Annotated in this window: 54 protein-coding genes (2 of these 54 cut by a window edge); 20 read left to right on the top strand and 34 right to left on the bottom strand. The window is 70.2% G+C overall.

The features are described from left to right. Positions 1-221, top strand: partial view of an MFS transporter gene (locus tag PH203_RS32580; RefSeq protein WP_289924684.1) — the end only. Its footprint begins 1,003 nt before the window's first position; 221 of the gene's 1,224 nt are visible here — the last part of the coding sequence; its start codon lies beyond the left edge, outside the window; the stop codon is at positions 219-221. Positions 222-262: 41 nt separating this feature from the next. On the opposite strand, the gene PH203_RS32575 is transcribed toward PH203_RS32580, so the two are convergent. Next, entirely contained in the window at positions 263-859 is a 597-nt protein-coding gene (locus tag PH203_RS32575; RefSeq protein ID WP_289924682.1) for a suppressor of fused domain protein, read from the bottom strand. A 522-nt stretch (positions 860-1,381) separates the two neighbouring features. Here PH203_RS32575 and PH203_RS32570 point away from each other — a divergent pair. After that, a complete protein-coding gene (locus PH203_RS32570) occupies positions 1,382-2,500 on the top strand; it encodes a magnesium and cobalt transport protein CorA (protein WP_289924681.1) in 1,119 nt (372 codons plus the stop codon). Positions 2,501-2,537: 37 nt separating this feature from the next. Then, positions 2,538-3,050: a hypothetical protein gene (locus PH203_RS32565; RefSeq protein ID WP_289924679.1), complete on the top strand. Its 513-nt coding sequence runs from the start codon at positions 2,538-2,540 to the stop codon at positions 3,048-3,050. Here PH203_RS32565 and PH203_RS32560 read toward each other — a convergent pair whose 3' ends face one another. Continuing rightward, the gene (locus tag PH203_RS32560) at positions 3,051-3,809 is read right to left on the bottom strand and encodes a hypothetical protein (protein WP_289924677.1); all 759 of its coding nucleotides are present in this window, start codon (positions 3,807-3,809) and stop codon (positions 3,051-3,053) included. 205 nt (positions 3,810-4,014) lie between these two features. Here PH203_RS32560 and PH203_RS32555 point away from each other — a divergent pair, with 205 nt between their 5' ends. From PH203_RS32555 to PH203_RS32545, 3 genes are read left to right on the top strand one after another with little or no spacing between them, the layout of a single operon-like run. Then, the gene (locus tag PH203_RS32555; RefSeq protein ID WP_289924675.1) at positions 4,015-5,301 is read left to right on the top strand and encodes a CBS domain-containing protein; all 1,287 of its coding nucleotides are present in this window, start codon (positions 4,015-4,017) and stop codon (positions 5,299-5,301) included. After that, a complete protein-coding gene (locus tag PH203_RS32550) occupies positions 5,291-5,911 on the top strand; it encodes a DUF1003 domain-containing protein (protein ID WP_289924674.1) in 621 nt (206 codons plus the stop codon). The genes PH203_RS32555 and PH203_RS32550 overlap by 11 nt, the downstream gene beginning before the upstream one ends. A gap of 43 nt (positions 5,912-5,954) precedes the next feature. Then, positions 5,955-7,088 carry an Mrp/NBP35 family ATP-binding protein gene (locus PH203_RS32545; protein ID WP_289924673.1) on the top strand — a complete coding sequence of 378 codons (1,134 nt, stop codon included), beginning with the start codon at positions 5,955-5,957 and terminating at the stop codon, positions 7,086-7,088. A gap of 79 nt (positions 7,089-7,167) precedes the next feature. On the opposite strand, the gene PH203_RS32540 is transcribed toward PH203_RS32545, so the two are convergent. From PH203_RS32540 to sigE, 5 genes are all read right to left on the bottom strand, one after another. Then, positions 7,168-7,824 carry a hypothetical protein gene (locus PH203_RS32540; RefSeq protein ID WP_289924672.1) on the bottom strand — a complete coding sequence of 219 codons (657 nt, stop codon included), beginning with the start codon at positions 7,822-7,824 and terminating at the stop codon, positions 7,168-7,170. A 202-nt stretch (positions 7,825-8,026) separates the two neighbouring features. After that, positions 8,027-8,464, bottom strand: a complete 438-nt coding sequence (locus PH203_RS32535) for a sec-independent translocase (protein WP_289924671.1) — start codon at positions 8,462-8,464, stop codon at positions 8,027-8,029. 204 nt (positions 8,465-8,668) lie between these two features. Beyond that, the gene (locus PH203_RS32530) at positions 8,669-10,708 is read right to left on the bottom strand and encodes a trypsin-like peptidase domain-containing protein (protein WP_289924670.1); all 2,040 of its coding nucleotides are present in this window, start codon (positions 10,706-10,708) and stop codon (positions 8,669-8,671) included. Positions 10,709-10,864: 156 nt separating this feature from the next. Then, positions 10,865-11,803 (bottom strand): zf-HC2 domain-containing protein, encoded by a 939-nt coding sequence (locus PH203_RS32525; protein ID WP_289924669.1) that lies wholly within the window; start codon positions 11,801-11,803, stop codon positions 10,865-10,867. After that, positions 11,800-12,498, bottom strand: coding sequence for an RNA polymerase sigma factor SigE (gene sigE, locus PH203_RS32520; protein ID WP_289924942.1), 699 nt, complete (start codon positions 12,496-12,498; stop codon positions 11,800-11,802). The genes PH203_RS32525 and sigE overlap by 4 nt, the downstream gene beginning before the upstream one ends. A gap of 277 nt (positions 12,499-12,775) precedes the next feature. Here sigE and PH203_RS32515 point away from each other — a divergent pair, with 277 nt between their 5' ends. Continuing rightward, positions 12,776-13,408 carry an O-methyltransferase gene (locus PH203_RS32515; protein ID WP_289924940.1) on the top strand — a complete coding sequence of 211 codons (633 nt, stop codon included), beginning with the start codon at positions 12,776-12,778 and terminating at the stop codon, positions 13,406-13,408. Positions 13,409-13,489: 81 nt separating this feature from the next. On the opposite strand, the gene PH203_RS32510 is transcribed toward PH203_RS32515, so the two are convergent. Further along, positions 13,490-13,657 (bottom strand): DUF3117 domain-containing protein, encoded by a 168-nt coding sequence (locus tag PH203_RS32510; RefSeq protein WP_003966491.1) that lies wholly within the window; start codon positions 13,655-13,657, stop codon positions 13,490-13,492. 362 nt (positions 13,658-14,019) lie between these two features. Between PH203_RS32510 and PH203_RS32505 the strand changes: the two genes are divergently transcribed. Then, positions 14,020-14,823 carry an enoyl-CoA hydratase-related protein gene (locus PH203_RS32505; RefSeq protein ID WP_289924527.1) on the top strand — a complete coding sequence of 268 codons (804 nt, stop codon included), beginning with the start codon at positions 14,020-14,022 and terminating at the stop codon, positions 14,821-14,823. A 3-nt stretch (positions 14,824-14,826) separates the two neighbouring features. On the opposite strand, the gene PH203_RS32500 is transcribed toward PH203_RS32505, so the two are convergent. Then, a complete protein-coding gene (locus PH203_RS32500; RefSeq protein ID WP_289924526.1) occupies positions 14,827-15,408 on the bottom strand; it encodes a DNA-3-methyladenine glycosylase I in 582 nt (193 codons plus the stop codon). Beyond that, complete coding sequence (locus tag PH203_RS32495) at positions 15,405-15,764, bottom strand: DivIVA domain-containing protein (protein ID WP_289924939.1); 360 nt, start codon at positions 15,762-15,764, stop codon at positions 15,405-15,407. Before PH203_RS32495 ends, PH203_RS32500 begins: the two co-directional genes overlap by 4 nt. Positions 15,765-15,938: 174 nt before the next feature. On the opposite strand from PH203_RS32495, the gene folP reads away from it, so the two are divergent. After that, positions 15,939-16,799 carry a dihydropteroate synthase gene (gene folP / locus PH203_RS32490; protein ID WP_289924525.1) on the top strand — a complete coding sequence of 287 codons (861 nt, stop codon included), beginning with the start codon at positions 15,939-15,941 and terminating at the stop codon, positions 16,797-16,799. A 165-nt stretch (positions 16,800-16,964) separates the two neighbouring features. Here the strand turns inward: folP and PH203_RS32485 are convergent, their stop codons facing one another. Both PH203_RS32485 and dapE read right to left on the bottom strand, forming a co-directional pair. Continuing rightward, positions 16,965-17,723, bottom strand: a complete 759-nt coding sequence (locus PH203_RS32485) for a TIGR00730 family Rossman fold protein (protein WP_289924524.1) — start codon at positions 17,721-17,723, stop codon at positions 16,965-16,967. Positions 17,724-17,821: 98 nt separating this feature from the next. Then, complete coding sequence (dapE, locus tag PH203_RS32480) at positions 17,822-18,901, bottom strand: succinyl-diaminopimelate desuccinylase (protein ID WP_289924523.1); 1,080 nt, start codon at positions 18,899-18,901, stop codon at positions 17,822-17,824. Positions 18,902-18,997: 96 nt separating this feature from the next. On the opposite strand from dapE, the gene PH203_RS32475 reads away from it, so the two are divergent. Further along, positions 18,998-19,975 carry a heavy metal transporter gene (locus PH203_RS32475; RefSeq protein WP_289924521.1) on the top strand — a complete coding sequence of 326 codons (978 nt, stop codon included), beginning with the start codon at positions 18,998-19,000 and terminating at the stop codon, positions 19,973-19,975. Between the two features lie 309 nt (positions 19,976-20,284). Further along, on the top strand, positions 20,285-20,731 hold the full coding sequence (locus PH203_RS32470) for an ATP-binding protein (RefSeq protein ID WP_289924520.1): 447 nt from the start codon (positions 20,285-20,287) through the stop codon (positions 20,729-20,731). A gap of 108 nt (positions 20,732-20,839) precedes the next feature. Here the strand turns inward: PH203_RS32470 and PH203_RS32465 are convergent, their stop codons facing one another. Further along, complete coding sequence (locus PH203_RS32465; RefSeq protein ID WP_289924519.1) at positions 20,840-21,934, bottom strand: bifunctional succinyldiaminopimelate transaminase/glutamate-prephenate aminotransferase; 1,095 nt, start codon at positions 21,932-21,934, stop codon at positions 20,840-20,842. A gap of 138 nt (positions 21,935-22,072) precedes the next feature. Then, positions 22,073-22,393, bottom strand: a complete 321-nt coding sequence (fdxA, locus tag PH203_RS32460) for a ferredoxin (protein ID WP_019058397.1) — start codon at positions 22,391-22,393, stop codon at positions 22,073-22,075. Between the two features lie 140 nt (positions 22,394-22,533). Here fdxA and PH203_RS32455 point away from each other — a divergent pair, with 140 nt between their 5' ends. Then, positions 22,534-23,571 carry a GNAT family N-acetyltransferase gene (locus PH203_RS32455; protein WP_289924517.1) on the top strand — a complete coding sequence of 346 codons (1,038 nt, stop codon included), beginning with the start codon at positions 22,534-22,536 and terminating at the stop codon, positions 23,569-23,571. A 17-nt stretch (positions 23,572-23,588) separates the two neighbouring features. Next, complete coding sequence (locus PH203_RS32450; protein WP_289924516.1) at positions 23,589-24,440, top strand: transglutaminase-like domain-containing protein; 852 nt, start codon at positions 23,589-23,591, stop codon at positions 24,438-24,440. 17 nt (positions 24,441-24,457) lie between these two features. On the opposite strand, the gene PH203_RS32445 is transcribed toward PH203_RS32450, so the two are convergent. From PH203_RS32445 to PH203_RS32410, 8 genes are all read right to left on the bottom strand, one after another. Beyond that, the gene (locus PH203_RS32445) at positions 24,458-25,072 is read right to left on the bottom strand and encodes a response regulator transcription factor (RefSeq protein WP_289924515.1); all 615 of its coding nucleotides are present in this window, start codon (positions 25,070-25,072) and stop codon (positions 24,458-24,460) included. After that, on the bottom strand, positions 25,069-26,259 hold the full coding sequence (locus PH203_RS32440; RefSeq protein ID WP_289924938.1) for a histidine kinase: 1,191 nt from the start codon (positions 26,257-26,259) through the stop codon (positions 25,069-25,071). The genes PH203_RS32445 and PH203_RS32440 overlap by 4 nt, the downstream gene beginning before the upstream one ends. A gap of 5 nt (positions 26,260-26,264) precedes the next feature. Continuing rightward, complete coding sequence (locus tag PH203_RS32435) at positions 26,265-27,005, bottom strand: ABC transporter permease (protein WP_289924514.1); 741 nt, start codon at positions 27,003-27,005, stop codon at positions 26,265-26,267. Continuing rightward, positions 27,002-27,907 carry an ABC transporter ATP-binding protein gene (locus PH203_RS32430; protein WP_289924513.1) on the bottom strand — a complete coding sequence of 302 codons (906 nt, stop codon included), beginning with the start codon at positions 27,905-27,907 and terminating at the stop codon, positions 27,002-27,004. Before PH203_RS32430 ends, PH203_RS32435 begins: the two co-directional genes overlap by 4 nt. A 128-nt stretch (positions 27,908-28,035) precedes the next feature. Beyond that, positions 28,036-30,558, bottom strand: a complete 2,523-nt coding sequence (locus PH203_RS32425) for a hypothetical protein (RefSeq protein WP_289924512.1) — start codon at positions 30,556-30,558, stop codon at positions 28,036-28,038. Positions 30,559-30,808: 250 nt separating this feature from the next. After that, positions 30,809-31,219: a DUF6113 family protein gene (locus tag PH203_RS32420; RefSeq protein WP_289924511.1), complete on the bottom strand. Its 411-nt coding sequence runs from the start codon at positions 31,217-31,219 to the stop codon at positions 30,809-30,811. Further along, complete coding sequence (mshB, locus tag PH203_RS32415) at positions 31,216-32,091, bottom strand: N-acetyl-1-D-myo-inositol-2-amino-2-deoxy-alpha-D-glucopyranoside deacetylase (RefSeq protein ID WP_289924509.1); 876 nt, start codon at positions 32,089-32,091, stop codon at positions 31,216-31,218. The genes PH203_RS32420 and mshB overlap by 4 nt, the downstream gene beginning before the upstream one ends. 18 nt (positions 32,092-32,109) lie before the next feature. Next, a complete protein-coding gene (locus PH203_RS32410) occupies positions 32,110-32,304 on the bottom strand; it encodes a hypothetical protein (protein WP_030038342.1) in 195 nt (64 codons plus the stop codon). Between the two features lie 177 nt (positions 32,305-32,481). Here PH203_RS32410 and PH203_RS32405 point away from each other — a divergent pair, with 177 nt between their 5' ends. Continuing rightward, on the top strand, positions 32,482-34,599 hold the full coding sequence (locus PH203_RS32405; protein ID WP_289924507.1) for a prolyl oligopeptidase family serine peptidase: 2,118 nt from the start codon (positions 32,482-32,484) through the stop codon (positions 34,597-34,599). A 215-nt stretch (positions 34,600-34,814) separates the two neighbouring features. Here the strand turns inward: PH203_RS32405 and PH203_RS32400 are convergent, their stop codons facing one another. The 5 genes from PH203_RS32400 to PH203_RS32380 all read right to left on the bottom strand — a co-directional run bounded on the left by PH203_RS32400 (position 34,815) and on the right by PH203_RS32380 (position 40,603). Further along, the gene (locus PH203_RS32400; protein ID WP_289924506.1) at positions 34,815-35,867 is read right to left on the bottom strand and encodes a dipeptide ABC transporter ATP-binding protein; all 1,053 of its coding nucleotides are present in this window, start codon (positions 35,865-35,867) and stop codon (positions 34,815-34,817) included. Then, positions 35,860-36,834: an ABC transporter ATP-binding protein gene (locus PH203_RS32395; RefSeq protein WP_289924505.1), complete on the bottom strand. Its 975-nt coding sequence runs from the start codon at positions 36,832-36,834 to the stop codon at positions 35,860-35,862. Before PH203_RS32395 ends, PH203_RS32400 begins: the two co-directional genes overlap by 8 nt. A 224-nt stretch (positions 36,835-37,058) precedes the next feature. Next, on the bottom strand, positions 37,059-38,039 hold the full coding sequence (locus PH203_RS32390) for an ABC transporter permease (protein ID WP_289924503.1): 981 nt from the start codon (positions 38,037-38,039) through the stop codon (positions 37,059-37,061). Continuing rightward, on the bottom strand, positions 38,032-38,955 hold the full coding sequence (locus tag PH203_RS32385) for an ABC transporter permease (RefSeq protein WP_289924501.1): 924 nt from the start codon (positions 38,953-38,955) through the stop codon (positions 38,032-38,034). The genes PH203_RS32390 and PH203_RS32385 overlap by 8 nt, the downstream gene beginning before the upstream one ends. Positions 38,956-38,962: 7 nt before the next feature. After that, positions 38,963-40,603 (bottom strand): ABC transporter substrate-binding protein, encoded by a 1,641-nt coding sequence (locus tag PH203_RS32380; protein ID WP_289924499.1) that lies wholly within the window; start codon positions 40,601-40,603, stop codon positions 38,963-38,965. A 355-nt stretch (positions 40,604-40,958) separates the two neighbouring features. Here PH203_RS32380 and PH203_RS32375 point away from each other — a divergent pair, with 355 nt between their 5' ends. The 6 genes from PH203_RS32375 to PH203_RS32350 are packed head-to-tail and all read left to right on the top strand — an operon-like array spanning position 40,959 to position 47,386. Continuing rightward, positions 40,959-42,824 (top strand): ABC transporter substrate-binding protein, encoded by a 1,866-nt coding sequence (locus PH203_RS32375; protein WP_289924498.1) that lies wholly within the window; start codon positions 40,959-40,961, stop codon positions 42,822-42,824. 21 nt (positions 42,825-42,845) lie between these two features. Then, positions 42,846-43,880: an ABC transporter permease gene (locus PH203_RS32370; RefSeq protein WP_289924497.1), complete on the top strand. Its 1,035-nt coding sequence runs from the start codon at positions 42,846-42,848 to the stop codon at positions 43,878-43,880. Beyond that, the gene (locus PH203_RS32365; protein ID WP_289924495.1) at positions 43,877-44,809 is read left to right on the top strand and encodes an ABC transporter permease; all 933 of its coding nucleotides are present in this window, start codon (positions 43,877-43,879) and stop codon (positions 44,807-44,809) included. Before PH203_RS32370 ends, PH203_RS32365 begins: the two co-directional genes overlap by 4 nt. 26 nt (positions 44,810-44,835) lie before the next feature. Further along, on the top strand, positions 44,836-45,210 hold the full coding sequence (locus PH203_RS32360; protein ID WP_289924494.1) for a hypothetical protein: 375 nt from the start codon (positions 44,836-44,838) through the stop codon (positions 45,208-45,210). Then, positions 45,207-46,229 (top strand): ABC transporter ATP-binding protein, encoded by a 1,023-nt coding sequence (locus PH203_RS32355; RefSeq protein ID WP_289924493.1) that lies wholly within the window; start codon positions 45,207-45,209, stop codon positions 46,227-46,229. The genes PH203_RS32360 and PH203_RS32355 overlap by 4 nt, the downstream gene beginning before the upstream one ends. Further along, entirely contained in the window at positions 46,226-47,386 is a 1,161-nt protein-coding gene (locus tag PH203_RS32350) for an ABC transporter ATP-binding protein (RefSeq protein WP_289924492.1), read from the top strand. The genes PH203_RS32355 and PH203_RS32350 overlap by 4 nt, the downstream gene beginning before the upstream one ends. Before the next feature lie 117 nt (positions 47,387-47,503). Here PH203_RS32350 and PH203_RS32345 read toward each other — a convergent pair whose 3' ends face one another. From PH203_RS32345 to typA, 7 genes are all read right to left on the bottom strand, one after another. Continuing rightward, positions 47,504-47,887: a VOC family protein gene (locus PH203_RS32345; RefSeq protein WP_289924491.1), complete on the bottom strand. Its 384-nt coding sequence runs from the start codon at positions 47,885-47,887 to the stop codon at positions 47,504-47,506. Between the two features lie 103 nt (positions 47,888-47,990). Next, positions 47,991-49,139 (bottom strand): dipeptide ABC transporter ATP-binding protein, encoded by a 1,149-nt coding sequence (locus tag PH203_RS32340; protein WP_289924490.1) that lies wholly within the window; start codon positions 49,137-49,139, stop codon positions 47,991-47,993. Continuing rightward, the gene (locus tag PH203_RS32335; RefSeq protein ID WP_289924489.1) at positions 49,132-50,187 is read right to left on the bottom strand and encodes an ABC transporter ATP-binding protein; all 1,056 of its coding nucleotides are present in this window, start codon (positions 50,185-50,187) and stop codon (positions 49,132-49,134) included. Before PH203_RS32335 ends, PH203_RS32340 begins: the two co-directional genes overlap by 8 nt. Before the next feature lie 11 nt (positions 50,188-50,198). After that, positions 50,199-51,149, bottom strand: coding sequence for an ABC transporter permease (locus PH203_RS32330; protein WP_289924487.1), 951 nt, complete (start codon positions 51,147-51,149; stop codon positions 50,199-50,201). Next, positions 51,142-52,074: an ABC transporter permease gene (locus tag PH203_RS32325; protein ID WP_289924485.1), complete on the bottom strand. Its 933-nt coding sequence runs from the start codon at positions 52,072-52,074 to the stop codon at positions 51,142-51,144. The genes PH203_RS32330 and PH203_RS32325 overlap by 8 nt, the downstream gene beginning before the upstream one ends. Positions 52,075-52,228: 154 nt before the next feature. Beyond that, a complete protein-coding gene (locus tag PH203_RS32320; protein ID WP_289924483.1) occupies positions 52,229-53,857 on the bottom strand; it encodes an ABC transporter substrate-binding protein in 1,629 nt (542 codons plus the stop codon). A gap of 580 nt (positions 53,858-54,437) precedes the next feature. Next, a protein-coding gene (typA, locus tag PH203_RS32315; RefSeq protein WP_289924480.1) for a translational GTPase TypA crosses the window boundary here: on the bottom strand, positions 54,438-56,156 show its 3' portion. The gene runs 189 nt beyond the window's last position; only the last 1,719 of its 1,908 coding nucleotides appear in the window; its start codon lies off the right edge, out of view — the gene reads right to left on this strand; its stop codon occupies positions 54,438-54,440.

Below are 56,156 nucleotides of genomic sequence, written 5' to 3'. Positions count from 1 at the left end.
GCTACAACTTCGTGCGCTGGTTCGCGGCCGCCGCCGCGCCCTGGTTCGCGCCGAAGATCGAGGAGTGGACCGACATCCACATCCCGTTCGTCGTCGCGGCGGCGACCGCCGTCATCGGCGCGGCCGTGGTCGTCGTACGGCGGAACGCGCTCACTCAGGAAGCGGAACAGCTCGAGTCGAAGCACGCCACAGAGGACGGGGTGGCCGTCTTCGCCAACTGATGCTTTTCCGCCACCGGTTGGTGAGATCGGTCACCTCGGTCTCAGTCCAGCGGGACGGATCTCCGGGACGGATCCCTGAGGTCCGTCCCGTTCGCGAGCCAGCGTTCCTGGAGGGCCTGGGCGCCGTGGACGCGCTTCCAGGCGGCCTCGTTCGGGGTCATGGGGAGCAGGGGCAGGAAGTGGACGGGATCCATGGGCTCGTCCAGCTCCAGGTCCTCGATCAGGCCACCGGGTTCGGCGACCAGGACGGAGGTGAACGGGGCGCCGGGCCACAGGGGCTCACCCACGTCGAGGGAGGCGCCGGGGGCCACGATCACGCCCTCGACCTGCGGGGACGCGGCGAGCACGGCGAGCGGGCGGAGCACCTTGTCGGTGTCGGCGAGACCGGCGCGGACCGAGAGGACCAGCTCGGCGCGGGGGCCCTTGACCGGGTCGGCGAGCATCGCGGTGGGGTCGCCCATGGGCTGTGCGGACATGCCGAGCGTGGCATAGCGGGCGATGGCGCCTTCCCCCGACTTCTCCTGGAAGCGCAGCACCTCGATGCGGTCCGTGCCGAGGAAGGTGACGGCGGCGCGCGCGTCCGGTTCGCCCAGTGCGTTGCGCAACCGGGCCTCGACCAGAGGAAGAACATCAGCCATGCCGCGAGCATAGAACTCGTCAGTACCGGGCAAAGCAGCGCCTTGACACTTCAGTCGGCTGATACTCTTGGCCGGTCGTCGGGGCAGCACGCAGAAGCGTCGCGATCGAGTCCCGACGCCAGTGAGACTCCCTTGCGGGAATGGATCGTCCCTTACGAGGGACCGGCCGGAGGAGGTGGGGCTGTCATGGATCGAAGTCACCCGTGCAGTACCACTCGCTCTTCCGCCCACTGATGTAGCTGATCCACTGATGTAGCTGATCTGCCTTCGGCTGATCGCCGCCTCTCACGCTCGCGTCTTCATCATCGGAAGAGCACTTCGTCTCGTTTTGCCTGATCTGTTTGATCTGTATCAGCAGCGAAACCCGCCACCGCAATGGTGCGGTGCTCCCCGCTTTGTGGACGTGCCAAACATCCTTCCCCTGCCTTGAGGGCGGGAGATACCCCTTGTCAGGACGTCCCCATTCCGGGCAGTTCCACCCGTTGAAGCGGCTTTTCGTTGCCTGTCGCGAAGGAGCCTGCCATGTCGATGATCCGCGACCTGCGTGCCGTGGTCCGTCCCTCCCGCGTCTCGCTGCGCAAGAGCAGCAGCACCGACTACGACACCACCCGCGCCCCCGGGACGCCCTCGGCGGTCGTCGACTGCGCCATCTACCGCGACGGCGCCCGACTCCAGACCGCGCAGCCGCTGACTCCGCACGAGGCGATGCGCCAGGTGCGCCGCGACGGGGGCTTCGTGTGGATCGGGCTGCACGAGCCGACCGAGGCCGAATTCTCCGGTATCGCAAGCGAGTTCGGGCTGCACCCGCTGGCCGTCGAGGACGCGGTGCAGGCACACCAGCGGCCCAAGCTGGAGCGGTACGACGACTCCCTGTTCACCGTCTTCAAGACCATCCACTACGTCGAGCACGACGAACTCACCGCCAACAGCGAGATCGTCGAGACCGGCGAGGTCATGTGCTTCACCGGACGGGACTTCTTCATCACCGTCCGGCACGGCGGCCAGGGCTCGCTCAGGGCGCTGCGGCACCGGCTCCAGGACGACCCGGAGCTGCTCGCCAAGGGCCCCTCCGCCGTGCTGCACGCGATCGCCGACCACGTCGTCGACGGATACATCGCGGTCGCCGACGCGGTGCAGGACGACATCGACGAGGTCGAGACCGAGGTGTTCTCGCCGGGCCGCAAGGGCACCCCGCGCGGCACCGACGCCGGCCGGATCTACCAACTCAAGCGTGAGGTCCTGGAGTTCAAGCGCGCCGTCTCGCCGCTCCTGCGGCCCATGCAGCTGCTGAGCGAGCGCCCCATGCGGCTCATCGACCCGGACATCCAGAAGTACTTCCGGGACGTCGCCGACCACCTCGCGCGCGTCCAGGAGCAGGTCATCGGCTTCGACGAGCTCCTCAACTCGATCCTCCAGGCCAACCTCGCGCAGGCGTCCGTCGCACAGAACGAGGACATGCGGAAGATCACCTCGTGGGCGGCCATCATCGCCGTACCGACGATGGTCTGTGGTGTGTACGGCATGAACTTCGAGTACATGCCCGAGCTGCACTGGCGGTACGGCTACCCCGTGATCATGATGATCACGGGTGTCATCTGCCTCGGTATCCACCGGACGTTGAAGCGCAACGGCTGGCTGTGACCCGATCCCGGTGAGGACGCCTCGCTAGGCTGGGCGCATGACAAGCGAGCTGCTCGACCAGGCCCTCGTCGAGGAGGCCACCAAGAAGTCCGGCCTGATCTGGGTCAAGGGTTCCGAGGGTCCCGCCCGGGCGCTGTGGCACGTGTGGCACGAGGGTGCCGCGTGTCTGGTCGGCGACGGGCCGGGCGAGCAGCCGTTGCCGGGGCTGGCCGACGGGGGCGGTGCCGAGATCACCGTCCGCAGCAAGGACAAGGGCGGGCGGCTGGTGGCCTGGACGGCGAAGGTCGTCGAGCTGACGCCCGCGTCGGAGGCGTGGGACGCGGCCGTCGCCGAGCTCAAGGGCAAGCGGCTCAACGCGCCCGACGGAGAGGCGATGACGGAGCGTTGGGCGCGGGAGTGCCGGGTGGTGCGCCTCGAGCCCACGGGGTCGACGCTGCCGCTGCCCGACGGCTCACTTGCGCAGGCCCCCGTGCCGACGGCGGCCACGACCCGCCGGCCGATCCCGGCGGCTCTTCCCAAGCTGCTGCTGAGGCGGCGCGGGCGGAAGTAGTCAGGACGTCGGCAGCTGCTTGCCGTAGTCCACGGTCTCGTCCTTGCCGGGCTTCTCCAGCGTGAAGGACGCGTCCCAGCCCGAGAAGGTCAGCGTGCCCGCGCCGCCCGCGCGTTCCAGGCGCAGCGGATACGCCACGCCCTCCAGGGAGACGTCCAGCTTGCCGCCGGAGCCCTCGTCGCCGGTGATGCGGATGGTGCGGGTGCCGGACTGCTCGTGGTAGCCGTCGGTGGACAGTTCGCCGTGGAGGGTCAGCAGGCCGGACAGCAGGACGTCCTTGTCGGTGAAGCCGCTGAACTTCTTGTACGAGGGGTCGCCCTGCGGCACCTTCACGTACTTGCCGTCGAGCTTGTCGGCGGCGGCCGTGTCCGTGTGGGAGTCGTCCGAGTCCTTGCCGTCCTCATGGGTCCAGAACTCCGAGTCGGCCTTCAGATAGAGCTGCTCACCGATGCGCAGCAGCCCGAAGGTCGCTCCCTCGGACGTGACCGAGCCGCTGGCGCCGTCGTCCTTGAGACGCATGTCGAGTTTGTAAGTGCGCCCGCTGGTGACCACGTTCCCTGAGAGACGCACTGTGTCGGCGGACTCGGCGGCCGCCTTGGTCTTCGCCTGGATCTGGTCGGCCGGGAGCTTGCCAACGCCGTTGGTGCCCTCGTCGGGGTCGTCGCTGCACCCCGTCAGGCCCGTTGCCGTCACGACCAGGGCGCAGACCGCGCCCAGCAGTCCGATGCGGCGGGTGCGGCCCTGGGGAATCGCAGTCACGGGTGAGGCGCCTTTCCGACGGGGGTCCTTGAGCGGCGTACCGCAGAGTACCGCCGCCCGGCGGGCCCGGCGGAGCCAGTCCGTCCGGACCGCTCACCAGGGCGTACCGCATCGGGACGGGCTAGCCTGAAGCCGACCCTGGCGGGCAATTCGCAGGAATTCACAGGAACGGGAACTCATAGGAACGGGACAAGGAGGCGCAGGGATGGCAGGGGGTGTCCCCAGGATCTTCGTCTCGCACCTCTCCGGCATCGCCGTCTTCGACCCGAACGGCGACCAGGTGGGGCGCGTGCGCGACGTGGTCGTCATGCTGCGGGTCGGCCGCAAGCCGCCGCGGGTGCTCGGCCTGGTCGTCGAACTGTCCACCCGGCGCCGCATCTTCCTGCCCATGACCCGGGTGACCAGCATCGAGTCCGGCCAGGTCATCACCACCGGAGTCCTCAACGTCCGCCGCTTCGAACAGCGCCCCACCGAGCGCCTGGTCTTCGGCGAGCTCCTGGACCGGCGCGTGACGCTCACCGAGGCCGGCGAGGAGGTCACCGTCCTGGACGTGTCCGTGCAGCAGCTGCCGGCCCGCCGGGACTGGGAGATCGACCGGGTCTTCGTACGGAAGGGGAAGAGCGGCACCTTCCGGCGGGCCAAGGGCGAGACGCTGACCGTCGAGTGGTCCGCGGTCACCGGCTTCTCCCTGGAGGAGCACGGACAGGGCGCCGAGAGCCTCCTCGCCACCTTCGAGCAGCTGCGCCCCGCCGACCTCGCGAACGTCCTGCACCACCTCTCCCCCAAGCGCCGCGCGGAGGTCGCCGCCGCCCTCGACGACGACCGCCTGGCCGACGTCCTCGAAGAGCTCCCGGAGGACGACCAGATCGAGATCCTCGGCAAGCTCAAGGAGGAGCGCGCCGCGGACGTCCTGGAGGCCATGGACCCCGACGACGCGGCCGACCTGCTCTCCGAGCTGCCCGAGCAGGACCAGGAGCGGCTGCTGAGCCTGATGGAGCCCGCCGACGCGGCCGACATGCGGCGCCTGATGTCGTACGAGGAGCACACCGCCGGCGGTCTGATGACGACCGAGCCGATCGTGCTGCGGCCGGACGCCACCGTCGCCGACGCCCTCGCGCGCGTGCGCAACGCCGACCTCTCCCCCGCCCTCGCCGCCCAGGTCTACGTCTGCCGCCCGCCCGACGAGACCCCGACCGGCAAGTACCTCGGCACGGTCCACTTCCAGCGCCTTCTGCGGGACCCGCCGTACACCCTGGTCAGCGCGATCATCGACGACGACCTCCAGCCGCTGGACCCGGACGCGGCGCTGCCGGTCGTCGCCGGGTTCTTCGCGACGTACGACATGGTCGCGGCGCCCGTCGTGGACGACTCGGGGTCGCTGCTGGGCGCGGTGACCGTGGACGACGTACTGGACCACATGCTGCCGGAGGACTGGCGGGAGACGGAGTTCCACCTCGACGAGGGCCAGGGGGCGGTGGGCCATGGCTCCTGAGCGCGAGCGGACCCCGGCCGGGGCGACCGCCGCCACACGCGCGCGTGCCCGGCTCGACCAGCCGCGCCCGCCCCGGCGGCGGCTGCTGCCCGAGTGGGACCCGGAGGCCTTCGGACGGCTGTCGGAGCGGATCGCGCGGTTCCTCGGCACCGGGCGGTTCATCGTCTGGATGACGGTCGTCATCATCGCGTGGGTGCTGTGGAACGTCTTCGCGCCGGGCGATCTGCGGTTCGACAACTACCCGTTCATCTTCCTGACCCTGATGCTGTCGCTGCAGGCCTCCTACGCGGCGCCGCTCATCCTGCTCGCGCAGAACCGGCAGGACGACCGGGACAAGGTCAACCTCGAACAGGACCGCAGGCAGAACGAGCGGTCGATCGCGGACACCGAGTATCTGACCCGGGAGATCGCCGCCCTGCGGATCGGCCTCGGCGAGGTCGCGACCCGGGACTGGATCCGCTCCGAGCTGCAGGACCTGGTGAAGGAGCTGGAGGAGCGTCAGGACGGCCAGGCGAGCGGCCATGCAAGCGGGCACGGGAACAGCCACGGGAACAGCCACGGCGTATTCCCGGCAGAACGGTCGCCCGGACGTGACGTAGAAGACCGGTGACGGGCATCCCGGGGGCACGCTACCGGGCCGTACCATCGTCCTTATGGCTAGCGAAGACGCGGTGCGCGAGGCACTGGCGACGGTGAACGACCCCGAGATCAACCGGCCCATCACCGAGCTGGGGATGGTCAAGTCGGTGGACATCGGCGCGGACGGAGCGGTCGCGGTCACCGTCTATCTGACGGTCTCCGGCTGCCCGATGCGCGAGACGATCACCCAACGCGTGACGGACGCGGTCGCGGCCGTCGAGGGCGTCACCCGCGTCGACGTCACGCTCGACGTGATGAGCGACGAGCAGCGCAAGGAGCTGGCGACGGCCCTGCGCGGCGGCCAGACCGAGCGCGAGGTCCCCTTCGCCAAGCCCGGCTCGCTCACGCGCGTGTACGCGGTCGCCTCCGGCAAGGGCGGCGTCGGCAAGTCCTCGGTGACGGTGAACCTGGCGGCCGCACTCGCCGCGGACGGCCTGAAGGTGGGCGTCGTGGACGCCGACATCTACGGCCACTCCGTGCCCCGCATGCTGGGCGCCGACGGCCGTCCCACCCAGGTCGAGAACATGATCATGCCGCCGTCCGCGAACGGCGTGAAGGTCATCTCCATCGGCATGTTCACGCCGGGCAACGCCCCGGTGGTGTGGCGCGGCCCGATGCTCCACCGCGCGCTCCAGCAATTCCTGGCGGACGTGTACTGGGGTGACCTGGACGTCCTCCTCCTCGACCTTCCGCCGGGCACGGGTGACATCGCGATCTCGGTGGCCCAGCTGGTCCCGAACGCCGAGATCCTCGTCGTCACGACCCCGCAGCAGGCGGCCGCCGAGGTGGCCGAGCGGGCGGGCGCCATCGCCGTCCAAACCCACCAGAAGATCGTCGGCGTGGTCGAGAACATGTCCGGGCTGCCCTGCCCGCACTGCGACGAGATGGTCGACGTCTTCGGCACGGGCGGCGGCCAGACGGTCGCCGACGGCCTCACCAAGACGACCGGCGCGACCGTCCCGGTCCTCGGCTCCATCCCGATCGACGTCCGCCTCCGCCAGGGCGGCGACGACGGCAGGCCGGTCGTCCTGAGCGACCCGGACTCCCCGGCGGGCGCGGCCCTGCGCGCGATCGCGGGCAAGCTCGGCGGACGCCAGCGCGGCCTCGCGGGACTGTCCCTGGGGATCACCCCGAGGAACAAGTTCTAGATCTTCTGCTACGGATCTTCTTCTACGCCGACGGGGGCGCCGACTTCACGAGTCGGCGCCCCCGTCGTCGTAGCAGCGGCTACTCGTAGGCCGAGATGTCCTTGATCATGGCGAAGCCGAGCCCGTACGCGCTCATGCCTCTGCCGTACGCGCCCACGTGCACGCCCTCCGGCGTGGACCCCGCGAGGACCCAGCCGAACTCGGACTCGCGGTAGTGGAAGGACGTCGGGACGCCGTCCACGGGGAGCGAGAGGGTCGACCAGTCGGGGCCGTCGAGGTCGTCGGCCAGCGCCCACGCGGTCTCGGTCTGCTGGTCCAGCCAGTCGTCGCGCAGGGTGTGGTCCATCGAGCCGGGCCAGGTGAAGGACAGCAGGCCCACGCCCGCGAGCCAGGCCGCCGAGGAGACCGAGGTCGCCTCAAGGAGGCCCGTGCCGTCGGCGCTCCGCCGGGACGACTTCGCCGCGACGGTCACCACCACCGCGAACTTCTCCTTGTCCTCGGATGCCTCGTTACGGACGGAGGGCTCGTCGCCGTGCCCGATCGAACCGTGCTCGACGGCACCGTCGGCCGCCGTCCCGACCTGCATCAGCCAGCGCGGACCCGTGAAGGCCTCGTCGAGGCCGTACCACGGGAAGGGCGCCAGCAGGTAGCCGTCGACCGTGCGCCGCGCGGAGGGGACCTGTTGTCCGCCCTCCGCGGCCGGCGCCTGCGCGACCGCCTGACTCGTCGTCTCCATGTGCCCGGACGCCTCCTCGTTCCTCGTCGGACGGGAACGGCCCGCCCCCCTTCGGGCGACTCGTCCGGTCCGCACAACAACTCGGCAGCATAGCCACCCCACTGGGACCAGCACGGAAACCGCCCGTCGCGTGGGTCGCGCGACGGGCGGGTTCAGGCCGTACCGGGCTCGGGTGGCGTATGAAACGCGTCACGTAGGACGGTCAGGTGGCGTCCGCGTCGAAGATCGGGCGGTCGTCCTTGCCGTCCTCGGGCTTCTTGGTCATGTCGATCCGGCCACCGGAGGAACCGGCGGAGGGCGAGGAGGAGGAATCCGAGTCGCGGCCGTGGACCGCGTCCGTGACCTCGGCCATCTCCTTCTTGATGTCGAAGCCGTTGCGGATCTCCTTGAGCCCCAGCTCGTCGTTGTCCAGCTGCTTGCGGATGAACGTCTTGGGGTTCAGGTCCTCGAACTCGAAGTCCTTGAACTCGGGGCCGAGTTCCTGCCGGATGTCCTGCTTGGCGCTCTCCGAGAACTCACGGATCTTCCGGACCGTCCGCATGACGTCCTGGATGACCTTCGGGAGCTTGTCCGGACCGAAGACGAGCACGGCGAGGACAACGAGCGTCACCAGCTCGAGCGGTCCTATGTCATTGAACACCTGAAGCTCCTTGCCATGTCCGGGCCGGGTCCACGGTACCCGGCGATCCGGTACGACCGGTACTGTCGCGAGCCCTCCGAGTGGGCGGGCATGAGCGGTTTTGGGGGTTGTTTGCCTTGTAAGGCGGGGTTCGCGGGCACGCCTATGAGGTTTCTGTCAATCGGTCGCAATCGGTCGTCCATCGGTCCGCCGCTGTCCGTCCGCTCAGTCGCCGTCCGAGGACCCGAGGACCAGGGAGATCGTCAGCTCGTCGCCGCCGCGCTCCACGGTGAGCTCCAGCCGGTCGCCGGGGCGGTGGGCGCGGGTCTTGACGATCAGTTCGTCGCCGGAGTGGACGCGCTGGCCGTCGACCTCGGTGATGACGTCACCCGCCTTGATCCCGGCCTTGTCACCGGGGCCGCCCGCGCTGACCGCGGGACCGCCGTCGTTGCCCTTGGCGCCGACGCGGGCGCCGTCGCCGGTGTAGTCCATGTCGAGGGTGATGCCGATGACCGGGTGGGTCGCCCGGCCGGTGTTGATCAGCTCCTCCGCGACGCGCTTGCCCTGGTTGATGGGGATGGCGAAACCGAGCCCGATGGAGCCGGACTGCCCGCCGCTCTCGTCGGAGCCGCTGTCGGCGGAGCGGATGGCGGAGTTGATGCCGATGACCCGGCCCTTGGAGTCGAGCAGCGGCCCGCCGGAGTTGCCGGGGTTGATGGGCGCGTCGGTCTGGAGCGCGTCGACGTACGACACGTCGCTCCCGTCCCCGCTCTCACCGCCCGCCGTGATGGGCCGCTCCTTGGCGCTGATGATCCCGGAGGTGACGGTGCCCTCCAGGTCGTACGGGGCGCCGATCGCGACGACCGGGTCACCGACCTGGACGCTGTCGGAGTTGCCGAGGGTCATGGGCTCCAGGCCGCTGACACCGGTGACCTTGACGACGGCGAGGTCGTATCCGCTGTCCCGTCCGACGACGGTGGCCTTGGCGGTGTCGCCGCTGTGGAAGGTGATGGATATGTCCCCGTCGGCCCCCGCGGGCTCGACGACGTGATTGTTGGTGAGGATGTGCCCCCGGTCGTCGAGCACGAACCCGGTCCCGGTGCCCTGCTCCTCGGCGCCGGTCACATGGAGCGTGACGACACTGGGCAGGGCGCGGGCCGCGATCCCCGCCACGCTGTCCGGCGCCCGCCCAGCGGGCTCGGCCCCGGCCTGCGGCAGCTCCACGTCCCCCACCCCGCCGTTGCGCTCCAGATACGCCCCTACGGCTCCACCGACGCCCCCGGAGACGAGCGCGAGCACGACGGCACCGATGACGAGCAGCTTCCTGGCCCGCTTACGGCGTCCGCCCTCGGTGAGGACGGCGGCGCCGTTCTGCTGGAGGGGCGTGGAGGGGGTGGAGGGGATGGGGACGGGGGCCCAGGGGTCGTAGTTCCGCCATGGGTTGGCGGTGGGCGGGGGCGCGTCCGCGTAGGGGGGTGCGGCGGGGGCGGGGGTGCCCGGGCCGGAGGGCGGGATCGGTGCCGGACCGTGGCTGCCGTACGGCGGGGTGGGCAGGGGGGCGCCGGGCGCCGAAGTCGGCGCCGGTGCCGGGGTGCCGTGGGTCGGCGTGCCGTGGGCCGGGGTGGTCGCCGGGTGCTGGACCGGCGGGGCCGGGGCCCAGGGACCGGGCTCGCCGTACGGCGGGGTGCTGTACGGGTCGGGGTCGTGCAGGGGCCGGGGGCGCTCCTCGGTGGACGGGGCGGCGGGCAGAACCGTCGTGGCGTCCTCGGTGTCCGGGGCGGGCCGGGCGAGCGGCAGACTCAGCTCGAAGTCGCCGTCGCTGCCGCTGCCGCTGTCGGAGGGGGCGGTGTCGCCGGCGGGGTCGCGGGCAGGGTCGGTGTCACCGTGGGAGTCGCCGTGGGAGTCGCCGGGAGCCCGGTCCTCGGGCGTGGCTGCCTCGTCGGCCGCTGCCACGCCGGCCACGTCCTGCGGCGCCCTCAGCTCGAAATCGCCCCCGGCGTCCGCCGGCTCGGTGACTCCGGCCGCGCCGGTCACGCCGGTCACATCCGCAACGTCCTGAGGCCGCCTCAGCTCGAAGTCACCGCCATCATCGGCGGCCGCGTCTCCCACCGCGCCCCGAGTGCCGTCGCCCGGCACCGTCCCGGGCACGGACACCGCACCCCCGCCGGGCGTCACCACGGGCTCCGCTCCCGCTTCCGGCCCCGCAGGGCCTTGCGGGCGCGGGCGGTTCCACCACTTCGCCTTCGTGGGCTTCCCCTCGTCCATGCTCTCCCCACAGCCGGGGCCTGGCCGGCACGTCGGCCCCGCTCAGCTGTACCTGTCAGGCACGTTGCTGCAACCACGGCCTGATCTGCCGGACAGGCACGGGTACGGCTCTGACTGGATTCAACCAGGTTCGGCGACAGACGCGCAGAGGCCCGGTCAGCGGGTGGTGCCGGTGGGGGAAGGGGTCGCGTCGGGGACGGGTGCGGCAAGGAGGCTGGGCGGGGTGAGGTCCGGGGCCGTGGCCCAGGAGGTCAGCGTGAGCGGCGCGGTCGAGCTGAGCGGACGTATCAGCGGGGACATCGCGGCCGCACCGGCCACCACCGGTGTGGTCAGCGTGGCGTCGTGGACCTGTGTCCCGGGCACCAGCGGTGCCGACACCTCGGTCGGGGCGGCCGGGGAGGCCGCGAGCCGGGACTCGTCCTCGGCGAACAGGGGGCCCACCGCACGGCGGCGCTGGCTGTCGGGTGTCGCCGCACCCGTGCCGGCCTGGGTGCGCGCCGGGGTCACATTGCTGCCGCCCGAACCGCCCCGCGCGTCGGCGTCGGTCGGCGCACCCGTGGTGACACCGCCCAGCGCGATCGCGGCCAGCGACACCGCGCCGCCCACGACGAACGCGAACCGCATACCGCGCGACGCGGATCGCTCGGGCTCGTGCCGGCTGACGTCATGGATCCGGAAGCCGCCGCCCGAGGGGGTGAGGGCGGAGGTGTGCGAGCGGGCGGGGACGTAGTCGAACTCGAAGGGCTCGGGGCGCTTCACGCCGAAGACTCCGGTGGTGGCGGGTCTTCCCGCGAAACCGTCACCGAGTCCTCCCCCGAACGGCGAGCCGCCGTCCGTGTCACCCCCCGCGGGAAGCCCCTGGAGGCGGGCCAGGAAGCTCTCCGAGGGGGGCGGCGGGGCCGCCTCCGCGAAGACGTTCTTCAGTCGGCGCTGGGCGTCGGCCTCGGCCTTGCACTTGGCGCAGGTGGCAAGGTGAGCGAGGACGCGCTCGCGCGTCTCATGACCGAGCTCGCCGTCGACCAGCGCGGCGAGTCGGTCTCCCAGGTGCTGCTCCGCGAATCGCCCTTCGGCGGGGTTGGGTCGTGATCCACTCACGCGGTCGCGCCCCCTCCCCCCAGAGCGGCGACGCGGGGCACGAAGGAGCGGCGCTCCTTCCGGGCCTCCGGTGAGCGGTGCGCGAGGGCCTTGCGCAGCTGGGAGCGGCCGCGGTGGATACGGGACCGGACCGTGCCGAGCTTGACGCCGAGTGTCGCGGCGATCTCCTCGTACGACAGCCCTTCGATGTCGCACAGGACGACCGCGGCGCGGAACTCGGGCGCGAGGGTGTCGAGGGCCTGCTGGACGTCGGCGTCGAAGTGCGCGTCGTTGAAGACCTGCTGCGGGGACGGCTCTCGGCTGGGCAGGCGCTCGGCCGCGTCCTCGCCGAGGGCGTCGAAGCGGATGCGCTGCTTGCGCCGGACCATGTCCAGGAACAGGTTGGTGGTGATGCGGTGCAGCCAGCCCTCGAAGGTGCCGGGCGTGTAGGTCGACAGCGAGCGGAAGACGCGGACGAAGACCTCCTGCGTGAGGTCCTCGGCGTCGTGCTGGTTGCCCGTCAGGCGGTAGGCGAGCCGGTAGACGCGGCCGCTGTGCGTGCTGACGATCTCCTCCCACGTCGGAGGAGTCCACGCCTGCCCGTCCGCGTCGGTGGAGAAGGTCGCGGTCTGGGCGTACGCGTCGTGGCTGTGGTCAGCAGCGGTGTCGTTCACGGATTTCGGCCTACCCGCCGATCCGAGGAAGCGCCGGAGCACTCCTCCCCGATCCACAGGCGCGGCCGCACCTCCCCTGTCGGCTCTGGTGGTGTCCAGTGGAGTCCCTACCATAGCCACCTCGCCCGTTAGCTCCGGATAAGCGGTTTTACGAGAATTTGATCTGTGGAGCTCGCGCTCCGACAGCCACTCGTCATCGTGATCCAACTGTGTCCCCCCGGGTGCGTCTCCACCCCTCTAAACGCCTGGTCCCATCTGCGGGTTCCCGCGCCCAACGGATACAGTCACGCCCAGGCAACCACGGGGACAGGAGAGGGTCATTACCGCCAACCGGCAGACGAGCTGGGCGTTCGCCGACGCCTACGTCGCCGAGGACGAAGTGCTGCGCTGGGCCCGGGACCGGGCCCGTGAGGCAGGGCTGCGCTCGGTGTCGCCCGGCACGGGTGCGGCGCTGCGGTTGCTTGCGGCCTCCGTCGACGCCAAGGCGGTCGCCGAGATCGGCACCGGCACCGGTGTCTCCGGGATCCATCTGCTGCACGGCATGCGGCCGGACGGCGTGCTGACCACGGTCGACCCCGAGCCTGAGCACCAGCAGTTCGCCCGCCAGGCCTTCCGCGCCTCCGGCTTCGCCAGCAACCGGGCCCGTTTCATCCCGGGCCGCGCCCTCGACGTCCTGCCCCGTCTCGCCGACGCCGGCTACGACCTCGTCTTCTGCGACGGCGACCGCCTGGAGTTCCTGGACTATCTCGCTGAATCGTTGCGCCTGCTGCGTCCGGGGGGTCTCGTGGTCTTCGAGGGCGTCTTCGCCCACGGCCGGACGGTGGACTCGGGCCCGCAGCCGACGGAGGTGCTGCGGCTGCGCGAGCTGCTGCGCGCGGTGCGGGAAAGCCAGGACCTGGTGCCGTCGCTGCTGCCGGTGGGCGACGGCCTGCTGTGCGCGGTCAAGCGATAGAGACCGGCGACAGGCGGCAAACAGCGATCCCGGCACCGCATGCGGTGCCGGGATCGTCGAAAGGGTATGGTCGCTTCCGCGTCAGCCGACGACCTTCTTGAGGGCGTCGCCGAGCGCGTCGGCCTCGTCAGGGGTCAGCTCGACGACGAGCCGACCGCCGCCTTCGAGCGGAACGCGCATGACGATGCCCCGCCCCTCCTTGGTCACCTCGAGCGGGCCATCGCCCGTCCGCGGCTTCATGGCCGCCATGCTCGTTCCCCTTCCTGAAACCAGCTCATCGTCAAAGCCGACGGCCCTGGGAGGGCACGCGTGTCGTGCGTGGGCACGCGACACCGGCATCGAACACATTGCTTCCAAGCCATTATCCCGCATCTCAGGACCCGATGACCAACATCAGTCGGCATCGCTTGGGCAACGCGCGCGAGCAAAACCACTCAATTCGGCGATGTGACTGCGATACTGCGCGGCTGCGTACAGATTCGGCGACGGATTTCGGCCGGGGATTCTTTGACGCAGGTCACACGTCCGTTCCGGTCCCCGGACGGCGATCTCCGCCATGCTGTCCTTCGTAACCCGCAAGTAACCGGCAAGGACGCAGGAGGGGACACCCCATGGCCGACACCGTGCTCTACGAGGTGAGCGACGGGCTCGCGACGATCACCATCAACCGGCCCGAGGCGATGAACGCGCTCAACATCGCGACGAAGGTCGCGCTGCGTGACGCGGTGGTGGCGGCGGCCGAGGACGACGCCGTGCGGGCCGTCCTGCTGACCTCGGCCGGGGAGCGGGCGTTCTGTGTGGGGCAGGACCTCAAGGAGCACATCGGGCTCCTCGCCTCCGACCGGGAGTCCGGGTCGGGGCACACCATGAGCACGGTGAAGGAGCACTACAACCCCATCGTCCGCGCGCTGACCGACATGCCCAAGCCGGTGGTGGCGGGCGTCAACGGCGTCGCGGCCGGGGCGGGCTTCGGGTTCGCGCTGGCCGCGGACTACCGGGTGGTGGCGGACACGGCCGCGTTCAACACCTCGTTCGCGGGCGTCGCCCTGACCGCCGACTCCGGGGTCTCCTGGACGCTGCCCCGGGTGGTCGGGCCCGGCCGGGCCGCCGATCTGCTGCTCTTCCCGCGGAGCATCTCCGCACAGGACGCGTACGAGCTGGGCATCGCGAACCGGCTGGTGCCGGCCGCCGAGCTGCACGCGGAGGCCACGAAGGTGGCGCGGGCGCTGGCCGAGGGGCCGACGGTGGCGTACGCGGCGCTGAAGGAGGCGGTGGCGTACGGCTTCTCCCACACACTGGCCGAGACGCTGGAGAAGGAGGACGAGCTGCAGACCCGCGCGGGGGCGTCGGAGGACCACGCGATCGCCGTGCAGGCCTTCGTGAACAAGGAGAAGCCCAAGTATCTGGGGCGCTGAGACTCAGCTCCGCCTGGCCACGCAGGTGGCCAGGTGATCGTCCACCAGGCCGCACGCCTGCATCAGCGCGTACGCCGTCGTCGGGCCCACGAAGCGCAGGCCCCGCTTCTTCAGGGCCTTCGACAGGGCCGTCGACTCCGGGGTGATCGCCGGGACGTCCCCCAGCGCCTTGGGGGCCGGGCCCGGCGTCGACGGGGCGTGGGACCAGATCAGCTCGTCGAGGTCGCCCGGCGCCCAGTCGGCGAGCACGCGCGCGTTGGCGAGCGTCGCGTCGATCTTGGCCCGGTTGCGGATGATGCCCTCGTCGACGAGGAGCCGGTCCCGGTCGGCGTCCGTGAAGGTGGCCACCTTGGCGATCTCGAAGCCCGCGAAGGCCGCGCGGAAGCCCTCGCGGCGGCGGAGGATGGTGATCCAGGAGAGGCCGGACTGGAAGGCCTCCAGGCTGAGGCGCTCGTAGAGGGCGTCGTCGCCGTGGACCGGGCGGCCCCACTCCTCGTCGTGGTACGCGACATAGTCCTCGGTGGACAGGGCCCAGGGGCAGCGCAGGGCGCCGTCCGGGCCGGCGAGGGCGGTGCCGTCGGTCACTGCTGGTCCTCCGCGCCCGGGGCCGGCTTCTCCATGGAGAGCTGCGGGCCGTGCGCGACCGCCTGGGCGCCGGCCAGGGCGGACTCCAGGTCGGCGATACGGGCGTCGCGCTCGGCGAGTTCGGCGCCGAGGCGGCTGAGGGCGTCGTCCACGTCCGACATGCGGTAGCCGCGGGCGGCGAGCGGGAAGCGGAGGGCCTCGACGTCGGCGCGGTTGACCGGGCGCTCCAGCGGCAGGGGGTCCTGGAGGCGCTGCGGGGCGGCCTCGGGCAGCGGGCCGGTCTCGCCGCCGCCCACCACGGCGAGCGTCACCGCGGCGACCACGACGGCGAGCGCGACGACCAGGAACAAGAACATAACCATCGCTGAGGGTCCCCACCTGCTCGGTCGACTGTGTCGGATGTGTCGGAGTCGGATGTGTCGGAGTCGAATGTGTCAGAGTCCGATCGTGCCATGCGAGTCTGACAGTTAGGGTCGCAGGCGGCCGAGTTCACGGCCGCACCCAGGTCGCACTACGAGAGGTCACAGGGGATGCTCAGGCTCGGCAGGCGGGAATTCGGGGCGCACGAGCCGGTGATCATGGCGATCGTGAACCGGACCCCCGACTCCTTCTACGACCAGGGCGCGACCTTCCGCGACGAGCCGGCCCTCGCGCGCGTGGAGCAGGCCGTGGCCGAAGGCGCCGCGATCATCGACATCGGCGGGGTCAAGGCCGGGCCGGGCGAGGAGGTCTCCGCGGCGGAAGAGGCCCGGCGGACGGTCGGGTTCGTGGCGGAGGTGCGGCGGCGGTTTCCGGATGTCGTCATCAGCGTCGACACCTGGCGGGCATCGGTAGGGGAGGCCGTGTGCGAGGCCGGGGCGGATCTGCTGAACGACGCGTGGGGCGGGGTCGATCCGGGGCTCGCGGAAGTCGCCGCGCGGTACGGGGTGGGGCTGGTGTGCACGCATGCCGGGGGCACGGAGCCTCGTACTCGGCCGCACCGGGTCTCGTACGACGACGTCATGGCCGACATTCTGCGGGTGACCCTGGGGCTGGCCGAGCGGGCGGTTTCGCTGGGGGTTTCCCGGGAGTCCGTGCTGATCGATCCCGGGCACGACTTCGGGAAGAACACGCGGCACAGTCTTGAGGCGACCCGGCGGCTCGGGGAGATGGTCGCCACGGGGTGGCCTGTGCTGGTGTCGCTGTCCAACAAGGACTTTGTCGGGGAGACGCTGGACAAGCCCGTGAAGGAGCGGGTGGTGGGGACCTTGGCGACTACTGCGGTGTCGGCGTGGCTGGGGGCGCAGGTGTATCGGGTGCACGAGGTGGCGGAGACGCGGCAGGTGCTGGACATGGTGGCGTCGATCGCGGGCCATCGTCCTCCGGCGGTCGCCCGGCGGGGGCTGGCGTAGAGCCCCGCGGCGGAGCCGCTGATGGATGCAGCCGCCCCCGCCGCCCCTACCCGTTCCCGTCCCAGGGGGCGCTGCCCCCTGGGCCCCCGCTCCTCAAACGCCGGAGGGGCTGATTCAGCTCAGACGCATCCAGCCCGTCCGGCGTTCGAGGACGAGGAAAGGCTTCTAGCGGCCCGCCTCCTTCGACACCAGCGCCACCGCCTCGTCCACGTCGTCCGTCACGTGGAACAGCAGCAGGTCCTTCTCGGAGGCCTTGCCCTGGGCCACCAGGGTGTTCGTGATCCAGTCCACCAGGCCGCCCCAGTACGCCGTACCGAAGAGCACGATCGGGAAGCGGGTCACCTTCTGGGTCTGGACCAGGGTCAGGGCCTCGAAGAGCTCGTCCAGAGTGCCCAGGCCGCCCGGCAGGACCACGAACCCCTGCGCGTACTTCACGAACATCATCTTGCGGACGAAGAAGTAGCGGAAGTTCAGGCCGATGTCGACGTAGGGGTTGAGCCCCTGCTCGAAGGGGAGCTCGATGCCGAGGCCGACCGAGATGCCGTTCGCCTCGCACGCGCCCTTGTTCGCCGCCTCCATCGCGCCCGGACCGCCGCCCGTGATGACCGCGAACCCGGCCTCCACCAGGCCGCGGCCCAGGCGGACCCCCGCCTCGTACTCGGGGGAGTCCGCCGGCGTCCGGGCGGAGCCGAACACACTGATCGCGGGCGGGAGTTCGGCGAGGGTGCCGAAGCCTTCGATGAACTCCGACTGGATGCGCAGGACCCGCCAGGGGTCGGTGTGGACCCAGTCGGAGGGACCGCCCGCGTCCAGGAGGCGCTGGTCCGTGGTACTCGCCGTGACCTGGCCCCGCCTTCGGAGGACCGGGCCAAGCCGCTGCTCGGACGGTGGCTGCTTCTTACCCTCAGGGTTGCCGGTAGCCATGTGCGCTCCCTCCACTTGCGGGTGTTACGACCTCAGCGTAGATCTACGCGGGTTACAGAGGGGGGACATACGGATGTCCGGCCGGCGCGCGGCTCGACTCACGCCGTCAGCCAGGACCTCAGCCGCTCCTCCGCCTCGGGGATCAGCGACACCTTCACGCGCTCGTCCACCTTGTGGGCGAGGAGGGGATTGCCGGGGCTGTAGTTCACCGCCGGTACGCCGAGCGCGCTGAAGCGGGCCACGTCGGTCCAGCCGAACTTGGGGTGGACCTCGGCGCCGACCGCCGAGACGAAGGCCGCCGCGGCCGGGTGGTTCAGGCCGGGACGGGCGCCGCCCGTGTGGTCGTCGACCACGAACTCGTCCACGCCGCAGTCCGAGAAGTAGTCCCTGACGAACGCCTCCGCCTCCTCCTCGCTGCGGTCGGGCGCGTAGCGGAAGTTGACGGTGACCGTGCACTCGTCGGGGATGACGTTGGTGGCGACGCCGCCGTCGATACGGACCGCGTTGAGGCCCTCGTGGTACTCCAGGCCGTCCACGACCGGCTTGCGCGGCACGTACGCGGCCAGCTTCGCCAGCGCCGGGGCCGCCGCGTGGATCGCGTTCGAGCCCATCCACGCGCGCGCGGAGTGCGCCCGCTCCCCCTTGAACTTCAGCAGCACCCGGAGGGTGCCCTGGCAGCCGCCCTCGACCTGGCCGTTCGTCGGCTCCAGCAGAACCGCGAAATCGCCTTCCAGCCACTCCGGGTGGGCCTCGGAGACATGCTTCAGGCCGTTGAACTCGGCGGCGATCTCCTCGTTGTCGTAGAAGACGAAGGTGAGGTCGCGGTTGGGGGACGGGACGGTCGCCGCGATACGGAGCTGGACCGCGACGCCGGACTTCATGTCGCAGGTGCCGCAGCCCCAGAGGTAGCCGTCCTCGTCGAGGCGGGAGGGGACGTTGTCCGCGATCGGGACGGTGTCGATGTGGCCGGCGAGGACGACCCGCTCCGCACGGCCGAGGTTCGTACGGGCCACGACGTTGTTGCCGTACCGGTCGACCGTCAGGTGCGGCAGCGCGCGCAGCGCGGTCTCGATCGCGTCCGCGAGCGGCTTCTCGGTGCCGCTGACGGAGGGGAAGTCGACGAGCTGCGCGGTGAGACGCGCGGCGTCCAGCGTGAGGTCAAGCGGGGTATCGGCCATGCCGTCGACCCTAACGCGCCGGGCCTCCTCCCCTCCGTCCACACCTCTGTCCACACCTGGCTCGGCCACCACAGGGGCCTCCGCTACCTTGGACGGATGCCAGAGCAGTCCCGCCCTCAACAGCGTCGTCGTGGCCGCTTTCTCCGTGGTCTGGCGGCCTTCGTGGTTTTGTGTGCCGTCGCCGGATATCTGGTGGTCCAGTACATCACCGGAGGCACCGGGGATCCGGGCTGCAAGGTCGTCTCGGGCAGGGACGACGGGGTGGCGTACGAGTTCACGCCCGAGCAGGCGGTCAACGCGGCGGCGATCACGGCCGTGGGCACCGGGCGCGGGCTGCCCGAGCGGGCGGTGGCGATCGCGCTGGCGACCGCGCTCCAGGAGTCGGGGCTGCGCAACATCACCCATGGCGACCGGGACTCCCTCGGCCTCTTCCAGCAGCGGCCCTCGCAGGGCTGGGGCACGGAGAAGCAGATCATGGACCCGACGTACGCGGCGGGCGCGTTCTACGAGCATCTGGTCAAGATCGACGGCTATACGAAGCTGCCGCTCACCGTGGCCGCGCAGCGTGTGCAGCGCAGCGGCTATCCGGAGGCGTACGCCAAGCACGAGCCGGACGCCACCGTCCTGGCCGCCGCTCTCACCGGGACCTCGGCGGCCACGCTGACCTGCGAGGGACGCCCGGCCGCGACCCTCGCGGCGGGTCCGGAGGGCGTGCGCGAGGCGCTCGTGCGGGACTTCGGCGGGGACGCGCTGGACACCACCGCCAAGGAGGTGGGGGCCGCCGCGGCGACGCCCGCGCCCGAGGCGACGGTGTCGGGGCGGACCGTGACCGTGCCGGTGAGCGGCGGCAAGGGCAGCAAGGACGGCAAGGGGCGCAGCACCCGGGAGCGCGGCTGGCAGCTCGCGCACTGGGCGGTGGCCAACGCCTCGGCGCTGCACCTCCAGAGCGTGACGTATGCCGGGCGGCAGTGGACCGCCGGGAACACCCAGAGCGAGTGGCGGACGACGTCGTCCGAGGGGGCCGGCGGGGCGGAGGGCGCCGCCGGTTCGGTGCGGATCCTGACTGCTCAGTAGTACGGACGATCACCCGTAGGGGTTATGCGCCGCGGGCCCGGGCAAGGGCGTGCGCAGGTTTTTGCGCGGTCACCCTCGTATTCGGAAAACCCTTGCGGGCACAGGGCTGTAAGGATTCGGCACACTTTCCGACCGGGCACCCTTTGACCGTTTTTATCCGCAGCCGATAATGCGACGCATTGCCAACTCTTTACGTTGGCCGTCCGCAACCTTCGTGGGCTTCGAGCGGTAGTCACTGCGTCCGAGGCCGGTGATCAACTGCCGGACTCCGTCGGACACTTCATCGTTCTCCACCGTCGAAGGAGCATCATGTCCCTCCCCCTGACCCGCAGGATCGCCCGTGCCGCGCTGCTCGTCGCTGCGGGAGCGGCAGCCGGGGTCGGTGCGGCCGGCTCCGCCAGTGCGGCCCCCGAACTGCCCGCCACGCCCGACCTCGGCGGGCTGACCGCCCTGGACGGGGCGAGCGTCGGCAACACCGTCGACGGGGCCGCGCAGAACACCACGGGGCTCGCGGGCAACACCGGTGGCAACGCGGTCAAGAAGGCGCTCCCGACCGCGGGCAAGACCGGCGGCAAGGTCGCCAAGAAGGCCGCCCCGGCGGCGCAGCAGACCGCGGGTGACGCGGCGGGCTCCGCCGGCGACCTCCTCGGCGACACCGCCTCCACCGCCACGAAGGGCGGCCTTCCCACGGACTCCGTCACCAAGGGCGGCCTGCCGACCGAGTCCCTGCCGGTGAAGAGCCTGCCGCTCGGCTGACGTTCGGCAGCTACGGCGAGCTGACACGGCAAGCTGATACGGCGATGGGGTCCAGGGAGTACTCCCTGGACCCCATCGCCGTATGCACAGGTCAGCCGTACGCACAGGTCAGGCGAGCCGCTTGACCGCTGCCTCGACCCGTTCGTCCGTTGCCGTGAAGGCGACGCGGACGTGCTGCGCGCCCGCCTCGCCGTAGAAGTCGCCCGGGGCCACGAGGATGCCGAGGGCGGCCAGGTGGGCGACCGTGTCCCAGCAGGATTCGCCTCGGGTGGCCCAGAGGTAGAGGCTGGCCTCGCTGTGCTCGATGCGGAAGCCGTGGCCCTCCAGGGCCTCGCGGAGGGCCTTGCGGCGGGCCGCGTAGCGGGCGCGCTGCTCGTGGACGTGGGTGTCGTCGCCGAGGGCCGCCACCACCGCCGCCTGGGTCGGGGCCGGCGTCATCATGCCGCCGTGCTTGCGGATCTCCAGCAGGGGGCCCAGGACCGCGGGGTCACCGGCCAGGAAGGCGGCGCGGTAGCCGGCGAGGTTGGAGCGCTTCGAGAGGGAGTGGACGGCGACGAGACCGTCGTACGAGCCGCCGTTGACGTCCGGGTGGAGCACCGAGACCGGGTCGGCGTCCCAGCCGAGCTCCAGGTAGCACTCGTCGGAGAAGATCAGCACGCCGTGCTCGCGGGCCCAGGCGACGATCCGGGTGAGTTCGGACTTCGACAGGACCTTGCCCGTGGGGTTCGACGGGGAGTTCAGCCAGAGGAGCTTCAGGCCCTCGGGGTTCAGCTCGGTCGGGTCGTCGTAGACCTCGTACTCCGCGCGGGCCAGGCGGGCGCCCACCTCGTACGTCGGGTAGGCCAGGCGCGGGTAGGCGACACGGTCGCCGGGGCCGAGGCCCAGCTGGGTCGGGAGCCAGGCGACGAGTTCCTTGGAGCCGACGATCGGGAGGACGTGCCTGTGGGTGATCCCGCGGGCGCCCAGGCGGCGCTCGACCCAGCCGGTGATCGCGTCACGCAGGGCCGGGGTGCCCCAGACCGTGGGGTAGCCGGGCGAGTCGGCCGCGGCGACCAGGGCCTGCTGGACCAGGTCGGGAACCGGGTCCACCGGGGTGCCGACCGACAGGTCGACGATGCCGTCCGGATGCGCCGTCGCCGTCTTCTTGTACGGCTCCAGCTTGTCCCAGGGGAAGGTGGGCAGGCGGTCGGAGACTGCGGACACGGTTACTGGCTCACTTTCTTCGGTCTTCGGTACGACCGGTACGGCCGGACGGCCGGTACGGCAAACGCCTCGGCCCCGTACGGCGATCAAGGCGATCGAGCCGTACGGGACCGAGGCGGCGCGTCTGTGCGGCCGCTCTTACTGGTTCTGCGGCGGCAGCGCGGCGACGAAGGGGTGATCGCGCTCGATCAGGCCCAGCTTGCTGGCACCGCCGGGCGAGCCGAGCTCGTCGAAGAACTCGACGTTCGCCTTGTAGTAGTCCTTCCACTCCTCCGGAGTGTCGTCCTCGTAGAAGATCGCCTCGACCGGGCAGACCGGTTCACAGGCGCCGCAGTCGACGCATTCGTCCGGGTGGATGTACAAGGACCGGGAGCCCTCGTAGATGCAGTCGACCGGGCACTCCTCGATGCACGCCTTGTCCTTGACGTCGACACAAGGCTGCGCGATGACGTAGGTCACGCTGTCGTTCCTCCTCGATAGGGCGCTGGCGGGCCTCCACAGGCTCCGCCGCCTGGCGCGCGGGAGCGCGGCGTCGTCGATGCCCGCCCCTAGTATCTCCGTTCTTGGCCATGATCCGAACAGGAGAGGTGAACTGACCTGTGGAAATCTCTGCGACAGGGCGTCTTGAGGTCCGCATCACCGCTGCTGACGTGTGTAAACGAGTCTCCGTACGGCACTTGAACGAAGGTGGAGGACCGGGAGAGAAGTTCACCGACACGGTGGGTGTTCTCACATCCTGGGACGACGGTGTGCTGCTGATCACACGCAAGAGCGGCGAGAGTGTCCGGATCCTGGAATCCTCGCTGGTCGCGGGCAAGGTCGTACCGGCGGCACCGGCCCGCCGCAGGGGCCCCGCCGCCTCGTACGAGGAACTCGCGCACGTCTCCAGCAGGGCCTGGCGGCCGGTGGAGAGCGAACGGCTCGGCGAGTGGGAGCTGAGGGCCGCGGCCGGATTCACCCGCCGGGCCAACTCGGTGCTCCCGATCGGCGACCCGGGCATGCCGCTGGACGGAGCCCTGGACGCCGTACGGCGCTGGTACGGCGACCGTGGGCTCCCCGCGTACATCCAGACCTCGACCGGCGCCGAGGGCACGCAGGAGCTGCTGTGCGCGGAGCTGGAGCGGCGGGGGTGGGTGCGTGAGGTGACCGCCGAGATGTGGATCGGAGGGCTGGCGGCGGTCGCGGACCGGGGCGAGGAGGCCGAAAGCGGCGGGGTCGTGATGTCCAGGGAGGCGGACGACGCCTGGCTTGCGCGGTATCAGCGCAAGGGGGTGAGCGAGGTGGCGCTGAAGGTGCTGGGGAGCGGGCCGTCGGTGTGGTTCGCGACCGTGCCGGGGGCCTCGGAGGGCGCCGCTCCCGCCGCCATCGGGCGGTGTGTCGTGGACGGGCGGTGGGCCGGGTTCTCCGCGGTCGAGGTGGACCCCGGGCAGCGGCGGCGCGGGCTGGCCACCACGGTGATGGCCGCGCTGGCCCGGCGGGCGCTCGACGAAGGGGCGTCGGCGGCTTGGCTCCAGGTCGAGAACGACAACGCGGGGGCTCGGGCGCTGTACGCCGGGATGGGCTTCGCCGCGCATCACGCCCACCACCACTACCGGGAGCCCGCGGGTCCCGGCGCCGGCCGGTACGGATCTCCGTGAGAGGGCACGAGGCAGCTATGCGTCCCCCATACCCCCCGCCCCCGGAACGGTCCGCCGAACTGCGCCGGCGGTTCGCCGACGAGGTGCGCTCCGAGCGGCCCGATCTGTCGTTGCTGTGTCTGCTGGTGGGCGCGGCGGCGGACGGATCGCTGGACGAGGCGGGCATGGACGCGGCGCAGATCGAACTCGACGGGCTGGCGGGGCGGTTGCCGTTCCGGCCCGGTGGGCCGCGGTCCTGGGCGGTGTCGCTGCGGGAGCTGCTCGGGGAGCGGTGCGGGTTCCGTGGCTCCGCCGCGGACTATCAGCGCCTCGAGTCGTCGTTGCTGCACTCGGTTCTGCAGCGGCGGCGGGGGCTGCCGATCCTGCTGTCGGTGGTGTGGATGGAGGTGGCACGGCGGGCGGGGGCGCATGTGTACGGGGTCGCGTTGCCGGGGCATTTCGTGGTCGGCTTCGGGCCCGAGGAGGAGCAGGTGCTGGCCGATCCCTTCGACGGCGGGCGGGTGTTGACCGGGTCCGACGCGGAGTTGCTGGTGGCGGGGGCGACGGGGGCGCCGTTGCAGCCGTCGATGCTGGTGCCCGCGGAGCCTCTTGAGGTGGTGCTGCGGATCCTGAACAACATCCGGGCCTGGGCGGCGGCCCGGCCGGAGCGGTCGGATGTGGCGTTGTGGGCGGTGGAGTTGTCGCTGCTGCTGCCCTCGCATCCGGCGCGGCTGCGTTATGAGCGGGCCCAGTTGCTCGTGCAGCGGGGGGATTTCCTCACCGGGGCGACCGAGTTGGACGCGTACGCGGATGTGGTGGAGGCCGTGGACGAGTCCGCTGCGGCTCGCGTCCGGCGGCAGGCCCTTTCCGCGCGGGCGATGTTGAACTGAGGGCCGGGGCAGGTGGGTTACAGCCAGCCCTTTTCTCTCGCCAGCCGCGCCGCTTCCGCCCTGTTCCGCACCGCCAGTTTCTGGATCGCCGTCGAGAGGTAGTTGCGGACCGTCCCCTGGGACAGGTGCAGGGCCTGCGCCAGCTCCGCGTTCGTGGAACCGTCCTCCGCCGCCCTCAGCACCTCCCGCTCCCGATCTGTCAGCGGGTTCGCGCCGTCCGCCAGAGCCGCGGCCGCCAGCGTCGGATCGATGACCCGCTCCCCCGCGAGCACTTTCCGCACCGCCTCCGCCAGTCGGGCCGCCGGGGCGTCCTTCACCAGGAACGCGTCGGCTCCCGCCTCCATCGCGCTGCGGAGGTAGCCGGGGCGGCCGAAGGTGGTGAGGACGACCAGTTTCACCGCCGGGAGTTCCTTGTGGACCCGGGCGGCGGCCTCGATGCCCGTGGCGCCCGGCATCTCGATGTCCAGCAGCGCCACGTCGACGTCGTGGGCGCGGGCGGCCGCGAGGACCTCGTCTCCGCGGGCCACCTGGGCGACGACCTCGATGTCGTCCTCCAGGCCGAGGAGGGCGGCCAGGGCCTCGCGGACCATCGACTGGTCCTCGGCGAGGAGGACCTTGATCGTGGGGCTCATGCCCCGGATCCTACGGGCGCGGCCGGCTCGACGGGGACTCGGGCGACCAGCCGGAACCCGCGTTTCGTACGGCCCGCCTCCAGGGTCCCGCCCGCCTTCTCCAGGCGCTCGGTGAGACCGGTCAGACCGTTGCCGGGGCCCTTTCCTGAGCCGCCTGAGCCGTTGTCCTCGACGGAGAGTTCCAGGACCGGTCCGTCCAGGGTCTGGCGTCGCAGCAGCTCGATCGTGCAGCGGGTCGCGCCGCTGTGCCGTACGACGTTGGTGACGGCCTCGCGCAGCGCCCAGGCGAGGGCCGACCCGGCCTCTTCCGGTACGCCGGCCAGGTCCGGGTCGGCGGGGAGCTCGGCGGTGACCGCGGCGGCCGTCAGCGCGACCTGGGCACCCGCCAGTTCGGCGCCGAGGCGGGGGCGTCGGTAGCCGGTGACGGCCTCGCGGACGTCCACGAGGGCCTGGCGGCTGACCTGTTCGATGTCGGCGACCTGCCGGGCGGCCTTGTCGGGGTGGTCGGGGAGCATCCGGCCCGCGAGCTCGCTCTTGAGGGTGATCAGGGAGAGGGAGTGGCCGAGGAGGTCGTGCAGGTCTCTGGCCAGCCGCAACCGTTCCTCGTTCGCGGCCAGTTGGGCCACCGTCGCCCGGGCCTTGCGCAACTCCACCGTCGTCCGCACCAGTTGCTTCACGCCCATCATCGCGAAGCCCAGGAGCAGCACCACCAGGATCAGGCTCCAGTCGTCGGAGCCGACGTGCAGGCCGACCAGGACCATCGCGACGGTGTTCGCCCCGACTGCCCAGTAAGCGATCCGCTGCGGCAAGGTGGCGCCGCAGGTGACGGAGACGTACACGAACAGGCCGATCCACGGCTCGCCGAGCGTGAGGCACAGGACCACGGCGAGGGTGCCGAGCAGGGCGACCAGGGCGCCGACGGCCGGGCCGGAGAAGGGGCGGCCCATGTTCCGGAAGACCAGGGCCAGATAGGTGCCGGTGAAGGCGGCCAGGGCGACCCAGCCGGCCGCCGTCGCGGCCGTGGAGTGGGCGCCGGAGGTCAGGTCCCGCACCGGCGAGCCGAGGAAGATCAGCCACGGCAGGATCCAGACGAGCTTGCGCAGCGCGTCGGCCCGGTTGCGGGGGGCCTGACCCATCCGGAAGGAGTGCTCCGCCCCGGCCTCCGGGGGCAGCCGGTCGTCCGTCATCGTCGTCACGCTTTCAGCGTGTCCTTCCGGTACAGCCAGGCCGCGCCGCCGGTGAACAGGACGAAGAAGACGGCGAGGACGGCGATGTCCTTGGCGTGCGGCGCCTGGCTCTGCTCGATCGCCTGCCCCAGGGCAGCGTACGCGTGCGTGGGGACCCACTTCGCGATGTCCTGCAGCCATGTCGGGAAGGTCGTCGTCGGCATCCACAGGCCGCCCAGGATGGACAGGCCGAAGTAGGTGATCATCGTGATCGGCCGGACCGCGTCCCCGCTCGCGAGGTACCCGATGGCGACGCCGAGCGCGGCGAAGACCAGGCTTCCGGCCCAGATCGCGCCGGTCAGCGCGAGCCACTGCCAGGCGTCCAGCCGTACGTCCTTCACGGCCGCCGCGACGGCGAACACGACGACGATGGAGGGCAGGCTGACCACCGCGGCGCTCGCGGTCTTCGCGAGGACATAGCCGCGGCCGGGCAGGGTCGTCAGCCGCAGCTGGCGCACCCAGCCGGCCTCCCGCTCCTTCGCGATGCGCTCGCTGTTGCCCATCAGGACGGCCGTCAGGGCGCCGAAGGAGGCCATCGAGACCATCATGTAGGTCGGCAGGGTCAGGCCGGTGCCGTCGACCTTGTCCGTGCCGTCGGCACTGCCGGCGATCAGCAGGAACAGGACCGACGGGTAGATGACGGAGAAGAACAGGAACTTGCGGTTGCGCAGGGCGCGGGTGAGCTCCAGCCTGATCAAGCTGTTCATGAGGTACGAGCCTCCTCGGCGGCGGTGATGGCGACGAAGGCCTGCTCCAGGCCGAGGCCTGCGACTTCGAGGTTGCGGGGGTAGACGCCGAGGCCGTACAGGGCGTGGACGGTGGCGTCGGCGTCGGTGGACTGGATGCGGACGGTGGGGCCGGAGACGGTGAGGCCGGTCAGGAAGGGGAGGCCGCGCAGGGTGGTCTCGTCGACCGGGACCTCCAGGTCGAAGGAGATCCTTCGCACGCCCGCCTTCGCCTTGATCTCGGCGGCGGTGCCGTCCGCGAGGAGCCGTCCGCGGTGCAGGACGAGCACGCGGTCGGCGATGGCGTCGGCCTCCTCCAGGTAGTGCGTGGCGAACAGGACGGTCCGCCCCTGCTCGGCCTGCTCGCGCATGGTCGCCCAGAAGCCCTGGCGGGTGGTGACGTCCATGCCGGTGGTCGGCTCGTCCAGGACGATCAGGTCGCTGTCGCCTGCGGTCGCGAGCGCGAACCGGACGCGCTGGGCCTGGCCCCCGGACAGCTTGTCGGCCTTGCGGTCGGCGATCTGAGTGATCCCGGCCCTGGCCAGCACATCGGCCGGCCGGTGCGGCCTGGGATGCAGAGCGCACGCGAGCCGCACCAGCTCGGCGACGGTCACCTCGTCCATCAACCCGCCGCTCTGCAGCATCGCGTCCACCCGCCCGCCGACGATGGCCTCACGAGGGCTGGTCCCGAAGAGCCGCACGCTCCCGTGGTCGGCCTGCTTCAGCCCCAGCAGCAGATCAAGCGTGGTCGACTTCCCGGCCCCGTTGGGTCCGAGAAGAGCCACGGTCTCCCCCGGATGCAGTTCCAGACTCAGCCCGTCCACGGCCCGGACCTCGCCGTACGCCTTGCTCACCTGGTCGAACACGACCGCTGTCGTTGTCATGTGATCCAGACTGGCGCTCCGGCCCCCTCGCCCGGCAGTGTCGGCGGTCCTGACCGGCGGATGACAGATGTCATACGACGATGAGGGGCACCCGGCGCGTGCCGGGTGCCCCTCATCGGCGAGGGCCGCTAGCTGGGGTCGGTGTCGATCGCCCCGGTGCGCTCCGCCGTGGTCTTGCCGACCAGCACCTTGCGCAGCACGGCGACGACGTCCTGCGGCAGGACGTCCCGCTCGCCGGTCGCCGCCTTCACCTTCACGCCGTCGAAGACGGTGCCGTACGCCTCCTTCAGCGCGTCCAGGTCGTACGTCTCGACGAGCTTGCCGTCGACGGCCTTGACGCCGAGGATCTTCGGCAGGGACACCGAGCCGAACTGGATCGGCGTCGAACCGCCGGTGATGGTGACGCGGCCGGACATCGCGGGCTCCGCGAACGCCTTCATCATCCGGTCGACCTCGGCGTTGGTGATCGTCGGCTGCTGGGTGGTCGTCGCCACCGTCACCGTGCCGCCGTCGCCGGTCTCCACCTGGGTGCGGTACGCCTCCTCGACCGCCTGGGCCGACTTGCCGACGTCGATGCCCTTGCCCGGCTTGCCGTAGACGGCGACAGCCTTGCCGGCGGAGGTGAACTTGATCGTGCCGTCGGTCACCGAGCCGGAGGCGCCGCCCGCGTCCTTCAGGGCGGCGGTCAGCTTCTCCTCGTCGACCGGCATGACCGGTTCGACGACGCGGTGCTGGCCGAAGAGGGAGCCGATGACGGAGACCGGGTTGTAGTCGCTCGTCGCGGCCGCGGCGACCGTGGCCTGCTCGTCGAGCTGGAGGCCCGCCTGGTCCGGCTTGAGCTCCACCGTCTTGCCGCCGACCGAGAGCTTCAGGGCCTTGTTCACCCGCTCGCCGAACTCCGCGTCGAGCTTCTTGACGGCGTCGTCGCGGGTGCCGCCGCCGATGTCGACGCCGAGCACGGTGGTGCCCTTGGGCACGTCGGAGTGGTTCATCAGCAGGCCGGCGCCGTAAGCACCGGCGGCGATGACGAACACCGCGCTGACGACCAGGACCAGCTTGTTGCGGCCCTTCTTCTTGGGCTTCTTGGACGACGCCGGCACGTTCTGCGCGACCGGCTCGGGCAGCTTCGGGGCCGTGGGCTGTATCGGGCCGTCGGTCGGGGCGCCCGGGCCGAACGGGGAGTTCTGGCCGGCGGACGGCACGACCGGCATGCCGCTGGTGACGGTGTGCCCGGAGGGGTTGTCCGGCGCCTGTGGGCCGCCGGGGATGCCGTAACCGGGGGTGCCGGGGCCGGGGGCCGGCTTCTGCGGGGTGAGGATCGCGGTGTCGTCGCTGAGACCGCCGCCGGGGCCACGACCGGCTCCGCCGGGGCCGGCGAGGCCGTTCATTCCGGCGGCGGCACCGGGGATGCCGGGAGCGCCGGGGCCGGCCTGACCGCGGGGGCCGTCGGGACCGCCCGGGCCGCCGAAGCCGTTCGCGCCACCCGGGACGCCAGGACCGCCAGGACCGCCAGGACGACGCTGGCCGCCCGGTGCTCCGGGTGCTCCCGGTCCGCCGGGACCCGCGGGGCCGCCGAACGCGCCGGGGCCGCCAGGACCGCCCGGGCCGCCGTTCATCGGCGGTACCACCGGGCCGTCGCCGGTGACCGGGCCGACCGTCGGGCCCGTGGGACCCTGCGGGCCGCCGTGGCCGCCGAAGTCGTTCGGGCTGCTGAAGTCGTTCGCCGGGTCGAAGCGGTGCGAGCCGGTGCTGGAGCCGTCGAAGGAGTGCGAGCCCGTCGACGAGCCGTCGAAGGGGTGCGAGCCCGTCGCGTTGTTGAAGTCGTTCAGCCCGTCCATGCTGTGCGAGCCGGTCGAGCTGTTGAAGTCGTTCGAGCCGTCGAAGCCACCGGCGCCACCAGGACCACCGAGGCCGTTCGCGCCGCCGGGACCGCCCTGGGCGCCGTAACCACCGTGCCCGTTCTGACCGTTGTGGCCGTTCTGCCCGTTCTGGGTGCCGTTCTCGCCGAAGTACGGCAGGTCGTCGCGCCGCGGCTCGCCGCCCGGGCGCGGACCGCCGCCCAGGGGCCCCGCCGTCAGCGCGTCGGTCACGTCGAAGGAGCCGGTGCCGCCGCCGTGCCCAGGGGCCACGGGCCCACCGGTCGCACCCGGGAGCCCCGCACCGTTGGTGGCACCGCCGGGACGCGAACCGCCCGGCACGCTCATGGAACCGACCACACCACCGGGCCGCGCACCGCCAGGAGCCGCACCGGCACCACCGGGACGCGCACCGCCGGTGACCCCCGTCGCCGCACCCGAACCGCCCGGCAGACCGGCCCCGTTGGACGCGCCGCCGCCCTGACCGCCCTTCGGCGGGCCGGACTTGCGCGGGGCGAACCAGTTGCTGGCCTTCTCATCGGCGGGCGGGGCCGGTTCCGCGGGCGCCTCGGTGGCACCCATGGACGGCGCGGCAGCCGGCGCCGGCGTCTCGGTCTCACTGCCGCCCGAGCCCGTGCCCTCGGCGTCCGCGACCGGCGTACGCACGACGACCGGCGGAATCGGCCGGGATCCGGGGATGTTGATCCGGATCCGGGTCGTCAGCGTGGTCTCGGTCTTGCGGTCCTCGGACTGCGCGCCCGAACGGCCCGTGTCCGTACCGTCGTCGGAAGCCATGGGCGTCCCATAGGGCGGCGTGCCCGAAGGGTAGGCGGCTCCGCCGCGCCCGTTGGGCCCGGAGGACGGACTGTCAGTTTCACGACTCAAGGCAGGTTCTCCCGGTTGGCTCCACCGCCCGTGTCGACCTCAACTGCGCGGGCGGCTCGGCGGCGCGCACCACCATACTGGCCACTTCTGGCGCGTATCCCACGACCGCCGGGGAAACCCACACCGGACTCGCACGTCCCAGTTGCGGCGAAGTGGTACGTCACTTGCCAAGTCGGACGGCATCGCCGCCCGGTTGCCGCTCCCGCCCAAGCGTGGCGCAGATCACAGCTGTGGCCATACCGCCGAGCAGGAAGAGATACGAGCCGGTTCCCGCACCGAAGAGGAAGTCCCCTTCCGGACGGCTCGCGGTGAGCAGGATGACGGCGAGCATCCAGCCGGCGGCGGGCGCGACGGCCCCGCCCCGGCCGCCGGCGGCACGCGCACCGCCCAGACAGAGCCCGGCCTCGCCGGCGAGCGCGAGGAGCAGTCCGCCCGGGAACCAGCCGGACTGCACCAGCGATCCGGCCGCGCCGACGACCGCGCCCAGCACGAAGAGACCCACGTACAGCAGGGCCCGCCCGGCGGACGGGGGCCGCAGGGGCTGGGCGAGCATCGAACCCTGATCGCTCATGACGCCTCCCCGACACCTGCGAAGAGGTCGGCCTCGCGGCCTCCGGGTGCCCTTTCCCCACGGACCGATTCCCCGCGGACCAACTCGTAGTACTCGGTGGTGAAAACGGGCTGCGCGAGCTCGTTGGAGAGGATGAAGTACGGCTCGGCGACGGTGACCTGGGTGGCGTGCGCGGCCATCGCGGCGGCCTTGGCTGCGGCGTACTGCGTGCCGTCGATCTCCGTGGTGACCCGGTCGTCGTCCACCACACCGGGGACGTCGTCCAGGACGCCCGGCTTGTCGAAGGGGAGCCCCGGCAGCACCTCCGCGAGCCGCTCGAAGGCCTCCTCGCCGACCGAGCGCGGAACGCGGTTCCAGTAGATCTTGGGGATGGTCCAGCCCGCCTCGGCGGCCAGGTCGGCGGCGCGCATGGCGACGCGGTGGGCCTGGATGTGGTCGGGGTGGCCGTAGCCGCCGTTGTCGTCGTAGGTGACGAGGACGTGCGGACGCACCTCCAGGATCACCCGCACCAGATGAGCGGACGCCTCGTCGACGTCGGCCTGCCAGAAGCAGGCGGGGTCGTCGTTGTCGGCGAGGCCCATCATCCCGGAGTCCCGGTAGCGGCCGGGACCGCCGAGCAGACGGAAGTCCCCGACGCCGAGTGCGCGCATCGCGGCGGTGAGCTCGCCCAGCCGGTACTCGCCGAGGGCGGTGCCGGTGAGGTGCTGGAGCTCGGACGGGATGACCTCGCCACGCTCACCGAGCGTGCAGGTGACCAGGGTCACCCGGGCACCCTCGGCCGCATAGCGAGCCATCGTCGCGCCGTTGTTGATCGACTCGTCGTCCGGGTGCGCGTGCACCAGGAGGAGGCGCCGGGAGGGTGGTTCCGTCATGGGACCACCCTAAAGGCGTCAGAACTTGATGCTGCCGATCATCCCCGCGATGTTGGTCGTCAGCTCGCTGATCGTGGGGGCCACTGTGGAAGAGGCCAGGTAGAAGCCGAGCAGGACGCAGACGACCGCATGGCCGCCCTTCAGCCCTGACTTCTTGATCAGCAGGAAGACGATGATCGCCAGCAGCACCACCGCCGAAATCGAGAGTGCCACGGCGGCTCACCTCCAAAGATCCCAAGAACACGGGGGGTCGGACCAGGGGGGCAGATAAATCCATACAGGTGCCAGCAGGTTCATACCCACTATGCGCTAGTGATCATAACTATCCGTACGCGCGCATCGGTCGGCGCACGGCCGCACAAGGGGGCGCATGGCCAATATGGTCGGAGCATGACGACGACCTCCGACTCCTTCCCCCGCCGGCACGCCCGGACCCAGCGGTTCACGCTCGGCGCGCCGCGCGCGTTCACGGTGGCTCCCGATGGTTCCCGTGTCGTGTTCCTGCGCTCGTCCTCCGGTACGGACCGGGCGAGTTCACTGTGGGTGCTCGACCCCGCGGACGGCGGGGAGCGCGTGGCGGCCGACCCGCGCGCCCTCCTGGGCGGTGCCGAGGAGCACCTGTCGCCGCAGGAGAGGGCACGGCGCGAGCGCAGCCGTGAGGGCGGCGCCGGCATCGTCGGCTACGCCACCGACTCCGCCGTCGAGTTGGCCTCTTTCGCCTTGTCAGGGCGGCTTTTCGCGGCCGAGCTGCGGGCCGGCACGGCACGTGAACTGCCCTCCCCGGGACCGGTGATCGACCCGCGCCCTTCCCCCGACGGCCGCTTCGTCGCGTACGTCGCCCAGGGCGCCCTGCGGGTCACCGGCGTCGAGGGCGGGGACGACCGGGCGCTGGCCGAGCCGGAGTCGGATCAAGTCACCTACGGGCTCGCGGAGTTCATCGCGGCCGAGGAGATGGGCCGGACGCGGGGCTTCTGGTGGTCGCCGGAGTCGGACCGGCTGCTGGTCGCGCGCGTGGACGACACGCCGGTGCGGCGCTGGTGGATCTCCGATCCGGCCCGTCCCGAGAGTGATCCACAGCACGTCGCGTACCCGGCGGCCGGGACGGCGAACGCGGAGGTACAGCTCTTCGTGATCGGCCTCGACGGGGCGCGCACGGAGGTCTCCTGGGACCGGGCCCGTTATCCGTATCTGGCGCATGTGCACTGGTCAGCGGCGGGTGCTCCGCTGTTGCTGGTGCAGGCGCGGGACCAGCGCAGTCAGCTGTTCCTGGCCGTGGATCCGGCCTCGGGGACGACCCGGATGGTGCATGCCGACGAAGATCCAATTTGGCTTGATCTTTTCCCGGGAGTGCCTTGCTGGAGCCCTTCCGGGCAGCTCGTCCGGATCGCGGACGAGGGGGGCGCGCGCGTCCTCACGGTCGGCGAACGCCCGCTGACGGGAACGAAGTTGCACGTCCGCGCGGTACTGGACGTCTCCGACGACGACATCCTCGTGTCGGGGTCGGCCGGTGAGGGCGCGGCGGACCCGGAGATCGGCGAGGTGCACGTGTACCGGGTGAACGAACTCGGCACCGAACGCGTGTCCTTGGAGCCGGGTGTGCACACGGCGGTGCGCGCCGGGGACGTCACCGTCCTGGTGTCCGCGACACCGGGGCAGGCGGGGTCCCGGGCGCGGGTGCTGCGGGACGGCAAGACGGCGGCGACCATCACCTCGTACGCCGAAGATCCCGGTATGTCCCCGCGCGTGATCCTCACCGAAGGGGGCGCACGGCGGATCCCGTGCGCCGTGCTTCTGCCTCAAGATCACGACGGTGCGACCCCGTTGCCGGTTTTGATGGATCCCTACGGGGGACCACATGGCCCGCGCGTCCTGGCCGCCCACAACGCCCACCTCACCTCGCAGTGGTTCGCCGACCAGGGGTTCGCGGTGGTCGTCGCCGACGGACGCGGTACGCCGGGGCGCTCGCCGGCCTGGGAGAAGGCGATCCACCACGACCTCACGGTCTCCCTGGACGACCAGGTCGAGGCCCTGCAGGCCCTCGCGAAGTCGCATCCGCTGGACCTGTCGCGGGTGGCGATCCGGGGCTGGTCGTACGGCGGCTGGCTGGCCGGGCTCGCGGTGCTGCGGCGCCCCGACGTCTTCCACGCGGGGATCGCGGGTGCGCCGGTGACGGACTGGCGGCTGTACGACACGCACTACACGGAGCGGTACCTGGGCGATCCGGCGGCGTCGCCGGAGTCGTACGCGAAGAGCTCGCTGGTGACGGACGAGGGGCTGTCCGCGCCCGCGGAACCCCATCGGCCGCTGATGATCGTGCACGGCCTGGCGGACGACAACGTGGTCGTGGCCCATGCGCTGCGACTCTCCTCGGCCCTGCTGTCGGCGGGCCGCCCGCACGAGGTGCTGCCGCTGTCGGGGGTCACGCACATGACTCCGCAGGAGCAGGTCGCGGAGAACCTGCTGCTGCTCCAGGTCGACTTCCTGAAGCGGTCGCTGGGGCTGTCGTAACCGTCCGGACAAAGCAACGGACCGGGGTGACATGGCGCACCCCGGTCCGTTTACGGCACCCGCACGGCCGTACGTTCTTTAGACTGACGCGTCCGTATATCGGGATCGGGTCAGCTGAGTTGCCTGCGTGTTAACGCAGTTGGTGGGCTTTTGCAGGGTTTTGTCGTGCCCCGGTCGCGGCCGATGTGACCGGGTCCGGTGGCCAGGGGCCGGGGTCAGTCCCCTCTCACCTCCGGTGGCACCACCTGCTTCTCCTCCGCGAAATGGCACGCCGAGTCATGGGCCGCCGGGCCCGGCAGCAGGCGGAACTCGCTCGGGACCGCCAGGGCCGGGATCTCCAGGGCGCAGCGTTCCTGGGCCTTCCAGCAGCGGGTGCGGAAGCGGCAGCCGGAGGGGATGTTGGTCGGGGAGGGGACGTCTCCGCTGAGGATGATGCGTTCCCTGTGCTCCCGGGCCTCCGGGTCGGGGACCGGGACCGCGGAGAGCAGGGCCTGGGTGTAGGGGTGCGTGGGGTGGTCGTAGATCTCCGCGTCCCTGCCGATCTCCACGATGCGGCCCAGGTACATGACGCCGACCCGGTCCGAGATGTGACGGACGATCGACAGGTCGTGGGCGATGAAGACGTAGGAGAGGTCGAACTCGTTCTGGAGGCGGTCCATCAGGTTGATGACCTGGGCCTGGACCGAGACGTCGAGGGCCGATACCGGTTCGTCGGCGACGATCACCTCAGGGCGGAGGGCCAAGCCCCTTGCGATGCCGATGCGTTGGCGCTGGCCGCCGGAGAACTGGTGGGGGTAGCGGTTGATGTACTCCGGGTTGAGGCCGACCACGTCCAGGAGGTCCTGGACCTTCTTCCTCCGGTCGCCCTTCGGGGCCACCTCGGGGTGGATCTCGTACGGCTCCCCGATGATGTCGCCCACCGTCATACGGGGGTTGAGGGAGGTGTACGGGTCCTGGAAGACCATCTGGATGTTGCGGCGGACCGACTTGAGGGCCTTGCCGGAGAGCTTGGTGATGTCCTCGCCCTTGTACTTGATCGACCCGGACGTCGGCTGCTCAAGATTGACCAGCATCTTGGCAACAGTTGATTTGCCGCAGCCGGACTCCCCGACGATGCCGAGGGTCTCTCCACTGTTGAGCGTGAAGTCCACACCATCAACGGCCTTGACGGCACCGACCTGCTTCTTGAACAGAATGCCCTGGGTCAACGGATAGTGCTTGACCAGTCCGGTCACTTCCAGGATCGGCTCAACCGTTGAGTCAGCCATTGAGGCACTCCCTCCAGAAGTGACAGGCACTCGTCCGGTCCTCCGACACCTCGTACAGCGGGGGTACGTCCGTTCTGCACACGTCCTGGGCCATCGGGCAGCGGGGGTTGAACGCGCAACCCGGCGGGATGTTCATCAAGTTGGGCGGCAGTCCCTTGATCGCGTACAGCTCCTGCCCCTTCTGATCAAGACGGGGGATCGAGTCGAGGAGCCCGCGCGTGTACGGGTGGGCCGGCGCCTTGTAGATGTCGTGCACGGGCGCCGACTCGACGATCCGGCCCGCGTACATCACCGCGATCTTGTCCGCCACGTCCGCGACCACGCCGAGGTCGTGGGTGATGAGGATGAGGCCCATGTTGTACTCGCGCTGCAACTCCGCGAGCAGCTCCATGACCTGGGCCTGGACGGTGACGTCGAGGGCGGTCGTCGGTTCGTCGGCGATGATCAGGGCGGGCTCCAGGGCCAGCGCCATCGCGATCATGATGCGCTGGCGCATACCGCCGGAGAACTGGTGCGGATACTGCTTCACCCGCTCCTTGGCCGCCGGGATCCGCACCCGGTCCATGAGCTCGACGGCCTTCGCCCGCGCGTCCTTCCTCGACATCCCCCGGTGGACGACGAACATCTCCCCGAGCTGGTCCCCCACGGAGATCACGGGATTGAGCGACGACAGCGCGTCCTGGAAGATCATCGCCATCTCGGCGCCACGGACCTTCCGCCGCTCCTCCTCCTTGAGCTTCAGCAGATCCTTGCCCTGGAACAGGATCTCCCCGCCCGCGATCCGGCCCGGCGGCATGTCGAGAATCCCCATGATCGCCTGCGCGGTCACGGACTTCCCGGACCCGGACTCCCCGAGCACGGCGAGCGTCTCCCCCGCGTCCACCGAGTAGTCGACCCCGTTGACCGCCTTGGCGACCCCGTCCCGCGTCTTGAACTCCACATGCAGATCCCGCACTTCGAGCAGCACGCCGTCACCTCGGCTTCGGGTCGGGGGCGTCGCGTACGAGGTCCTCGCGGACGGCGAACGCCGATACGGTGACCGCCCGGGCGACGGAACGGCCCGGGCGGTACGGCAGAGCACGCGGCGCGCACCCTCTTCTCGCGCCGGCCGCCGAAACTCCCGGCGCTCCCATGCCGCTCGGGCCCGCAGCCGCCTCCGCGCGCCACACGCTTCCCAGCGTCACCACGCCGTCACCTCAGCTTCGGGTCGAGGGCGTCGCGTACCGCGTCGCCGAGCATGATGAACGCGAGGACCGTGACGGCGAGGGCGCCGGCGGGCCAGAGGAGCATGTGGGGGGCGTTGCGGATGTAGGCGGAGGCGGCGGAGATGTCGATGCCCCAGCTGACCGTCGGGGGCTTCAGGCCGACGCCCAGGTAGGAGAGCGTCGCTTCCAGGGAGATGTAGGTGCCCAGGGCGATCGTGGCCACCACGATCACCGGGGCCACCGCGTTCGGGGCGATGTGGCGCAGCAGCTGACGGGAGTTCGAGGCGCCGAGCGCCTTCGCCGCCTGGACGTAGTCGTTCTGCTTCGCCGTGATGACCGAGCCCCTCGCGATGCGGGAGATCTGCGGCCAGCCCAGCAGCACCATGAAGCCGATCACCGGCCAGACCGTGTTGCTGGTGACCACCGAGAGCAGGACCAGGCCGCCCAGGACCACCGGGATCGCGAAGAAGACGTCCGTGATGCGGGACAGGATCGAGTCCCAGAAGCCGCCGAAGAAGCCGGCCAGGCCGCCCAGGACCGAGCCCAGGACCGCCACCCCCAGCGTGGCGCAGACGCCGACCGTCACCGACGTACGGGCGCCGTACACCGTGCGCGTGTAGACGTCGCAGCCCTGACCGTCGTAGCCGAAGGGATGGCCCGGCTGGGAGCCCTCCTGGGCCTTGGACAGGTCGCACTTGAGGGGGTTGCCGGAGGCGATCAGGGACGGCCAGAGCGAGATCACGACCAAGAAGAGGATCACCAGGCCGGAGATGATGAAGACCGGGTTGCGGCGCAGGTCGTGCCACGCGTCCGACCAGAGCGAGCGCGGTCTGCCCGCGGGGCCTGTGCCGTGCGGGCCGCCCGGGGTCCGTTCCAGGGTCTCGCCCTCGCTCGTCGCCAGGTCCATCGCGCCGCCCATCCCGGTCGCCGCGATCGCTCCGTCGTCGTGAGGCTGCTGCTCAGGCATAGCGGATCCTCGGGTCGAGTACGGCGTACAGGAGGTCGACCAGCAGGTTGGCGACCAGGAAGACCAGGACCAGGACCGTCACGAAGCCGACGACCGTCTGGGTGTTCTGCCGCAGAATCCCCTGGTAGAGCTGGTAGCCGACGCCGTGGATGTTGAAGATCCGCTCCGTCACGATCGCGCCGCCCATCAACGCGCCGACGTCCGTGCCGATGAAGGTGACGACCGGGATCAGGGAGTTCCTCAGGAGGTGGCGGGTGATGACCCTTCTCCTCGGCAGGCCCTTCGCCACCGCCGTACGGACGTAGTCGCTCCGGCTGTTCTCCGCGATCGAGGTACGGGTCAGGCGGGTCACGTACGCGAGCGACACCGAGGCGAGGACCAGGCCCGGCACGATCAGTTCGTCGAAGGTGGCGTCCGCGGACACCGACGGCTTGATCCAGCCCCACTCCACGCCCAGCAGCAGCTGGAGCAGCAGGCCCGTGACGAACGTCGGGACCGAGATGACGACCAGCGTGAACATCAGGACGGTGGTGTCGACGGGCCGGCCGCGGCGCAGGCCCGTCACCACACCCAGCGTGATGCCGATGACGATCTCGAAGAGGATCGCGACGATCGTCAGGCGGATCGTCACGGGGAACGCCGTCGACATCAGCTCGGTGACCTTCTGCCCGTTGAACGCGGTGCCGAAGTCGCCGGTGAAGACGTTCCCCATGTAGGTCAGGTACTGCTGCCAGACCGGTTTATCGAGGCCGAACTCCTTCTTCAGCTGGGCGGCCGTGGCGGGGTCGCACTGCCGGTCGCCGCACAGGCCCGCGATGGGGTCGCCCATGACGTTGACCATGAGGAAGATGAGGAGGGTGGCGCCGATGAACACCGGGATCATCTGGAGCAGACGCCGGACGACATAGCGTCCCATGGCAGGCTCAGCCGACCTTGATCTCGTTGTAGACGGGGACGCTGAACGGGTTGAGCTTGACGTCGGAGAGCCGCTCCGAGTAGCCCGCGCTGCCGTTCTGGTACCAGAGCGGGATGGCACCCATCTCGTCCCGCAGGACCTCCTCGGCGTCCTGGAACTTCTTCACGGCCGCCGCGGTGTCGGTCTCGGCGTTGGCCTCGTCGACGAGCTTGTCGAAGTCCTTGTTGGACCACTTGCCGTCGTTGGAGGAGGCGTTGGTGTAGTAGAGCGGCTGGAGGAAGTTCTGGATGAGCGGGTAGTCCATCTGCCAGCCGGCGCGGAACGGGCCCGACATCTTCTGGTCGGTGATCTGGGTGCGGTAGTCGGCGAAGGTGCCGACGGGGTTGCCGACGCAGGCCTTGTCGTTGTCGAGCGCGTTGTTGATGGAGTTGCAGACCGCGTCGACCCACAGCTTGTGGGAGCCGGTGTCCGCGTTGTACGTGATCTTGATCCCGCCGCCGGGAAGGCCGCCGCCCTCCTCGATGAGCTTCTTCGCCGCGGCGGGGTCGTACTCGCAGGCGTCCCCGCACAGGCCTTCCTTGAAGCCGCCCTCCTCGCCGAGGACCGGGGAGGTCCAGTCGGTGGCGGGGGTGCGGGTCTTCTGGAAGATCGTCTCGGTGATCTGCTCGCGGTCGATCGCGCGGGAGAGGCCGGTGCGGACCTTCTCCATCCCGGCCTTGCTCCAGTTCTTGTCGTAGAACGGGAAGGCGAGGGTCTGGATGATGCCGGCCGGGGTGTTGATGTACCGGTCGCCGAGGTCGCTCTGGACGTTCTTGAGCTGGGCGGCGGGGACGTCGTCGACGAGGTCGAGGTTGCCGGCCATGAGGTCGGTGTAGGCGGTGTTGTTGTCGGTGTAGACCTTGAGGGTCACCCCGCCGTTGGCCGCCGCGTCGTCACCGGGGTAGTCCGCCCACTTCTTCAGGGTCATCTGGGAGCCCTTGGTGTACGAGTCGATCGTGTACGGGCCGTTGCCGATGGGCTTGGCCACCCAGGCGGCGTGGTCGGTGAAGAAGGCCTGCGGGAGCGGGGCGTAGGCGGGGTAGCCGAGGGTCTCGGGGAACGTCGAGAACTTCTGGTTGAGCTTGACGGTGAAGGTCAGGTCGCCGGTGACCTTCAGCCCGGAGAGGGTCTGGGCGCTCTGGGCGCTGCCGTCCTCGGGGTGGACCTTGTCGTAGCCGTCGATGTAGCCGAAGAAGTACGCGTTCTTCTGGTTGTTCTTCAGGCTCGCGCCGTAGTTCCAGGCGTCCACGAAGGACTTGGCGGTGACCTTCTCGCCGTTGCTGAAGGTCCAGCCGTCCTTGACGGTGATGGTGAAGTTCTGGGAGTCGGTCGTCTCGATCTTGTCGGCGAGCATGTCCTCGGCCTTGCCGGTCTCCGGGTCGTACTTCTTCAGCGACCGGAAGATCATGTCGAGGACCTTGCCGCCCTGCACCTCGTTGGTGTTGGCCGGCTCCAACGGGTTCTGGGGGTCGCCCCAGGAGGAGGTCAGCACCGCGCCGCTGTCGCCACCGCCGCCACCGCTGTCGCTGTCCCCACCGCCACAGGCCGTGGCGGCGAGGGCTACCGCCGCCGCGCAGGCGGCCCATTTGGCGTGCGTGGCTCCGCGCATGGAGTTCCTCCTCGAGAACGCGCTGTGCAAGGCGCTGTGCCGGCGCGGCGCAGGGAACGCCGGGCCTCTGGCGCCAATATCCATACATTCATCGCATAGCGCACATTCTGTGCATCCGTTCCGGGCCCCCGTCCTCCGTCCGGGTGAAGTGTGGCCGACAGCCTCGCCCTGTCACCGCCAACGCTCCACCAGGGGTCTTTCACCGGTATGGACCAATGACCACTCCACATCCGCCGGATATGCCGTTTCCGCAGGCCACACGGGCTTTCATGCCCCGTTGACGCATCGTGATCCGCGCTGATAGACACGCCCAACCAGCCGTCCCTGTGCGAACGATGACGCGAGGTCACGATCCATGAGCACGAGCAGGAGCACTCAGAAACAGCACGGCAGAGCGGGCGTCCGGCTCCGCCTCGTCGCCGCCGGGGGCGCCGCCGCCCTGGTGTTCTCCGCCGGGCTCGCGACCCCGCTGAACCCGGCGCCCGAGCGGGCCGCGGCCGCCGAGGGCAAGAGCGTGCTGACCGTGGCGGTCGCGCAGAGCGTCGACTCGCTGAGCCCGTTCCTCGCGGTACGGCTGCTCAGCACCAGCATCCACCGGCTGACCTACGAGTACCTGACCAACTACGACCCCGGGGACGCCCATGTCGTCCCGGGGCTCGCCACCAAGTGGGAGCCCTCCCCGGACAAGCTGACCTGGACGTACACGATCCGCTCCGACTCCAAGTGGTCGGACGGACAGCAGGCCACCGCCGAGGACGCGGCCTGGACCTTCAACAAGATGATGACCGACGAGGGCGCCGCCACCGCCAACGGCAGCTTCGTCTCCAACTTCAAGAAGGTCACCGCACCCAGCCCCACCCAGCTGGTCATCGAGCTCAAGAAGCCGCAGGCGACGATGACGTCCCTGGACGTGCCGATCGTGCCCAAGCACGTCTGGGAGTCGGTCAAGGACTTCTCGAAGTTCAACAACGACCAGAAGTTCCCGATCGTCGGCAACGGCCCCTTCGTCCTCACCGGCTACAAGGCCGACAGTTACGTCCGCCTCAAGGCCAACAAGGACTTCTGGCGCGGCGCCCCCAAGTTCGACGAGCTGGTCTTCCGCTACTACAAGGACCAGGACGCCGCCGTCGCCGCCCTGCGCAAGGGCGAGGTCTCCTTCGTCGCCGGCTCCCCCTCCCTGACCCCCGCCCAGGCCTCGTCCCTGAAGGGCGAGAAGAACATCCACGTCAACGACGCCCCCGGCCGCCGCTTCTACGCCCTGGCCACCAACCCGGGCGCCAAGGCACGCAACGGCCAGAAGTTCGGCGACGGCGACCCCTCCCTGCTGGACGAGCGGGTACGGCACGCCTTGTTCAAGGCCGTCGACCGCAAGACCATCGTCGACAAGGTGTTCCAGGGCCACGCCGTCGAGGGCGCGGGCTACATCCCGCCCCGCTTCTCCCAGTACTTCTGGGAACCCTCCGCGAGCCAGACCCTCTCCTACGACCCCACCGCGGCCGCCCAGCTCCTCGACCAGGCCGGGTACAAGACCGACAGCGCGGGCAAACGCGTCGGCAAGGACGGCAAGCCGATCAACTACCGCGTCCTGTGCCACGCCACCGACCCCAACGACAAGGCCATCGGCCAGTACCTGACGGAGTGGTGGGGCAAGCTCGGCATCGGCGTGACCCTCGACTGCCTCGACAATGTCACCGACCCCTGGCTGGCCGGCGACTACGACCTCGCCTTCGACGGCTGGTCCGTCAACCCCGACCCCGACTTCGTCCTGTCGATCCACACCTGCGCGGCGCTGCCCGCCACCCCGAAGGACACCGGCGCGACCGACAACTTCATCTGCGACAAGCAGTACGACGACCTGTACGCGAAGCAGCTCGCCGAGTACGACTCCGCCAAACGGGCCGACCTGGTCAAGCAGATGGAGTCGCGGCTGTACGACCTGGGGTACATGAACGTCATGGCGTACCCGAACGCCGTGGAGGCGTACCGCACCGACCAGATCAAGTCGATCCAGACCATGCCGAGCAAGGCCGGCAACATCTACGGCCAGGACGGCTACTGGAGCTGGTGGTCCGCGGTGCCCGCGAACTCCTCGGACTCCTCGGACAGTTCGTCGTCCTCGACCGGCGTGATCATCGGGATCGTCGCGGGCGTGGTCGTCCTGGCGGGGCTCGGCGCGTTCGTCGTACTGCGCCGCAGGGCCACCGCCGAGGACCGCGAGTAGCGGGCGGGCGAACGAGTACCGATGACCGCTGAAGCGACACCCGCACAGGTCCCCGTCCAGGAAGCGGGCGGGGACGGCCGGAGCGCGTATCTCCGGTACGGGGCCGGCAAACTGGGAGGCGCCGCCGTCTCCCTGCTCGCCGTCCTCGTCACCGGGTTCTTCCTGTTCCGGCTGATCCCGGGCGACCCGATCAAGACGATGACCGGCGGCCGCCCGGTGTCCCAGGAGCAACTCGCCTCGCTACGCCGCGAGTTCGGCCTCGACCTGCCGCTGTGGCGGCAGTTCACCGACTACTGCGGCAAGGCGCTCACCGGCGACCTGGGCACCTCCTACCAGTTCCGCGCCCCCGTCATCGACAAGATCACCGAGGCGCTGCCGAACACTCTGCTGCTGACCGGCACCGCCTTCGTGCTCTACACCGCGCTCGGCATCGTCCTCGGCACCCGCTCGGCCTGGCGCCACGGCCGCCTCGGCGACCGCCTCAACACCGGCCTGGCGCTGACCCTGTACTCCATTCCGTCGTTCTGGCTGGGCCTGCTGCTCATCATCGTCTTCTCGGTGGGCATCGGCCCGATCCCCGGGCTGTTCCCCACCGGCGGCATGGAGTCGGGCGGCGAGGAGGGATTCGCGTACGTCCTCGATGTCGCCCACCATCTGATCCTCCCCGTGATCACGCTGGTCGCCGTGGAGTACGGGCAGACCCTGCTGGTGACGCGCTCGGCGCTGCTCGACGAGATGGGCTCCGACTATCTGACGACCGCGCGGGCGAAGGGGCTCAGGGACGACCTGGTGCGGCGCCGGCACGCGGTGCCGAACGCCATGCTGCCGACCGTGACGCTGATCTTCATCAACCTGGGCCGTACGGTCGCCGGGGTGATCCTGGTGGAGACGGTGTTCTCCTGGCCGGGTCTTGGCGGGTTGTTCTACCAGGCGCTGAGCGTGCCCGATCTGCCGCTGGTACAGGGGCTGTTCTTCGTGTTCGCCGCCGCGGTGATCGTGATGAACACCCTGGCCGACCTGGTGTATCCGCTGCTGGACCCGAGGGTGGGCCGATGACGACCGAGACCACCGGGACCACCGAGACCGTGAAGGCCACAGGCCCGCGTGCCCTCGCCTGGCAGCGGCGCCGGCACTCGGCGGCCCGCTTCTGGAAGCAGTACCGCACGCACCGCGCGGGCGTACTGGGGCTCGCGGCGCTGGCCCTCTTCGCACTCCTCGCGCTCACCGCCCCGCTGACCGTCGGCTCCGACGTGCAGAGCGTGACCGCGGCGCCGGGCGACCCACTGGAGAGCCCGAGCGGTGAATTCCCGCTGGGCACCGACCGGTTCGGGCGCGACCTGCTCGGCCTGCTGATCTGGGGAGCCAGGGTCTCGCTGCTCGTCGGACTGCTCGCGGCCGTGCTGTCGGTGGCGATCGGCTCGCTCATCGGCATCACCGCCGGGCACTTCCGCGGCCGCTACGACACCGTGATGATGCGGATCACGGACTGGTTCCTGGTCATGCCGACGCTGGTGCTCGCCATCGCGCTGGCCACGGTCATGTCCCGCTCGCTCGGCACCATCATCCTCGCGATCGGCGTCACCACCTGGCCGACCACGGCCCGGCTGGTGCGGGCCCAGACCCTGGCGGTGGAGTCCCGGCCGTACATCGAACGCGCCAAGGCGCTCGGCGGCGGCCACTGGCACATCATGAGCCGCCACGTCCTGCCCAACGTCATGCCCCTGGTCCTCGCACAGACGACCCTGATCATCTCCTCCGCGATCCTCGCCGAGGCAACGCTCGCCTTCCTCGGCCTCGGCGACCCGACGGTCATCTCCTGGGGCGGGCTGCTCCAGGACGCGCGCGAGGCGGGGGCGGTCAGCTCGGGCGACTGGTGGTACCTGGTGCCGCCGGGGGTCGCGATCGCGGTCGTCGCGGTGGCGTTCACACTGTGCGGACGCGCGGTGGAATCGGTCCTCAACCCCAGGCTGGGGGTGTCGCGTTGAGTCTGCGTGATGTCAGGGGGCCGACGGTGGCCTACCCCGGTGGGGCCACCTCCGTGCGCGGGGTCGACCGGGCGGTGCCCGCCGGGACCCAGGCGGGGCCCGCGGACGGATCGGGCCGCGCCACGCGCACCCTCGCCCTACCCCGGCGCGAGCCTGACGTGGGAGGCCGCCCTCAACCCCAGGCCGGGGGTGCCGCGTTGAACCGGCTCGATGTCCGGAACCAGACGGTGATCCGTCCCCGCGCGGCCACCCACACGCACGGGGTCGACCGGGCGGTGCGCGCCGGGACCCAGGCGGGGCCCGCGGACGGATCGGGCCGCGCCACGCACACCCTCGTCCTGCCCCGGCGCGAGCCTGACGTGGGGGCCGTTCTCAACCCCAGGGCGGGGGTGGAGCGTTGAGTCTGCTCGATGTCAGGGGGCTGGCGGTGACCTATCCCGGTGGGGCGACCGCGGTGCGCGGGGTCGATCTCGTGGTGGACTCGGGCGAGAAGCTCGGGCTCGCGGGTGAGTCCGGGTGCGGTAAGTCCACGCTGGCCCTCGCGCTGCTGCGGCTGCTGCCGGCCGGTACCCGGGTCACCGGGGAGATCCTGCTGGACGGCGAGGACGTGCTCACGATGAAATGGGGTCGCGTCCGCGCGGTGCGGTGGGCCGGGGCCTCGATCGTCTTCCAGGGCGCGATGCACTCCCTCAACGCCGTCCAGCGGGTCGGCGACCAGATCGCCGAGCCGATCCTGCTGCACCGCAAGGCGACCCCGGCGGCCGCGAAGAAGCGGGCCGGCGAGCTGCTCGAGCACGTGGGGCTCCCCGCGGCGCGGGCGGCGGCGTATCCGCACGAGCTGTCCGGCGGGCAGCGGCAGCGCGTGATGATCGCCATGGCCCTGGCCTGCGACCCCCGTCTGATCATCGCCGACGAACCGACCACCGCCCTCGACGTGATGATCCAGGCCCAGATCCTGCGGCTGATCGAAGGGCTCGTGGCCGAGCAGGACCTGGCCCTCGTCATGATCAGCCACGACCTCGCCGTCCTCGCCGACACCTGCGACCGGCTCGCCGTCATGTACGCGGGACGGATTGTCGAGGAGGGCCCCGCCCGCCAGGTGTACGACGCCGCCCGACACCCTTACGGCAAGGCGCTGTCGGAGGCGTTCCCGACGATCGGCGACCCGGCGTCCCGGTTCGCGCCGCGCGGGCTGCCGGGCGATCCGCCGGACCCGTCGGCGGTGCCGTCGGGCTGCGCGTTTTATCCGCGGTGCCCGGTGGCGCTGGAGTCGTGTGCCGTGGAGGACCAGGCGTTGCGGGAGGCGGGGGCGGGCAGGCGGGCGGCGTGTGTGCACGTGGGTACGGGCACCGCCGGTACGGCCGGGGCAGCCGGACCCTCCGATGCCGATGTCGAAGCCGCGAGGAGCCGCACCCCATGACCGACTCCCCCCTCCTCGGCGTGGAGGACCTGCACATCACCTTCCCGGGACGGCGCGGTGCCCCCGCCGCACGGGCCGTCGACGGGGTCGACCTCGACATCAGGCCGGGTGAGATCGTCGCGCTGGTCGGCGAGTCCGGCTGCGGCAAGTCGACGCTGGCCCGCTCGCTGCTCGGCCTGGTCGAGCCGACCTCGGGCCGGGTCAGCTTCGACGGGCGGCCGCTGGACTACTCGTCCCGGGCCCTCAAGTCGTACCGGAAGAGGGTGCAGTTGGTGCTCCAGGACCCGTCGGGGTCACTGAATCCGAGGCACACGGTGTACGACGCGGTGGCGGAGGGGCTGCGCATCCATGGGTACGACGGTGACGAACAGGCCGCCGTGGCGGGGGCGTTGGCCCGCTCGGGGCTGCGGCCGCCCGAGCGTTTCTTCCTGCGTTACCCGCACGAGCTGTCCGGTGGCCAGCGGCAACGGGTCGTCATCGCGGGGGCGCTGGTCCTGGAACCCGAGCTCCTGGTCGCCGACGAGCCGGTGGCCTCGCTGGACGCCTCGGTGCGCGGCGAGATCCTGGCGCTGCTGCTCAAGCTCCGTACCGAGCTGAATCTGTCGGCCCTGGTGGTCACCCATGACCTGGGGCTCGCCTGGAACATCGCCGACCGGGTGGCCGTGATGTACCTGGGCCGGATCGTGGAGACGGGCGCGGTCGAGCAGGTCCTGACGGCGCCGCAACACCCGTACACCCAGGCCCTGTTGTCGGTCCTGCCCGAAGCCCCCGGCACCCCGCTCGTCCTCACCGGCGAACCCCCCGACCCCTCCCGCATCCCCGCCGGCTGCCGCTTCCACGTGCGCTGCCCGGTCCTGGCCGACGGCGAGGCGGAACGGGCAGGGGTGGCGGACGCCTGCCGCACCCGGGACCTGCCGATCCTGCACGGCGCCGCCGAGTCCCAGGTGGCCTGCCACTATGCGACCCGCTCGACTCCCACCCCGGCAACTCCGGCCCCGACTCCCGCACCGGCTGCCCCAGCAGCTCCCACCCCGGCTGACCCGGCGGCCTCCACACCGACGCCCGCCGCAGCCGAGCCAGCGGCTCCCGCCCCGACGGACCCGGCGGCCCACGCCTCGACTCCCTCCGCAGCCGAGCCGACGGCTCACCCCGACTGACCCGGCGGCCTCCACACCGACTCCTTCTGCAGCTGAGTCGGCGGCTCCCACCCCGACTCAATCCCCGACTGGCTCGGCAGCCCTCGCCCCCGACTGACCGAGGGCCCCCGCCCCGGCTCACCCCACGGCAACCACCTCGACCTCGAATCCGTCCGAGTCTGCCAAGTAGGCGGCGTAGTGCTCGGGGCCGCCCGCGTGTGGGTAGCGGTCGGGGAACAGGGGGGTCCAGCCGTGCCCGGGGGCGGTCTTGGCGAGTGTGTCGACCTCGGTCCGTGAACCGGCGTGGAACGCGAGGTGGTTGAGGCCCGGGCGCAGTCGGTCGTGACGGTCCCCGGTCAGGGCCGGTGACTGCTCCAGCACGAGGTATGTCTCCCCGCTCCGCCAGCTTCTGCCCCGCTCCCACTCCTGGTACGGCGTCCAGCCGAGCCGGTCGAGCAGCCAGCCCCATGAGCGGGACGCGCGGGGCAGGTCGGGGACCCATAGTTCTACGTGGTGCAGCAACTCATGGCCTCTCTCCGACTCTTCGAACTCTTCGAACTCTTCGAAAACGCCGATTCCCGGCATCCTCATGGGATGCCGGGAATCGTGTCGCACAAAGCAAGGGTCACGCCGCGTGGACGACGTCCTTCTCCTCGGCGAAGTGGCAGGCCGACTCGTGGGCCGCCGGGGTGTCCTGGCCCTGGAAGCGCTCCGGGACCGCGAGGAGGGGGGTCTCCTCCGCGCACTTGTCCTGGGCCTTCCAGCAGCGGGTGCGGAAGCGGCAGCCGGAGGGCGGGTTGGCCGGGGACGGGACGTCACCGGTCAGGATGATGCGCTCACGGTTGTCGCGGGCGTCCGGGTCCGGGACCGGGACGGCCGACAGCAGCGCCTGGGTGTAGGGGTGCGTCGGGTGGTCGTAGATCTGCTCGTCGGTGCCGATCTCGGCCATCCGGCCCAGGTACATGACGCCGACGCGGTCCGAGATGTGCCGGACGATCGACAGGTCGTGCGCGATGAAGATGTAGGAGAGGTTGAACTCGTCCTGCAGGCGCTCCATCAGGTTGACGACCTGGGCCTGGACGGAGACGTCCAGGGCCGAGACCGGCTCGTCGCAGATGATGATCTCGGGGTTCAGGGCCAGGCCGCGGGCGATGCCGATGCGCTGACGCTGACCGCCCGAGAACTGGTGCGGGTAGCGGTTGATGTACTCGGGGTTCAGGCCCACCACGTCCAGGAGCTCCTGGACGCGCCCCCGACGGTCCCCCTTCGGCGCCACCTCGGGGTGGATGTCGAAGGGCTCACCGATGATGTCGCCGACCGTCATCCGGGGGTTCAGGGAGGTGTACGGGTCCTGGAACACCATCTGGATGTTGCGGCGGACCGCCTTCAGCGCGCGCCCGGACAGCTTGGTGATGTCCTGGCCCTTGTAGAAGATCTCGCCGGCCGTCGCCCGCTCCAGGTTCATCAGGAGCTTGGCGACCGTGGACTTGCCGCAGCCGGACTCGCCCACGATGCCCAGGGTCTCGCCCTGGTACAGGTCGAAGGAGACCCCGTCGACGGCCTTGACCGCGCCGATCTGCCGCTTGAACAGGATGCCCTGGGTGAGCGGGAAGTGCTTCTGCAGGTTGCGCACCTGGAGAATCGGCTCACCGCGCTCCACGGGGGCCTCGATCGCGGCGACCGCCTCCGACTCGGACGCGGCGTCCACGACCTCGACGTCGGAGACGTTCGGCGTGGCGTCCTGCGGCTCGTCGTTCTTGCTGAGCTCAGCCATGGATCGTCTCCTTCCAGAAGTGGCACGCCGAGGCGCGGCCGACCAGCTCGGTGCCGTCCTGCTCGGTGACCCCCAGCAGATCCGGGACCTCGGTGCGGCAGATGTCCTGGGCCTTCGGGCAGCGCGGGTTGAAGGCGCAACCGGTGGGGATGTGCAGCAGGTTGGGCGGCAGACCCTTGATCGCGTAGAGCTCCTGGCCCTTCTGGTCCAGGCGCGGGATCGAGTCCAGCAGACCCCGGGTGTAGGGGTGCGCGGGGCGCTTGTACAGCTCGCGGACCGGGGCCCGCTCCACGATCCGGCCCGCGTACATCACCGCGATCTTGTCCGCGACGTCGGCGACCACGCCGAGGTCGTGGGTGATGAGGATGAGGCCCATGTTGTACTCGCGCTGCAACTCCGCGAGCAGATCCATGACCTGGGCCTGGACCGTCACGTCGAGAGCCGTGGTGGGCTCGTCGGCGATGATCAGGTCCGGCTCCAGGGCCAGCGCCATGGCGATCATGATGCGCTGGCGCATACCGCCGGAGAACTGGTGCGGGAAGTCGTTGACCCGGGCCCTGGCGGCCGGGATCTTGACCTGGTCCATCAGCTCGATGGCCTTGGCCTTGGCTTCCTTCTTGGACAGGCCCTGGTGGACGCGGAACATCTCACCGAGCTGGTATCCGACGCTGAGCACCGGGTTCAGCGAGGACAGGGCGTCCTGGAAGATCATGGCGATACGGCGGCCGCGGATCTTGCGGCGCTCCTCGCCGGACATCTTCAGCATGTCCTGGCCGCGGAAGAGGATCTCGCCCTGCGGGATCGTCGCCGGCGGCATGTCGAGGATGCCCATGATCGCCTGCGCGGTCACGGACTTGCCGGAGCCGGACTCACCCAGCACGGCGAGCGTCTCACCGGCGCTCACGCTGTAGTTGACGCCGTTGACGGCCTTGACCAGGCCCTCGCGGGTCTTGAACTCGACGTGCAGGTCGCGTACTTCGAGCAGCGGCCCGCCGTCGTCCCCGCCGTCGCGCGGCGAGGGCACGGAAACTTCTTCGATGATCGTCACGTACGCCTCCCTCAGCGCATCTTCGGGTCGAGGGCGTTGCGTACGGCCTCACCGAGCATGATGAACGCCAGCACCGTGATGCTGAGCATGATCGACGGGTAGAGCATGATCCACTTGGCTACGCGGATCGAGTTGCCGCCGTCGGAGATGTCGTTGCCCCACGAGACGCCTTCCAGGCCGAGGCCCAGGTAGGACAGCGTGGCCTCGGCGCCGATGTAGACACCGAGCGAGATGGTCGCGACGACGATCACCGGGGCGAGGGTGTTCGGCAGGATGTGCCGGAACATGATGCGGGTCGTGCTCGCGCCGAGCGCCTTGGCCGCGTGCACGTAGTCCGCCTGCTTGGTGGTGATGACCGCGCCGCGCATGACGCGGGCGATCTGGGTCCAGCCGAAGAAGGCGAGGGCGCCGATGACCACCCAGGTGGTGCGGTCGGTGAAGGAGTTCAGCACGACCATCGTGCCGAGCAGGAACGGGATGCCGAAGAACACGTCCGTCAGGCGGGACAGGATCGAGTCCAGGACGCCGCCGAAGTAGCCGGCGAGCATGCCTATCAGGCCGCCCACGATGGTGACCGCGATGGTGGTGCCGAAGCCGACGGCCACCGAGGCCCGGGTGCCGTAGATGAGGCGCGCGTACACGCTGCGGCCCTGGGCGTCGTAGCCCAGCCAGTCGGCCGAGCCGATGTCGCCGAGCTTCGGCTTCTGGATGTAGTGCTTCGCCAGGTCGCCGCTGATCGGGTTGGCGCCGGTGAACCAGCCGGGGAAGAAGGTGACGAACAGCAGGAACAGGATCAGCAGGCTGGAGACGATGAAGATCCAGCTGCGCCGCAGATCCGCCCAGGCGTCGCCCCACAGACTGCGCGTCTTCTCCGGCTTCGAGGCGTCGGCCGGTATGGGGGCGGCCGCGTCCGTCGGCTCGGTGCTGACGTCCTTGGTTGCGGTCTTGGTCACGTCAGGCATAGCGAATCCTCGGGTCCAGGACCGCGTAGAGCAGGTCGACAAGAAGGCTGGCGAGGAGGTAGACGAGGACCAGGATGGTCACCAGACCGACCAGGGTCGTGCCCTCGCGCCGGGTGATGGACTCGGCGATGGTGCCGCCCACGCCATGGATGTTGAAGATGCGCTCGGTGACGACGGCGCCGCCCATCAGCGCACCGAGGTCGGTGCCCAGGAAGGTGACCACCGGGATCAGCGAGTTGCGCAGCAGGTGGACGCCGACCACACGGCGCCGCGGGAGACCCTTGGCGATGGCCGTGCGGATGTAGTCGGCGCGCAGGTTCTCGGCGATCGAGGTTCTGGTGAGCCGGGTGACATAGGCCAGTGAGGCCGTGCCCAGAACGACCGCGGGCAGGATGAACTGAGTGAGATCGGTGTCGTCGTTGACGCTGGGCGCCACCCAACCGAGCTGGTCGGCGAAGACCATCTGGAGGATGAAGCCGAGCACGAAGACGGGGACCGAGATCAGCAGCAGCGTCAGAACCAGGATCGAGTTGTCGGTGATCCGGCCGGCCCGCAGACCGCTGACGACGCCGAGCGCCAGGCCGAGCACCGCCTCGAAGGCGAAGGCCAGACCGGCCAGTCGCAGCGTCACCGGGAACGCGTCGCCGAGCACCTCCGTGACGGGACGGTTGCTGGCCACCTGGGTGCCGAAGTCACCATGCAGGATCATGTCCTTCATGTAATTCCAGTACTGCACCAGGATCGGCTGGTCCAGGCCGTACTCATGTCTCAGCTGCGCGATGACCTGCGGGCTGCCCGCCTTGTCGCCGAAGAGCCCGCGCACGGGGTCACCGGGCAGGGCGTAGACCATGAGAAAGATCAGCAGAGTTGTCCCGATGAACACCGGGATCATCTGGAGCAGTCGTCGTGCGACGTAGCGCCCCATCGTGCCTCCATGTCAGTTCCGGCGGCAGCCCACGGGGCCCTCCCCCCGCGCATTACCTGAACATGCGCGTGGAAAGGGCCCCCCGGCCGCTGCCGTCCGCCTCGGGTGCGGTCCGTGTCTCGGTACCGCACCCGCGTTCGCGGGCTACCAGCGATTACTTCTTCTTGACCTGAACACCGGTCAGGATCGGGTCGCCGTCCTGGGCGTACTGGACGCCGGTGACGTTCTCGGAGAAGCCCGCGTTGACCTTGTAGTACCAGAGCGGGATGCTCGGCATGTAGTCCGGGAGCTTCTTCTCGAGGTCCTGGTACAGCTTCTCCGACTCCTCCAGCGTCTTGGCGGCGTCGGCCTGCTCGATCAGCGTGTCGACCTCCTTGTTGGAGAAGCCGCTCTGGTTGCCGGACGACTTGGTGCCGAACAGGTCGCGCAGGAAGTTGGCGTTGAAGGGGTAGTCGAGCACCCAGCCGGAGCGGTAGATCGACTTGACTTCCTGGTTGTCCCGGGCGTTCAGGTCGGCCTGGAAGTCGGCCTTCGAGTCGCCGGAGCACTTCACACCGGTGGCGTTGGTGATCGAGTTGCAGACCGCCTCGACCCAGTCCTTGTGACCGCCGTCGGCGTTGTACTGGATGGTGACGGAGTTGCCGGGAACGCCGCCGCCCTCCTTGATGAGCGCCTTCGCCTTGGTCGGGTCGTACTTGAAGATGTCGGTGCCCAGGTCGGCCTGGTAACCGAGGACGCCCTTGGCGACCCAGCCGGTGGCGGGCTCACGCGTGCCCTGCAGCACCGTCTTGGTGATGGTGTTGCGGTCGATCGCCATCGACAGGCCCTGCAGGACCTTGGGGTCGATGTCCTTCCACTGCTTGGTGTAGCGGGCCGGGGCGATCGTCTGGATCGCGGAGTAGGCCTGGTCGACGGCACGGTCGCCGAGGTCCTGCTTGTAGACGGGCAGGTCCTTGGGCGCGATCTGGCGCAGGACGTCGACGTTGTTGGACTTCAGGTCCTGGTAGGCGGTCTCGAGGCTGGTGTAGTTCTTGAAGATCACACCGCCGTTCTTCGCCTTGTTGGAGCCCTGGTAGTCGTCGTTGCGGACGACCTTGATCTGCTTCTTGTGGTCCCAGCTGACGAACTTGTAGGGACCGTTGCCGACCGGCTTCTCACCCGCGGCGGCCGGGTCCTTGTAGAAGGACTCGGGCAGCGGCGAGAAGACCTCGTAGCCGAGCTTGTACACGAAGTACGGGATCGGGGTGGTGAGGGTGATGGTGAAGGTGCTGTCGTCGACGACCTTCAGACCCTTCATCTCCGTCGCCTTCGGGTCGCCCTTCTCGGGCGCGACGTCGGCGTAGCCCTCGATGTCCGAGAACCAGAAGCTGTTGGTCTGCTTGTTCTTCGGCTGGGCGGCCCAGTTCCACGCCTTGACGTAGGACTCGGCGGTCACCGGGGTGCCGTCGTGGAACTTCCAGCCCGGCTTCAGCTTGACGGTGAACGTCTTGTTGTCGGTGGAGTCCACCGACTGGGCGTTCATCATCTCGATCTTGCCGCTCGAGTCGTAGTCCACCAGCCCGGTGAACAGCGCTCGCGTCACGATGCTGCCGTTGGACTCCATGGTGTTCGCCGGCTGCAGCGGGTTCTGCGGCTCGCCGACCTCGATCGAGAACGTGCCGTTCGGGTCGATCGCAGCCTTGTCGCCACTGCTGCTGTCGTCGTTGCCACCACCACAGGCGGTCGCGCCCAGCGCCACAACCGCGGCTATCGCGACCCACTTGGCGCTCTTGGCACCGCGCATGGGTTCCTCCTCATGAGTCCATTGGTTCACCGCAAAAGGGAGCACACGTCACACATCAGTCACCGTGACCGGTACCGGAGTAAGTGAGATGCCCCCACGCACGCGAGCCGGCCCATGCAGCACACATGTCCTGCACAACCGAGCTCTACGCGCCTAACTATCTGCCATGCGCCATGGCCGAACCACACCCTCAAGGTCTCGGTTCGATCACACCTGCCGCATACTTCTTCCAAAATCCGGACAAACCCTTTGCCGAAAGATCCCTGCGAAACGGACTTGTTACACATCTATCGGCATTGAGTGTCCGGAATCCGGACGGATCAGGGGTGAAAAATGACTTGCGCATGACCCAGCCACCGGGGCAGAGCCGTTCGGTACGCCATTTCCGGTAGCAGGTTAGTGCGAACGGAACGTGTCCCACGGCCGTCGCCTTCAAATCCTGGCAAACGAGGGGCAGATCAGAGGGATTACCCTCGGTCGCCCAGCCCCGTCCCGCCCCGCCCGCCCCCATGGCCCTACGACGGCACCGGGCACCCCGCGGCGGAGCGGGGTGCCCGGTGTCTCACCTCACGGCAATGGGTCAGCCGTGCTTGGCGCGGCTCGCGGCGCGGGCGCGCTCACGGGCGTCCAGGTTCACCTTGCGGATGCGGACCGCCTCCGGGGTGACCTCCACGCACTCGTCGTCGCGGCAGAACTCCAGCGACTGCTCCAGGGAGAGCTTGCGCGGCGGGACGATCGCCTCGAACGAGTCGGCCGACGACGACCGCATGTTCGTGAGCTTCTTCTCCTTGGTGATGTTCACGTCCATGTCGTCGGAGCGCGAGTTCTCGCCGACGATCATGCCCTCGTACACCTCGGTACCGGGCTCGGTGAACAGCACACCGCGCTCCTGGAGGTTGGTCATCGCGAACGCGGTGACGGCACCGGCGCGGTCGGCGACCAGTGAGCCGTTGTTACGGGTCTGCAGGGTGCCGAACCAGGGCTCGAAGCCCTCGTGGATGGAGTGACCGATACCGGTGCCGCGGGTCTGCGTCAGGAACTCGGTCCGGAAGCCGATGAGACCACGCGAGGGCACCACGAACTCCATGCGCACCCAGCCCGAACCGTGGTTGGACATGTTGTCCATCCGGCCCTTGCGGACGCCCATGAGCTGCGTGACCGCGCCCATGTGCTCCTCGGGGACGTCGATCGTCATGCGCTCGACCGGCTCGTACGTCTTGCCGTCGACCTCCTTGGTGACGACCTGGGGCTTGCCGATGGTCAGCTCGAAGCCCTCGCGGCGCATCTGCTCGACCAGGATGGCGAGCGCGAGCTCACCACGGCCCTGGACCTCCCAGGCGTCGGGACGCTCGGTGTCGATGACGCGCAGCGAGACGTTACCGATCAGCTCGCGGTCCAGACGGTCCTTGACCTGACGGGCGGTGACCTTGCGGTCCTTGACGGCCGCCTTGTTGTCGGCGCCCTTGCCGGTGCCGCCCCGGCCGACCAGCGGCGAGGTGTTGGTGCCGATGGTCATGGAGATCGCGGGCTCGTCGACCGTGATCAGCGGCAGCGGGATCGGGTTCTCCGGGTCCGCGAGGGTCTCGCCGATCATGATGTCCGAGATACCGGCGACGGCACAGATGTCACCGGGGCCGGCCACCTCGGCGGGCTTGCGGGTGAGCGCCTCGGTCATCAGCAGCTCGGTGATGCGGACGTTGGACATGGAGCCGTCGCGCTTGATCCACGTGACGGTCTGGCCCTTGCGCAGCTCGCCCTGCTCGACGCGGAGCAGCGCGATACGGCCGAGGAAGTTGTCGGCGTCCAGGTTGGTGACGTGGGCCTGGAGCGGGGCGTCCTCTTCGTACGTCGGCGCCGGGATGTGCTGGAGGATCGTCGAGAAGAACGGCTCCAGGCTGTTGGAGTCGGCGGGGACGGTCCCGTTCTCCGGCTTGGTCAGCGAGGCGATGCCGTCACGGCCGCAGGCGTAGACGATCGGGAACTCGATCTGCTCCTCGTCCGCGTCCAGGTCGAGGAAAAGGTCGTAGGTCTCGTTGACGACCTCGTCGATCCGGGAGTCCGGACGGTCCGTCTTGTTGATGCAGAGGATGACGGGCAGCCGCTGCTGGAGCGCCTTGCGCAGCACGAAGCGGGTCTGCGGCAGCGGGCCCTCGGAGGCGTCGACGAGCAGCACGACGCCGTCGACCATGGACAGCCCGCGCTCGACCTCGCCACCGAAGTCGGCGTGACCGGGGGTGTCGATGATGTTGATGGTGATGACGTCCCCCCCGTCCTTCGGGTGGTACTTCACCGCCGTGTT

The organism is Streptomyces sp. S.PB5 (assembly GCF_030403745.1).
Classification (GTDB): domain Bacteria; phylum Actinomycetota; class Actinomycetes; order Streptomycetales; family Streptomycetaceae; genus Streptomyces.
This window is presented reverse-complemented; position numbering and strand designations above follow the sequence as displayed.

Coding starts and splice junctions, on each gene's coding strand:
- PH203_RS32550 (WP_289924674.1), top strand. CDS start 5,291: ATGGCTCCTGAGCGCGAGCGGACCCCGGCCGGGGCGACCGCCGCCACA.
- PH203_RS32405 (WP_289924507.1), top strand. CDS start 32,482: ATGACGACGACCTCCGACTCCTTCCCCCGCCGGCACGCCCGGACCCAG.
- PH203_RS32390 (WP_289924503.1), bottom strand. CDS start 38,039: ATGCCTGAGCAGCAGCCTCACGACGACGGAGCGATCGCGGCGACCGGG.
- PH203_RS32495 (WP_289924939.1), bottom strand. CDS start 15,764: ATGTTCTTGTTCCTGGTCGTCGCGCTCGCCGTCGTGGTCGCCGCGGTG.
- PH203_RS32445 (WP_289924515.1), bottom strand. CDS start 25,072: ATGAGCCCCACGATCAAGGTCCTCCTCGCCGAGGACCAGTCGATGGTC.
- PH203_RS32350 (WP_289924492.1), top strand. CDS start 46,226: ATGACCGACTCCCCCCTCCTCGGCGTGGAGGACCTGCACATCACCTTC.
- PH203_RS32370 (WP_289924497.1), top strand. CDS start 42,846: ATGACCGCTGAAGCGACACCCGCACAGGTCCCCGTCCAGGAAGCGGGC.
- PH203_RS32510 (WP_003966491.1), bottom strand. CDS start 13,657: ATGGCGGCCATGAAGCCGCGGACGGGCGATGGCCCGCTCGAGGTGACC.
- PH203_RS32555 (WP_289924675.1), top strand. CDS start 4,015: ATGGCAGGGGGTGTCCCCAGGATCTTCGTCTCGCACCTCTCCGGCATC.
- PH203_RS32320 (WP_289924483.1), bottom strand. CDS start 53,857: ATGCGCGGTGCCAAGAGCGCCAAGTGGGTCGCGATAGCCGCGGTTGTG.
- PH203_RS32400 (WP_289924506.1), bottom strand. CDS start 35,867: ATGGCTGACTCAACGGTTGAGCCGATCCTGGAAGTGACCGGACTGGTC.
- PH203_RS32385 (WP_289924501.1), bottom strand. CDS start 38,955: ATGGGACGCTATGTCGTCCGGCGTCTGCTCCAGATGATCCCGGTGTTC.
- PH203_RS32545 (WP_289924673.1), top strand. CDS start 5,955: ATGGCTAGCGAAGACGCGGTGCGCGAGGCACTGGCGACGGTGAACGAC.
- PH203_RS32420 (WP_289924511.1), bottom strand. CDS start 31,219: ATGAGCGATCAGGGTTCGATGCTCGCCCAGCCCCTGCGGCCCCCGTCC.
- PH203_RS32325 (WP_289924485.1), bottom strand. CDS start 52,074: ATGGGGCGCTACGTCGCACGACGACTGCTCCAGATGATCCCGGTGTTC.
- PH203_RS32330 (WP_289924487.1), bottom strand. CDS start 51,149: ATGCCTGACGTGACCAAGACCGCAACCAAGGACGTCAGCACCGAGCCG.
- PH203_RS32380 (WP_289924499.1), bottom strand. CDS start 40,603: ATGCGCGGAGCCACGCACGCCAAATGGGCCGCCTGCGCGGCGGCGGTA.
- dapE (WP_289924523.1), bottom strand. CDS start 18,901: ATGGCCGATACCCCGCTTGACCTCACGCTGGACGCCGCGCGTCTCACC.
- PH203_RS32540 (WP_289924672.1), bottom strand. CDS start 7,824: ATGGAGACGACGAGTCAGGCGGTCGCGCAGGCGCCGGCCGCGGAGGGC.
- PH203_RS32570 (WP_289924681.1), top strand. CDS start 1,382: ATGTCGATGATCCGCGACCTGCGTGCCGTGGTCCGTCCCTCCCGCGTC.
- folP (WP_289924525.1), top strand. CDS start 15,939: ATGCTCAGGCTCGGCAGGCGGGAATTCGGGGCGCACGAGCCGGTGATC.
- PH203_RS32485 (WP_289924524.1), bottom strand. CDS start 17,723: ATGGCTACCGGCAACCCTGAGGGTAAGAAGCAGCCACCGTCCGAGCAG.
- PH203_RS32430 (WP_289924513.1), bottom strand. CDS start 27,907: ATGACAACGACAGCGGTCGTGTTCGACCAGGTGAGCAAGGCGTACGGC.
- PH203_RS32505 (WP_289924527.1), top strand. CDS start 14,020: ATGGCCGACACCGTGCTCTACGAGGTGAGCGACGGGCTCGCGACGATC.
- PH203_RS32470 (WP_289924520.1), top strand. CDS start 20,285: ATGTCCCTCCCCCTGACCCGCAGGATCGCCCGTGCCGCGCTGCTCGTC.
- PH203_RS32450 (WP_289924516.1), top strand. CDS start 23,589: ATGCGTCCCCCATACCCCCCGCCCCCGGAACGGTCCGCCGAACTGCGC.
- mshB (WP_289924509.1), bottom strand. CDS start 32,091: ATGACGGAACCACCCTCCCGGCGCCTCCTCCTGGTGCACGCGCACCCG.
- PH203_RS32575 (WP_289924682.1), bottom strand. CDS start 859: ATGGCTGATGTTCTTCCTCTGGTCGAGGCCCGGTTGCGCAACGCACTG.
- PH203_RS32565 (WP_289924679.1), top strand. CDS start 2,538: ATGACAAGCGAGCTGCTCGACCAGGCCCTCGTCGAGGAGGCCACCAAG.
- PH203_RS32440 (WP_289924938.1), bottom strand. CDS start 26,259: ATGACGGACGACCGGCTGCCCCCGGAGGCCGGGGCGGAGCACTCCTTC.
- PH203_RS32530 (WP_289924670.1), bottom strand. CDS start 10,708: ATGGACGAGGGGAAGCCCACGAAGGCGAAGTGGTGGAACCGCCCGCGC.
- PH203_RS32435 (WP_289924514.1), bottom strand. CDS start 27,005: ATGAACAGCTTGATCAGGCTGGAGCTCACCCGCGCCCTGCGCAACCGC.
- PH203_RS32375 (WP_289924498.1), top strand. CDS start 40,959: ATGAGCACGAGCAGGAGCACTCAGAAACAGCACGGCAGAGCGGGCGTC.
- PH203_RS32475 (WP_289924521.1), top strand. CDS start 18,998: ATGCCAGAGCAGTCCCGCCCTCAACAGCGTCGTCGTGGCCGCTTTCTC.
- PH203_RS32340 (WP_289924490.1), bottom strand. CDS start 49,139: ATGGCTGAGCTCAGCAAGAACGACGAGCCGCAGGACGCCACGCCGAAC.
- PH203_RS32365 (WP_289924495.1), top strand. CDS start 43,877: ATGACGACCGAGACCACCGGGACCACCGAGACCGTGAAGGCCACAGGC.
- PH203_RS32425 (WP_289924512.1), bottom strand. CDS start 30,558: ATGGCTTCCGACGACGGTACGGACACGGGCCGTTCGGGCGCGCAGTCC.